Here is a 55,858-nt window from a genome sequence, read left to right as displayed (position 1 = left end):
GCTGATGCGGCTGCTTGATGTCGCCGAAATCCGCGGAGCCGTCACCATCCTGCCGATGGCGAACCTGCCGGCGGCGATGGCGGCCAAGCGCTGCTCGCCCTTCGACGGCGGCAACCTCAATCGCGCGTTTCCCGGCGATCCCAACGGGTCGCCGACGGCGCGCCTCGCGCACTTCCTCGAACACGAGCTCTTTCCTCGCCATGACGTCGTGCTCGACCTGCATTCGGGCGGCACCTCCATGGCCCACCTGCCCTGCACGCTGATTGAGCGGCAGGCCGATACCGCCCGCTTCGAACGGTCCGTTTCGCTGATGCGCGCCATGGGGGCGGCGCATGCCTTCATCGCCGACAACGGGCCAACGGCGCCGACATCGATGGGGGCTGCGGCAAGGGCCGGGACCGTCGGTCTTTCCGGCGAGTTCGGCGGCGGCGGCACCGTGACGCCTGAGACAATGGCCTTCACGGCGGCGGCGATCGACCGGCTGCTCGTCGCACTCGGCATCGTTGAGCGTCCGGTCCTGTCGCGTGTGCCGCTCACCGAGCCCGGGCCGTTGCAGCTGCTGTCACTATCCCGGCACAGCCAGGGCATCTATGCGAACCGCAGAGGCTGGTTCGAGCCGGCCGTGGCCCTCGGCGCCACCGTTTCCGCCGGCGAGCTTGCCGGATGGTATCATGATCTGGAACGCCTGGAGCAGCCGGAGGAAGAGCTGCGCTTTGCCGAGAGCGGTATTGTCATTTCCCACAGGCTGCACTGCGACAGCCAGGCCGGCGACTGCCTGATCCAGGTCGCCGAACCCATCGCATCCTGAGGGACGCTGATCTGTTCAAGTGATTGCGTCGACTGCTGCCTTGACCCAGTCGAGGCGCTTTGCCGGTATGAGGCCATAATTGTAGAAGTTCACACCGTCAGCGCCGGCATCGACGGCGGCCTTGGCGCGTGCGGCCAGGATCGCCGGCCCGCTGACCTCGGGATAGAAGACGCGCAGGCCCACCCCGAGGAACTTGCCCGGTCCGATTGCCGCCCGGCCCGTCCGGATGACATCGCCGACGGCATCCGGCTCCATGTCGTAGCAGCAGAGGATCGCCCCGTCGCAGAGCTTGCCGGCGGCGGCAAGATCGACGCCGCCGAGCCAGCCGTCCTTCAGGTCGATGAGCACGATGCGGGTTGCCGGATCGGCTGCCGCCTTGATCTCACCGATCAGGCTGGTCACCGGTTCGCTGCGCCAGGTGAGATAGGCATGCAGATCAGGCTGGTCGCGAAAGGCATCGATACCGGCTGCCGGGAAATCCGGGAATTGCCGTTCCGGGACAGCTCGTTCACAAAGTTCGGCGATGAAGCGCGCGACCGACCGGCGCGCACCTTCGACCGGCACACCGGCCTTCTCGGCGCGCGCCGTGCAATGGTCGCAGAAGCAGAGCGACAGCAGGAAATCGTCTTCGGCGTTCAGGCCGACGCCGTCTTTTTCGTGATGATATTCATGCGCGAATCCCATGAAGTTCGGGCTCTCGAGTTCCACCATGTCGGGCCGGTAGTTCGTCGTGATGTCGCGCACAAGGGTGACGGCATAATCCCGCGCCGCCGGGCTGGAAGGGCAAAGATTGTAATAATTGGCATTGCCGAAGGCATTCCGCGTCACGTGATCGGGATGCAGCATGCCGAGACGGCTATTGTGAAGGCAGACCGTCCAGCAGGAGACCTTGAGACCCGTCGCCTCGCGCTCCTTGACGAGCGCTTCCAGCATGTCACCGCGCTCAGTGACATTCCCAGCCATCAGCGGCCGGATCAGCTTGTCCTGCCACAGGCTCTCGTCCGGCTGGAAGTAGACCGTCCCGTCTTCAGGGAAATAGGCCTTCTGCTGCGGGCTCCGCGGTTGCAGGAACCGGCCGGCATGATAGGAGGTCGCCAGGCTGACCGTCGTCAGGCCCGCCCGGCCGGTAAGCTCGGCGGCAAACGCGCCGAGCCCTTGATCCTGGATATCCCAAGGGTAAGTCCACATGGAAAGATGCATGGCGTGCTCCCGTCAATTCTGTCCATTTTATAGAACACGTGTCCATAATAGTGTCCAGACTGATCTTTGAGCGCGGGCGTCCGCAGACGCCCGCGGGGAGCACCTGTCCTTCAGTCAAACGCACGTTGATTGTGAGCATTCTCGTTGTAACGCGCGCGAGCCTGCCCGAGCCGCTCCGGCCCGCCGACCTGCGGAACGGCAACGTCCCACCAATGGCCGCCTGCGTCGGTTCCGGGAACCGCATCGGTGTCGATCACCAGAATGCTCGGAATGTTCCGTTCCCGCGCGGCGACAATGCGTGCCTCAAGCTCGGCGATGGACCCTATCTTCTCGGCATGGGCGCCCATCGAGGCGGCATGCGCGACAAAGTCGATCTCGGGCTGCACGGCGACATTGCAGTCCTTGTACATGTTGTTGAACTCGGCGCCGCCGCACTCGATCTGGAGGCGGTTGATGCAGCCGTAACCGCGGTTGTCGGTCAACACGACGGTGAACGGCACCCGCCGCATGACGGCGGTTGCGAGTTCCGAATTGGCCATCATGTAGGAGCCGTCGCCGACGAAGCAGATGACCTCCTTGTCGGGGCGGGCGAGCTTGATGCCCATGGCGCCCGCCACTTCGTACCCCATGCAGGAGAAACCATATTCCATGTGGTATCCGCCCTTGGCCGATTGCCACAGCACCTGCAATGCGCCCGGCATGGTGCCGGCCGCGCACATGACCACGGATTTTTCCGTCGCCACCCGCTGCACGGCGCCGATGACCTGCGCATCGGTGGGCAGGTTTCCAGGCCCGTCCGCTTCCGGCGCCGCCGTCACGCGCTCGACCGTTTGGTGCCAGTCGGTCCTGCTCCCGGCGTCGATGCCAGGCCCACGATACGCCTCGAGCGCGGCGGACAGGCGCGCCAGCGTGACCCTGGCATCGCCGACGCAGGGCAATGCCGAATGCTTGGTTGCATCATATCCGGCAAGGTTGATCGAAGCGAGCCGGCGCGAGGGATTGCGGAAGAGAGCCCAGCTGCCTGTGGTGAAATCCTGGAAGCGCGTGCCGATGCCGAGCACGAGGTCCGCCTCCGCGCAAAGCGCATTGGCCGACGCCGATCCGGTCACACCCGGCGACCCGAAATTCAGCGGGTGCTCCCAGCTGTTGGCGCCCTTCCCGGCTTGCGTTTCGACAAACGGGATATGGTGCTTCTCCGCGAATGCGGCGAGTTCGGCCTCGGCCTGCGAATAGATGACGCCGCCACCGGAAATGATGACTGGCTTGCGCGCAGCCCGGAGCGCATCGGCAAGATCTGCGACCTCGCGCGGATCCGGTTCGGGACGGCGGATGCGCCACGCCTTCGGTTCGAAAAAGGCTTCCGGGTAGTCGTAGTGCTCTGCTTGCACATCCTGGCAGAAGGCGAGCGTAACGGGGCCGCAGCTGCCGGGATCGGTCATGACGGCCAGGGCGCGGGGCAGGCAAGTCAGGAGATGCTCGGGACGGGCGATCCGGTCGAAATAGGCCGAGACCGGCCGGAAGCAGTCATTGGCGCTGACCGTTCCGTCATTCATATCCTCGATCTGCTGCAACACCGGCTCGGGGCGGCGATTGGCGAACACGTCGCCGGGTATGAAAAGAACCGGCAATCTGTTGACATGGGCAAGTGCGCAGGCCGTGATCATATTGGTGGCGCCCGGGCCGATCGACGATGTCACGGCCTGGGCGCGCCGGCGCTTCAGTGTCTTCGCATAGGCGATCGCCGCATGCGCCATGGTCTGTTCGTTCTGGCCCCGCCATGTGGGAAGGACGTCGCCGATCCCATGCAGCGCCTCTCCGATGCCGGCGACGTTGCCGTGACCGAAGATCGCCCAGACGCCTTCGATGAAGCGCTCGCCATCCTCGGTCATCTGGACCGAGAGCCATTTCATCATGGCCTGCGCGGCTGTCTGTCGTATCGTTGTCATTCTGCTGCCTCCTGCACGCGCGCCCGCGCGCCGTCCCAGACCGTGCAAAGCCGGGAATATCGTTTCGCCATTTCCTCGACGGCCTCTTCGTCATTGATCGAGCCCTCGAACCAGCCGCGGGCGACCGAGCCGAAGATTGTACGGCCGACGGCAAATCCCCTGACGAGCGGGAAGCGCGCGGCAACTTCGAAGCTCGCCTTCAGCACGTCCTCCGGCGCATCCAGGCCGAGGACGACGATCCCTCTTGTATGACGATCGTTTTCCTCGATGGCGGCACAGACCTGCGCCCAAGCTTCGGGCTCGTCCATCGGTTCCAGCTTCCACCAGTCGGGATAAATGCCTTCGGCATAGAAGCGGCGGATCAGTGTCGCGGTTGTGTCCATGGTGATGCTTGCGACCTTGGAAGGGATGACCTCGAGCAGGAATTCCAGTCTGTTGCGCCGCGACGCCACGTAAAGTCGCCGCACTTCCGCCAGTTGCCGGCCCCAGGTCGCGTCGTCGTCGTCCGGGTGGCAGAAGCAGAGCACCTTGACGACGTTCTCGCGCGCCCATTCCGAAAGCCCCCCGCAATCGGGACCAAGCGACGGCTCCAGGGTCAGAGGCCGAGACCCCGGCCATTCGCAAGGTCTGCCGATCCAAAGGCCGGTCCCGGAGGCAGCGTGGAGCGCGCGCCGGCCGATCCGGTCGTCGCAGAGGATTCCGTAGCCGGAACGCCCGTTCTGCACCTTGAGTGCCGCTTCAAGGCAAAGCTCCTTGAAGGCGCCGCCCTTCGACGGCGTGTAGCCCGCCATGCTTTCGAGCTGCATCCGGTGATCGAAGGCGAAGACTCGCATCTCAGACCAGTCGCCATGCCGGTTGGTCGACCAATGTATCTGCTCCAGCTCGGGATCATTGCGCAGATCGGGGCGCGTCATGCCGCGCTCGAGGAAGAAATTCAGTTCCTGCAGCGACGGATATGCCGGCGTGCAGCCGTGACGGGAGACTGCAAAAGCGCCACAGGCATTGGCGTATCTGAGCGCGGTCGGCCAATCCTCGCCGTCAAGCCAGCCCTTCAGCAGCCCGGCGAAAAAGCCGTCTCCGGCGCCGAGAACGTTGAAGACTTCGACCGGGAAACCTTCGCCCGAAATGCCCTCGTCCAGATTATCCGGTATCGCATCTTCGAATGCGACCGCCCCCTTGGCGCCGCGCTTGCAGACGAGCGTCGCCGCAGTCACGGCGCGCACGGCCCGCAGGGCCGCCACGGTATCTGTCGTCCCGCCGGCGATGTGAAATTCTTCCTCGGTCCCGACGATCAGATCGAACAGATGAAACGTCGTCTGGAGCTTTTCGGTCACCTGCCCGCTTGCCACATAGCGGCTTTCCCCCTCGCCATGGCCGGCCACCCCCCAAAGGTTTGGACGATAGTCGATGTCGAGAGCCGTCTTGGCCCCATGCTTGCGGGCAAAGCCGAGTGCCTTCAGCACGGCGGCTTCCGTGCGCGGATGCGACAGATGCGTTCCCGTCACCAGCACCGAGCGGGCGCTGGCAACGAAGGCCTCGTCGATATCCGCCTCGCAAAGCGCCATGTCGGCGCAGTTTTCCCGGTAGAATATCAACGGGAAACGTTCCTCGTCCCGGATCCCGAGAATGACGAGTGCCGTCAGCCGCTCGGGATCCGTCACGACGCCCCTGCCATCGACGCCATGCCGGGCAAGCTCCTCGCGAATGAATCGGCCCATATGCTCATCGCCCACTCGGGAGATCAGTGCCGACTTGAGGCCCAGTCGCGCCGCGCCGCAGGCAATATTGGTCGGACTGCCGCCGATATATTTTTCGAAGGATCCCATATCCTCCAGCCGTCCTCCGACCTGTGCCCCATAGAGGTCGACGCCGGCTCGCCCGATCGTGATCACGTCCAATGTCTTGGTCATGTCGGTTTCCTCGCAATAGTATTGAATTCGGTCATGGTGATCGGGTTGGGCATCATCGGCTTCTTCACAAGAAAGCACGAATGCAAGGGAGCGCGGGCAAACCACCGCCCGCGCCCGTCCATCAGCGGCTGATTGTTGCCTGCAGCGCATCGATGGAGGATTGGATGCCCGCCTCGGTCGACATGGTGAAGTCTTCCATCTCGAGGCTGACCCAATCGTTGTAGCCGACCATGCGCACCACGGAGAAGAACTCCTTCCACCATTGCAGGTCATGGCCGGCGCCGACGGCGACATAGTTCCAGCTGCGGTTGGCGACGTCGGTTACGTCCTTGAGCTCGAGCAGGCCGTTGACGTCGGCGAGGCCCCGCTCGATGCGGGTATCCTTGCCATGGCAATGGTGGATGGCATCGCCCAGAGCACGAGCGGAGGCAATCGGGTCGGCGCCCATCCACATCAGATGCGACGGATCGAGGTTCATGCCGACCTTCGCACCGACTTCGTTGCGCAGGCGGAAGAGGGTCTCGGGGTTCCATACGAGCATGGCCGAGAAGTTTTCCAGCGCATATTTTTCGACGCCGACTTCATCGGCGAGCTTGACCAGGCCGTGCCAGAGCGGGAAGGCCCGATCTTCCCACTGATATCGGTCGCGCTCAGGCATCTCATTCGGCCAGCTCTTGGTGTAGACCAGCCAGTTCGGCACTGTGTCACCGGGGGCGGCTTCCGGCAGGCCGGACATGGTGACGATCGTCTTCACGCCGATTTCGCCGGCGAGCCGGATGGTGTCTTCCATTTCCTTGCGGTGGCGCTTGCCCATGTCACCCGGATCGAGCGGGTTTGCCGAGCAATTCAGCGCGGCGATTTCCAGGCCGCGGGCTTCGATTTCCTTCAGCTTGGTCTTGAGCAGGCCCCTGTCGGCCAGCAGCTCGTCGGCACGGAAGTGCGGCCCGCGCGACCAGCCACCGCCGGTCATCTCGATACCCTCGACACCAAGTTTGACGCATTTGTCGAGCATGTCCGTGAAGGAGAGGTCGCCCATCACGTCGGTGCAGATCGATAGTTTCATGTCATTGTCTTTCTAAAAAAGGGTGTCGGGGACGCGCCTGGGAGGAGGATGGAGGAGATCCGACGCGCCCCTAGAACAGGATGATTTTAGGCATCGTCTAAAATATGAATCCTGTTCTAAATTAAAGGGTTAGAGCATGATGTCGCCCGAAAACCGCTCACACTTTTCGGCATCATGCTCTAGTCGATCACTTGAACTCGACCCAAGCCGAACCTGCGTCTGCCGAGCGGACGCAGTTTTCCAGCCAGCGCACGCCTTCGGTGCCGGCTTCGATGCCGGGATAATGGTGGCCCTTGAGGAAGGCCTCGTCGCCGCGGCGTTTTGCGTCGATCGCCTGGGCGATCCAGAGGTAGATGTTCGCCCAGCTGTCGCCGAGGCCTTCGGTGTGCAGCGCGCCCATGCGGTCGGCCGCGAGGCTTTCCTCTTCGAGGTAGGGCATGCCGTGGTGCAGGGTGCGGTTCGGCTCGCCCTGCACTTCGTAAATCAGCTGGTCGGGATGGGCATCGGACCATTCGATCGAGGCCTTGGAACCGACGAAACGGTAGCGCTGCGAACCCATATTGCCGGCATTGACCGACGACACCCAGAGACGGCCGCGGGCGCCGTTGTCGTAATGCATGAGAACGGTCGCATGGTCTTCGAGCGGCGCGCGGGTCGGAATGAAGGCCTTGCGGTCGCAGAGCAGCTTTTCGATCTTGAGATGCGGCAGCACGACTTCGGAGAGATAGTAGAGGTGCGTGCCGATATCGCCGAGAACGAAGGTCGGGCCGGCGGTCTTGGGATTGGTGCGCCATTTCACCGCTTCGCCGGCGCCGACATCGTCGCCCGCGTTGAAGCCGTGGCTATATTGCATGTCGACGATTCTTATATCGCCGAGCATGCCCTTCTTGACCATCGCCGCCATCTGATGAACCAGCGGATGGCCGGTGAAGCCGTAGGTGACGCCGACGATCAGGCCCTTCTCTTCGGCGAGCCTCGCGACCTCGTCGCATTCGGCGACGGTGAAGAACAGCGGCTTTTCGCAGATCACGTGAAGACCGGCTTCCAGGCATGCCTTGGTGATATCGTAGTGGGTGAAGTTCGGCGTGGCGATCGAGACGACCTCGACTCCGTCCTCACGCCCGGCCTCCTTGGCGATCAGCTCTTTATAATCGCCATAGCATCTGTCCGCAGCGACGCCGATCTTCGCGCCGAAGTCGCGTCCGCGCTCGGCGTCGAGATCGAAGGCTCCGCAGATGAGCCGGTAGGTGCCGTCCCGCTGGGCGCCGGTTCTATGCTTGTAGCCCACCTGCCCGGTACGGCCGCCGCCGACCATGCCCCAGCGCAGGGGGCGCTCGATGGATCTTTCTCCGTTGATCATCTTCTGTCCTTCCAAGAATGATGTCTGTGATGTTTAAGCGTTCCGGGCAGAACCCCCGGTCGCGGTCGCTCGCGTCAATCTCCTGGCTGCATCGCGAACCGCTGGAGGGGCATCGCGCGTTATTTCGCGGTCCAGTATTTGTCGACAAAGCGCTGCATTTCGGCGCGCATGAACTTGCCGGAGTGGTCGGCCTTGTCCTCCCAGGCGAAGACGCATGCGGTCATGATGCCGTCGAACCCGATCTCCGCCAGCGTGCTGAAGAAATCTTCCCAAGGCACCTCGCCCTGGCCGATGTTCAGGTGCTGATGCACCCTCGCCTGCGTGCCCGGAGGGTTGAGGATGTAGCGGAGCCCCGAGGAGGCCTTGTGATTGAAGGTGTCGCCGACATGGACATGGGCGAGCACGTCCTTTGCTTCCCGGAGCATCGCCTTGGTGTCATCACCGAAGTAGAAGGTATGCGGCGCGCAATAGAGGAACTTGACGTTCTTCGAGTTGACCGTCCTGATGATATCGAGCGCCGGCTGCAGGGTTTCGCACCAATCCTCGGGATGCGGTTCGACGTGCAGATTTATGCCTTCCTTTTCAAAGATCGGCACCAACTCTTCCATCGAGCGCCACCAGGCGTCTTCGCAGGCCTCGATCATGGAACCGGTATGGCAGCAGTAGCACGAACCCTTGTCCGGGTGGGGGCCGCGGCCGAATTCCGAGTTCATCGTGTCGACGCCGAGTTCGACACTGATCTCGATGGCGCGCTTCCAGTGTTTGACGGCAGCTTGCCGCTCATTTTCATCGTTCGAGGCCCACCGATACATCGGCAGGATCGAGGCAATGCCGACATTGGCATCGGAAAGCGCCTTCTTGAATGCCTTGGCACGGGCCGGAAACACGCGCGGCGCCTTGAACCACTCGAGAAAATCGGCCCGCGGGCTGAGCTCTATCCACTCGTATCCGAGTTCGGCCACTTTCGAGGGCAGCTCTTCGAGTGAGAGGTGGCGATGCATAAAGGGGTCGATTGCAATCTTCATGGCTGTTACCCGTCCGATGATTGTGCTGGGCCATCCCGCCGGGGTAGGCGAGCTCTTTAGAGTTTCTGGAGTTCATCCGCGGCGGCGGCCGGTCAGACCGGTGGGGGATGTCCGCTATGCGCCGTCGAGTACGCTTCGATTTCGGCTTCGAGTTCGGCCATGGCCTCGCCTCCTGCCATCAGGTCGGTAATCTCTTCGCGCGTCTTTTCGCCTTTGCGGAAGTCGGCCGCCTTCGCACCCTTGATGAGCACCGCGAAGTGGTCTCCCACCGTCATGGCGTGAATGACGTTGTGAGTGATGAAAATGACGGCTAGGCCGCGACGGCGCGCTTCCAGGACGATACGCAACACATGCGCCGCCTCCTTGACGCCGAGAGCGGCGGTCGGCTCGTCGAGGATCAGCACCCGGGCGCCGAAGTGGACGGCTCGGGCGATTGCCAGGGATTGCCGCTCACCGCCCGACAGACCGCCGATCAGGCGATCGCCATCGTCGATGCGGGTAATGCCGAACTCGCGCACGGCCTTTACTGCGATTTCATTGGCCGCCTTGCGGTCGTAGATTTTGAACGGGCCGAAGCCCTTGGTCAGTTCCCGCCCGACGAAGAACGAACGGCCGATGCTCATCAGCGGAAAGGTGCCGCCGAACTGATGGACCGTTGCGATGCCGAGGTCTGCGGCTTCGCGCGGATTCTGGAAGATGATGGGTTGACCTTCGAACTTTACCGCGCCGCTCGTCGGCTTGTAGACACCGGCAAAGGTCTTGATCAGGGTGGACTTTCCCGCGCCGTTGTCTCCCAGCAGGCAAAGTACTTCACCGGGATGAACGCTCAATGTGATGTCGTAGAGCACATCGATCGGGCCGAAGGACTTGTTGACGTTTTCAAGTTCAAGAATTGGGCCAGCCATGTCTCAGCTCTCACTTCTTCTTCTTGGGTGAATAGGTCAGCGCCATCTGGCGGAACGTATTGTTCATCAGGACGGCCACGAGCAGCATCACGCCGATGATCAGGCTCGACCAATTGCGGTCGAAGGTCGTGAAATAGATGCCTTGGTTGACGACGGCGAAGGTGATCGTGCCGAAGAAGATCCCGATCACCGACCCGAACCCTCCGGTCAGCAGCACACCTCCGACGACGACCGAGATGATCGAGTTGAAGATGAATGTCATTCCGCCCGAAACCTGCGCGGAATTGAACAGGATGGCCTGGCACATGCCGACGAAGGACGCGCTCATTGCCGAGAGGACGAAGAGGACCATCGTCAGACGGGTCGTCGGAATGCCGGCGTTGCGGGCACTGACCTTGTCTCCGCCCATCGCGAAAATCCAGTTCCCGTAAGGCGAGAAGTGAATGAAGAAGATGAAGATCGCGGTGATGGCCACCCACCACAGAATGATCACCTGAAACGATCCGGCCAGGAACTGCCCGAAAAGGAACTTTGCCCAGGGGTCGGCCGTCAGCGCCACGCTCGTGGTGCCGGTTACGAGAACCGAGGTTCCAAGCATCAGGCCCTGTACAGCAAAGAGGGTGCCGAGCGTTACGATCAGCGAAGGCACGGCCGTGTGCACGACGAGGTAGCCGTTGACCAGCCCGACGATGAGGCCGAAGGCAAGCGCACCGAACATTCCGACCCATATGGGAAGATCGTAGTAGCCCGAGAGGACCGCAACCGTCATCGAGCCGGCGGGGATCATCGCTCCAATCGAAATGTCGAGATCGCCTGCGATCATCAAAAGTCCGATGGGAAGAGCGATAATGCCGAGATTGGCGGCGACGTTGAGCCAGCTTGCGGCGCCGGCGGGCTCCAGGAACTTGGTGCTGCCGAATACGACGAAGAACAGGAGGACGCCGACAAGTCCGAGGAATGCACCCGCCTCGGGACGGCGCAACAGGTTGCCGAATGAAAGATTGTTCATATGCCTATCCCAGTTTGGGCGTGAATCTCCAGGCGCGCGGACGCGGTGGTCCGCACGCTCGATAAACTTCGACCCGCGGATATCCCGCGGGCCGGAGCCCGTTTCGAACGATCAGCGAGCGCCTTCCTTGACGCCGGCCAGGGTGGCGTCGATGTTCGACGCATCGACGATGCCCGGGCCTGTCAGCACCGGTGCGGTCGGCAGGTTGGTGCCGTAGTCGATATGCGCGGCGAGAAGCGAGACCCCCAGCAGCGACTGCAGGTAAGGTTGCTGGTCGATTGCAAAGGTCTGCGAACCATCCTTGATGCGGGCAAGCCCCGAGGCATTCAGGTCGAAGGTGCCATGCGCGACCTTGCCGCCCTTGTTCGCCTGAACGATCCCGCTTGCAGCCGCATCGGCGTCGGAAGCGCCGACATTGAGGACGCCGTCGATGGTGTCGTCCTGGAGCAGTGTCGCCTTGACGGCCTCGGCGATTGCCGTCTGATCGCCGAAGCTGGTCGCCGGCAATGGCAGCTGCTTGCCAGTGCCGCCCTTTCCGGTGATGCCGTCGATGACGCCCTTGCAACGGGCCTCCTGGTTTGCCGCACCCGGGAGCGTATTGACGCAAATGACATTTTTCGCACCCTTGGACGCGAAATATTCGCCGCCTGCCTTGCCGGCCGTGTATTCATCCGAGCCGACATAGTTGATCGCGCCAAGCTCACGAGCTTTGTCGATGCTGCCGGCATTCATGAGAATGACTTTGATGCCCGCGGCGACGGCAGCCTTGATGGCCTCGTCCTCGGCCTCGGGCACCCAGTCGGGCACCACGATGCCGGTCACGCCCTGGCTGATGGCCGTGCGGACGAGCTGGGCGGCGTCAGGCCCGAGATTGTCATAGGTCTGCAGCTGCAGATAGCTGACGGAGCCGCCGTTCTTCTCGACGACGAGCCGGGCGTCATCGACGCCTTTCTTGATACGGCTCCAGAATTCGTCATCGGTCTTGCCGCCGACGACAGCAATATTCGCTGCCATGACAGAAGAAGCGCCAAGAACGAAAACAGCGCCAGCCAGCAGCCCGCGTACGGCGCGCATTGAAAAACTCATGTGATTTCCTCCCAAAAAGGCGGTCGAGAGTAACAATTCCTCAAAGCAAGGCTCCCAACTCGCTGGAATATTTGTATCAACCGACCGCTGAAAATGGAATGCTTATTGCGTTTTGATGAAATTAATGTATCATTTCATTTCATCCAAAAATGGAATGAAATATATCATGAAGAGACCGACCATTGCCGATCTTGCCCAGGCGTCCGGCGTCAGCATCGCCACGGTCAACCGCATCCTCGGAGGTACCGGCGCAGTGCGTGCGGAAACGATCGAGAGGGTGCAAAATGCCGCGGAAGAGATTGGATTTTATGGCCGCGGCGTGATCGAGGACCGCCGGCAGCGGCTCCAGCCGAATTATCGTTTCGGCTTTCTTCTCCAGCAGTCGAGCCGTGAGCTCTACCGGCTGTTCGGCTCCAAGATCACGGAGGCGGCCGCGAGACGCCAGCACGAGAAAGTCGTGGCTGTGGTCGATTTCGTCGATGTCCTCGAGCCACAAAATATTGCCGATCGTCTCGAAGCGCTTGGCAAACGCTGTGATGCAGTTGCTGTCATTGCTGGCGACCACCCGTTGATCGGGCAGACCATCCAATCCCTCAAGGAGAGGGGAAAGCCTGTCGTTGCATACATAACCGATCAGTCCGCCCGGGATCGCGCCGGCTTCGTCGGCACCGACAACTGGAAACTCGGGCGGACCGCCGCATGGTTTCTGGCTCAGACCACGCCGATGCCGGGCCGGATCGCCGTCTTCATCGGCAATCATCGTTATCAGTGCCAAGATGTCTCCGATGCGAGCTTTCGATCCTATATGCGCGAGCATGCACCCCATCTTCAGGTGGATGACAGCAGACCGACACATGAGGAGCCGCAGGAAGCCTATCGGATCGTCAGCCAGCTGCTCTCCGAACTCGATGACCTCAGAGGCATTTTCATTGTCGGAGGGGGGATTTCCGGTGTGCTGCGCGCTCTTCGCGAAGCCCCTGTCGAAAAGCGAGATAAGGTCAGGGTCGTCTGCCGCGACATCGGCCCGGAAACGCGCAAGGGCTTGACGGAAGGCCTGATCATGGCGGCATTGTGCCATCCGCTCGATCAGATATCGGACGAATTGATCGCCACGATGATCGCCGCGCTGGAACACCGCGACAGCACAACCATCCTTCAGCGCGTGGTTCCCTTCGAAACGATTACGCCCGAAAGCGTTTGAACCGCCCGGTTTGCATAAGGCGGCTGGCCGAAAAGGCCAGCCGCCTTATAAAGTGGCAGGGCTGATAGCCATTGCGCTGTCGCGTCAGATGTCGACGACGAGGCCCTTGGCTTTCAGCACCGGTTCGAGATTGCTGACCTCGATGACCGATTTGCCCTGCTTATATGCCGCGATATAGCCGGCCTCGGCATCTTCGCGGGCCTGTGACAGCCTGGCGACTTCCTGCGCTTCCTGGCGGCGCACGATCACCAGGCCGTCGGCATCGCCGGCGATGATGTCGCCGGGATGAATGATTTCGCCGCCGACGATGATCGTGTCGTTCACCGCCGCGATGGTTTCCTTCACTGTCCCCTTGATGCAGACGCTGAGCGAGAAGACCGGAAAGCCAAGCTCCCTCAGTTGCAGCGTATCGCGCACACCGGTGTCGGTCACGAGACCGCCGATGCCCTTTGCCAGGCAGGCATTGGCGAGGACGTCCCCGAAGGATCCGGCCTCTTCGTATTCGCCCGCCGATACGACGATGATATCGCCCGGCTTTGCGTAATTGATGGCGAGTTGCAGCATGATGTTGTCACGCGGCGCGCACTTCACTGTGAAGGCCGGACCGCAGAGTGTCATGCGGTAGTCGACGGGCTTCAGACGGGAGGAAAGCGCTCCGCGGCGCCCTTGGGCTTCATGGATCGTCGCTGGCGAAAATTTGGAAACGGCGTCGATATCGGCTTTGCTTGGCCGTTCGGCAATATCTTTAATATGGATCATGGATGCCTCCCATTTTTGGCTGACGGCGGGCATGTCCCGCCGTCTGATTTCGTTTGGATATCGTCATCGGAAGACACCGAGGTCTTAAGGGATCGGGTCGAACTTCAGCTCCGAGAGCGATACGACCTTGTCGGTGCGCGTCATCTTGTATTCGGTATCCGGGCCGAGCCACTTGTCCCAGATCTTGTTAATCTCGCCCGATGTGTCGAGCTTGCGAAGGATCTCGTTGATCTTGGCGGTCAGCGCCGGCTGATCCTTGGCCATGCCGATGCCGATCGGCTGATACAGCATCGGCTCCTCGATCATCCGCATTGGCTTGCCCTTGCTCTTCGATTCATTGACGAACTTGGTCGTCGTCATGGTGTTGGCCACCATGCCGCGGGCCTTGCCCTGCTGAACGGCGAGATAGGCCGAGGCGGTATCCTGGAAGGTCAGCGGGTCGGATTTGTTGAGCTTGATCGACATCTCGGAGGTCGAACCCTTGGTCGAAGCGATGCGCTGGCCTGCGTAGTCGGCCTTCTTCTTGCCGGCATCGTCCGCCGGCACGATCAGCATTTCCTTGGCGAGATAATAGGGATCGCTGAACTGGATCTGCTCAGCACGGCTCAGAGTATAGGCAAGGTTGGCAACGGTGATGTCGACCCGGCCGAGCTTGACCTCGGGCACGCGCGCCTCGACCGAAACCGGCTTGATCTCAGCCTTGACGCCCAATTCCTTGGCGATCGCGCCGCAGAGGTCGACGTCGAAACCGGCCATTTCGCGGGTCTTCGGATCGGGTGATGCGAAGGGAGGAACGTCGGCGAACGTCGCGCAGCGCAGGGTTTTCGCCGAGATGATGTTGTCGAGCTGATCGGCTTTTGCGGGCACAGCGGCCGCCATGCCGGCAAATGCGACGGTGAGGGTTAGGCATTTCCAGTTCATTGCTGTTCTCCTTTGTTTTTGGTGGTTGGTATCAATGCCTGAGATCAGCGAGGAAACGCTGCGCCCGGGGATGGCGTGGATTGTTGAAGAATTCCTCGGGGGGCGCCATTTCGAGGATCTGGCCGGCATCGATGAACCAGACCCGATCCGCGACGTCGCGCGCGAAACCCATTTCGTGGGTGACGCAGAGCATGGTCATGCCTTCGGATGCCAGGCTCTTCATGACGGCCAGCACTTCGCCGACCATTTCAGGATCGAGCGCGCTGGTCGGCTCGTCGAACAGCATCACCGGCGGTTCCATGGCAAGGGCGCGGGCGATTGCCACCCGTTGCTGCTGGCCGCCCGAGAGTTGCCCGGGATAGGCCCGCGCCTTGTCGGCAAGGCCGACCCGATCGAGAAGCTTGAGGGCCTTGTCCTCTGCAACGTCAGGCGCCACGCCTTTCACCCGGATCGGCGACATCGAGACGTTTTCGACCACCGAAAGGTGCGGAAACAGGTTGAAGTTCTGAAATACGAAGCCGATCCGGCTGCGCAACGCGTTGAGTTCCTTCGCCCGCATGGCGGCGTGAATGTTTTGCCCGTCGAGCGTGATTGATCCGCTGTTGATCTCCTCGAGGCGATTGATTGTGCGGATCAGCGTCGATTTTCCCGAACCGGACGGCCCGCAGATGACCACGACTTCGCCGCGTGTCACCTGCGCATCGATGTCCTTCAGGACCGGATAGTCGCCGTAGCTCTTGCAGACTTGCGAAAGCCGGATCGTCTGCAATTCCTGTGCTGAAACTGACATGGTCATGGCTGCTCCGATATGATTTTCGATGGCGCGACCAAGGCGGCGGAAGGAAGGTTGGAAAGTCCCGCACGCCGCCGCGTGATGCTCCGCTCGAGGCGATTTGCGAAGTAGGTGAGCGTCCAGCAGATGGCGAAGTAGACGATCGCCAGAATGAGGAAGACCTGGAAAGGCTGCGTCAGGAGCTGGTTGTTGACCTGGCTTGCGGCAAAGGTCAGGTCCGGCACATTGATCACGTAGCCGAGCGTCGTGTCCTTGATCGTCGAGACGAAGGTGGAGATGATGCTGGGGATCATGTTGTAGAGTGCCTGCGGCAGGATGATGAAGCGCATCGCACCTAAATAGCCGTGACCAAGCGCACGTCCGGCGTCCATCTGGCCCGGTCCGAGCGCGACGATGCCGGCACGCACGACTTCGCTCAGAAATGCGCTCTGATAGACCACGAGCGTCGTCAGCATGGTGACGAAGCTCGGCACGTCGGCGCCGGTCAAGAGCGGAACCAGGAAATAGCTCCACAGGATGAGCATCAAGAGCGGCACGCCCCGGGTGAAATAGACGAGTGCGGTGACCGGCCAGCGCAGCAGCGGCGACTTGGAGAGCCGCGCCAATGCGAACAGGATGCTGACCGGAAAGGCGAGAGCGATGCTGAGCGCCGACAGGATCAGCGTGTTGGCGAGCCCGCCGAGCGGTCCGTTCGGATATTGGCCGATCAAGAGCAGAAGCCAGTAGTCTTGGACGATGGCGATCATGTCATGGATCATGCGCGCGCACTCCTGGCAGGATCGGTGCGCATCGACAGATAGGCGCCGATGCTCATGATCACGAGCGAGAAGAAAAGGTAGAGAACCGTGCCGATCAGGTAGATCTCGAAGGTCCGGAAACTGAGGTTCTCGATTTCCTTGACGGCATGGGTCAGTTCCGAGGCGCCGATGACGACGGCGAGACTGCTGTTCTTGAACAGGGAGACGCTATGATTGATGAGCGGCGGCAGGGCGTTGCGCACGCCCTGCGGCATGATGACGAAACGCATCGCCGAGATATAACCGTGGCCAAGCGCGCGGGCTGCCTGCATCTGGCCGGGGCTGACCGAGCGCACGCCGGAACGAAGATCTTCGCTGAAATAGGCCGCCTGGCAAAGCCCGAGCCCGATCACCGCGAAGATGGCCTCGGCATTATGGACGGCCAGCCATTCGGCTACTTCGCTTGGCATCAGGGTGAAAATCCCGAAGTACCACAGCATCAGCTGAACCAGGGTCGGGACGTTCCGGTGGTAAGAGACGTAAGCGGCAACTAACGGATCGCCGAAGCGAAAGGGCGACAAACGCAAGGCCAGCAGCAGAAGCGCCAGCGCCATCGCCATAGACCAGGAGCCGGCATAGATGATGAAGGTCATCTCGATGCCATGCAGCAGCATGGCGGTATATTCCGGATTTCCGAGAATTGCCGAAAGGTCGAAACCGCTCACGGGTTTGGCTCCCCGGATTGATCGGCCTTCGCCGCAGGTTGGGGCTTTGCCGTTTGCAGCCCGCCCATGACCTGCAGCGTCGGCGTGATCTCCATGTGCCCGATGTTGACGGCGATAGGGGCCGCTATGGCGAAGGCAATCGCATCGGCGATGTCGGTCGCCTGCGGCAGTTCGAAGCCGTCGATGAACCGTTCGCGGATGCTGGGGTCATCGCCGTGGACGTGATTGAAAATGTCAGTGGCGACCCGGCCGGGGCAGATTTCCGTGACCCGTACCCGCTTGCCGAAAGCGTCGATGCGCAGCTGGTTGGACAGCATGCTCACCCCGGCCTTGGTGGCGTGGTAGGACGAGTTGCCGCCGAAATTGTAGGCGCCGGCGATCGACGAGATGTTGATGACATGTCCGCGGTCGCGCGCCACCATGCCGGGCACCACCATGCGGCAGATGTGCAGGACCGCCCGGAGATTGACGTCGACGAGGAGATCGATATCGCCCTCGTCGGCTTCCAGGAACTTCTTCGGCCGGTCGACACCGGCATTGTTGACGAGAATATCGAACTCCACCCGACGCGTGAGCTCGGCCATGGCCTGACGGTCGGTCACGTCGATGACGTGGGCGATGCAGCCCGTCCGCGCGGCCAGCTGCTGCAGCGCTTCGGCACTGCGGGCAACGGCATGGACCTCGATGTTCTCCCGGCGGAGCCGCTCAACCACGGCAGCGCCGATACCGGAGGATGCGCCGGTCACCAGTGCGGTCTTGTAGTCGGAGAATGGCATTGTCGTTCCCTTGTTGTTGATTGAGACAGTAGCGAAGCTTAAACCCCTTGCCTAAGACCGATTATCTCTGGAGCAATAAGCAACGGTTATGGAGCCGGCGCAGGCTGCAGAAGAAGAGAAAGAGCTGATGCCGGGCATCAGCTTGCTGCGTCCGGGCCTGAGGAAAGCAGCGACGGCGTCGCGTTGCAAAAGCAATGCGTGTCTGCAAATGTAAGCCGCGCAGATCAGAACGGTACCCCGATCCTCATGGACATCAGACGCCTTAAATCTTTCATCGTGATCGTCGACAGCGGCAGCATCACGCGAGCGGCGGACCTTTTGCACATCGCCCAGCCGGCGCTCAGTCAGCAGCTTGCCGCACTGGAGGAGCATTTCGGCCATAAGCTGCTGATCCGCAGCCAGCAGGGCGTCAGCATGACCGATGCGGGACACGCGGTGTATCGCCATGCGCAGATTATCCTTCGGCAGATGGAGCAGGCGCAAGCGGATGCATCGGCAGCCGGCAATTCGCTTGCCGGGCGTGTGTCCGTTGGTCTGGTGCCGTTCAGCAGTGCCGCTACGCTGTCGGTCGACCTCCTGGCGGAGACCCGCAAACGACATCCCGGTATCCTGCTGCACCTCACCGAAAGCGTCGGCCAGACCTATAGCCAGATGATCATGAACGGCCGGCTGGAGATGGCGCTTCTCCATGGAACCGGACCGATCAAGGGTGTCCGGTTCGAGCCGATCCTCAGCGAAGAGTTTTTCCTTGTCGCGCATCGGGACTTTGCGATTGAAGCGGATGCGAAACCCGTTCCGGTCAATACTCTCGACGGAATACCGCTGCTGTTGCCGCCGGCCTATAATTTCGTCCGCCGCGCGGTCGATACCGCCTTCACCCGCACCCGCACCAATTTGAAAGTCGTGGCGGAAGTCGAAATCGTCCGGACGCTGGCCCGGGCGGTGGGCAGCGGCCTCGGCGCGACGATCATGCCGAAAGCCATCGCCGACCGCATCGTATCGGAATCGAGTGAGCCGCTGATCTGCCGGCTCGTCTCGCCGCGAATAGAAGAAACCCTGTCGCTGTGCGTTTCCGACCAGAATCCTCTATCAGAGCCGGCCCTCGCCGTCCGGGACATCCTTCTCGAGCTGACGGCGCGCTTGAAAAACTAATCGGGCGCTTTACGGACCCCCGCGAAGTTGCGGACGTTGTTGCATTTCCGGCAAGCCCCGACGCCAATATGATCACCGGCACCACCATTACGGTAGACGGCGGCGCAAATGCAGCGATGTGGCGACGGATCTTCGTCACCCTCCCGACCACGTATTATAACCGTATCGATTGATCGATTCCGACGTAGCGATGTTCGATCCCTATGAGCGTATTCGTCAGGTCCAGCCGAGCGCAGCCTGGTTCAAGACGCACCCGGCTACAACGCTAAGGACTTATCATGGACATCGGAGTACACAGTTTCGCCGCCATCTTCCCCGATTCCGCAACCGGTGCGCTTCCCTCCGCGGCCGACCGCATGGCCGGTCTCCTCGAAGAGATCGAAGTCGCCGATCGTGTCGGCCTCGATTTCTTCGGCATCGGCGAGCATCACCGGGTAGAGTTCCTTGATTCCGCGCCTGCGGTCATTCTGGCGGCCGCTGCGGTGCGCACCAGTCGGATCAGGCACCGGTCGCGAAGCATATGAGATTGGGGAGGTGAAGGAATGGCTGAAGCGAGCTTGGGACGGACGATCGGACCTGGCCGTTGTCGCAGTGCCTCTGTTTCGGCGGCTCGGCCTCGGCTCTGTCCTGGGCTACTTTGCTGCCGGTGTGCTTGTCGGTCCATCGGTGCTCGGACTGTTCACCGACGCCCTGTTCCTTTAGTGTGAGTTCAACGGTTAAAAGTCCGCACTTGCGAGATGAGCCGAAGGCCCGACTGCAATCGCGATTTTTCCTCGAACACCGTTGTTCGGGGTTTCAAGCCGCGCATGGGCGAGCGAGATGTCGGCAAGCGAATAGACGGCGCCAACGTGCGGCCGCAGCTGGCCACGCTCAACCAGTGTGCTCAGTTCATCAAGCTTGCCGCGGTTTTGTCTTGTGAAAACGAAGTGAATACTTGCGTTCTTGCCCCATGATTCAATGAGGTTCTGTGGCTGCGCGATGTCCACGATCGTGACAACGCGGCCAAGTTGTGCGAGCACGTCCGGGCTGCGGGACAACGTATCGCCACCGATGGTGTCAAACACGACGTCGACTCCGCGGCCACTCGTTTCCCGCATGATAGCAGCGACATAATCTTCCTTCCTGTAGTCGATGACGACGTCCGCGCCAACACTTCGTGCGAACTCGAAGTTATCTTCGCGTACGGTCGTGAACACCTTCGCCCCTATGGCTTTCGCGACTTGGATCCCCACATGACCGACCCCTCCCGCGCCGCCGTGGATCAGAATGCTTTCCCCCACTCTTAACGCCGCACGCGAGACCAGGGCCTCCCACGCCGTCCCACCAACCAAGGTCAGACTTGCCGCCTCAAGATGACTCAGCGAGGGAGGCTTCTTCCCGATAATGCTTTCGGCAGCAACGTGGTATTCGGCATAACTTCCTGGCCCGTCAAATATTTGCGGGGTGTACCAGACTTCATCTCCTGGAGAGAACATCGTCACGCCTGGTCCGACTGCTTCGACAACCCCGGATACGTCATGACCAGTAATGGCCGGCAATGGTACCAAGTCGCGATAGTCGCCGCGCCGAACTTGGAAATCCAGTGGGTTGATCGACGTGGCATGCACGCGCACCAGGACTTGTCCCGCATGCGGAACAGGCTTTGGCACGTCGCAAAGCTCGAACGATTCCGGGCCACCAAAAGATTTAAGTGTCATCGCTTTCATTGTGGATCCTCGTTTCGGCAAAAAGAAATATCGAGAAATCTCGATATATCAGGATAAAAGATCACAGTTCTTTCCCTATGATCTCGGCAAAAGCACTGATAGTCACTTCGTTCCGCTTGTAGTAAGTCCATTGACCGATGCGTCTGACTTCTATCAGGCCAGCCCGCTGCAGCGTTGCAAGGTAATCTGACACCGTTGACTGCGACAGTCCGACGCCTTCTTGAATGCTACTGACGCAAACCCCCACTGTATGAACGTCACCTTCATCCTGCGGAGGGAAGTTCTCCACAGGATCCTTCAAACCCTGCACGATTTCAAGACGGGTGCGATTTGAGAGAGCTTTGAATATTTCGAGCAAATCCATACCGCATATATATCGGGATTTAGCGATATGTCAATACAGTGAATTGCAGCCGGGTCTGCAGCTTGAGTGACGGCATCTAAGGACTTTTCAGCGAGCCGGTCGACGTTGAAATGTTGACGCTAACCTTACTCCGATCGTTCGTCTTCCTTGTCGATGTTCGCTGCCCTCGTTAACAGGCGGTTTAAAAACCGTTCGATGAGGATCTCAGTGAGGATTTTCACTTTCGAGAGGGATACTGGCCGGGCGGCCGCACGACGAAGATGCGGGCTGGAGGAATCGGATGACGCGTCATGATTGGAATCAGTGCGCCCGAATAAATATGATCCGCGACGAGCGGTTCTGGCAGATAGGCGACCCCGATCCCATCCAGAGCGGCCGCTACGAGCGATATTCCGTTATCAGCCTCGAAGCGTCCCTGGGGACGCACCGTGACAATCTTGTCGCCATCCATGAGTTGCCACGTCTCGGCGTCCCGCATAACGACTTGGTGATTTACAATCTCGTCCGGTGTTCCGGGAGCGCCTTGAGCCTTGATGTAGGCAGGACTCGCGACGAGCTTGCCGTAGATTGGTCCGACACGTCTTGCGATAAGGGCCGAGTCCTGCAGATGCCCTCATAGGTTCTCTGCGCGAAGCACGGCAGCATTCAGCGTTGCAAGTCGCCCAAGGGCGTACTGCCAAACATTCCCTTATACTCCCGGCTGAATTGCGATGGACTTGTATAGCCTACCTCATAGGCGACGCGAGAAACATTGGTGCTTCCCGAGGCAAGAAGCTTTCGGGCCTCAAGCAGCCGAATATGGCGTTGAAAGGCGAGCGGGCTAAACCCCGTGACGGCTTTGAAGTGCCTATGGAATGAGGTGACGCTCATGCCGGAAGACGCTGCCAGGTCGGCGATGTTAACCGGTTCGCTGTGGTTGGCGGCGAGCCAATCGGCTGCGGCCTTGAGTTGCTGAAAGCGGTTATTTCGCTGACTGACCTGGCGGAGCGTACCGCCCATCGCGCTCTGGAGCAGACGATAATAGAGCTCGAACTCGTAGTGGGGAGCGAGAGCGCCGATATCGTCAGGCGTGCCCAGCAGCCCGACCAGACGAGCGAAGGCGTCGCCAACCGGGCCGTCAAGATGGTCTGCCGCCACTGCGCATGTCCATCGATCATCGCGTTTGGGCATATTGAGCATGACGCGCGTCAGCAGGTCGGTATCAAGATGAAGGCTGATACCGACATAGGGCAGGTCGGGCTTCGCACCGGTCAATTGATGGATATAGGGCAGCCCGAAAGAAGATGTCGCGCAGGAACCTGCCAGCAGTTCGAAGCGATTGGCACCCATGATCAGGACCTTGGTACCTCGCAGGACGGCATAGAACATGGGTTCGAACACTGCCGGGGTAGGGAGTGTGGCCTTCGTACTCGTCCAGAGCGTCAAGCGGGGAATGGGAGTGGGAAGGCCAACAGTTCCCCTGTGCCCGGCAACGAATGGAGCTGCGTCGTCGAGAAGGCGGGTGGTCAGTGTTACAGGATCGTTCATCACTTCAGCATGTAGTGATTTGGAAGGATCAGGCAAGTCTCTGGGAAGATCGGGAATGGTACCGGCGTTGTTTCTTCCTATTTTCAGGCTCAACGGATGAAGCTTTGATCGCCGCTGCAAAGAGGAATTCGCCTCGAACCCGCGCGTCAAGGCGACAGGACACAGGAAGGTTTTGACTATGCAGGAACTGGCTGGGAAGAATGCCCTCGTTACGGGTGGCTCGCGCGGTATCGGCGCGGCAATTGCTCGCGCACTTTCCGACAAGGGTGCGAATATCGCCGTGACCTATGAGCGGTCTGCGGACGCTGCGGCGCAACTTGTCCGGGCCATCGAAGCGCAGGGGCGCAAGGCTGTCGCGATCCAGGCCGACAGTGCCGATCCAGGGGCGATACAGCGATCCGTGGACCAAGCCGCCCGCGCTCTGGGCGGTCTCGACATCCTCGTCAACAATGCTGCCATCGGGCGATACAACAATATCGCCGATTTCACGGTCGAGGATATCGACGCGCTGTATGCCGTCAACATACGTGGGCCGGTGCTTGCTTCGAAGGCGGCCATTCCCCATCTCAAGACAGGCAGCCGTATCATAACCATCGGATCGGCGGGAGCGGATCGTATCGCTGGCGTCCCCGGCACGGTCTATTATATGACCAAAGGCGCGCTCCAGGCATTCAATCGCGGCCTGGCGCGCGAACTCGGCCCTCGAGACATAACGGTCAATCTCGTTCAACCGGGATCGACAAATACCGACTCAAATCCGGAGACAGGCGAATCTGCCGATTATCAGCGCAGCCTCAGCGCTCTTGGCCGCTTTAACCAGCCGGAGGATGTCGCGGCTGCGGTCGCCTTCCTGGCGACACCTGCCGCCCGGCAGATCACCGGTACGATCCTCAACGTGGACGGCGGCGCGCTCGCATAGAGGTGTGGCGAGCGTTGGCGTTCCGCCTTTTGCGCCAGTGTTTGGCCGATGCGGAGACTATCAAAGCCAAATCCGCAACGATACCAAGCACGGTGAAAAGAATTGTTTGGCGGGGTGAGGCCTATGATCGGCGCTCGACGCCGCCGCAGCAATCCCCCTGGGCCGTCGGCTATGCGGCAGCCGGGACCGAGGTATCGGTCGGCAAGAACGTGCGCACCCGCACGGTCGGGCAAAAAGTGGCGGCCTTCGATATGCAGGGGTCGCATGCGGAACTTACTGCTGGCCCGCAAAGCCATTACGGTGCGTGCTATCCGTTTGCCACGGGACCTTGCTCGAAGCACTCGATCAGCATTTCCGTCAGGACACGGACCTTGCGGGCAGGATGCTGTCCTGGCGGACGGATGACGTAAATGCCGGCGGGCGGAGGTGGATGGCGCGGCATCACGGGAACCAGCGCGCCGGAAGCGACATACTGATCGGTGATGCCGTCGGGGAGCCAGGCGATGCCAAGCCCTGCGACAGCCGCAGCGGTAAGGGCTATCGCGTTATCAGCCTTGAAGCGCCCTCGCGGATAAACCGTGACGATCCCGTCTCCATCCATCAATTGCCAGGCTTCCGTTCCCTGCATGAGCGCCTGATGGACGGCAATGTCCTCCGGCTTTCCGGGAGAACCATGCTCTTTGATATAGCCTGGACTCGCGACCAGCTTTCCGTAAATCGGTCCGACGCGTCTCGCGATCAGGTTCGAGTCCTGAAGATAGCCGACCCGGATCGCGCAGTCATATCCCTCCGTGACGAGATCGACGAAGCGGTCCGTATAGCAGGTCTGGATCTGAATCAGGGGGTGACGCCGCGCCATGTCCGCCAGCACCGGCGCGAAATGCGTTGGGCCGAAGGAGAGCGGTGCAGCAACGCGCAGACGGCCGCGAAGGTCCCCTGCGGGCAGGATGGTTTCCCTGGCCACGTCGATCTCCGCACAGACCCTGGCGGCAGAGTCCCGGAATGTCGTGCCGGCTTCCGTAAGAGATGCCCCGCGGGTCGTTCGCGCCAGAAGCTGGACACCCAGTTCGGCTTCAAGTCGGACGAGACGCCGGCTGACCATCGATTTGGAAATGCCGAGGCGGAGTGCCGCGGAGGTCACTCCGCCTGCATCGGCAACTTCCACAAAGGTCCGTAGATCTTCGATGTCCAATTCCGCGTTCCCCATTCTGCGACACAGCTTGCCATAGTTGAGCACTACCGCACCGGGGACGGGAGTGACAAGGTCCGTCCTGCAGGTAGCTGGCGCCCATCAGGCGCATGTGTCCTCGCAATTGAAATGCGATCACCACTTAAAGATAGGATGTATTCATGACCTTTCGTAACGGCCTTGCGTCGCTCCTTCGCCCCGAAGACTCCGTCGTCGTCCTGATCGACCACCAGCCTTACCAGCTCACCAATGTGAACAGCCATGATCCGCAGATGGTCGTCAACAACGCGACGGCTCTGGCAAAGGCTGCCAAAGTGTTCAATGTTCCCACCATCCTGACAAGCGTGATCGCCGAGCGCGGCGGTCTTATATTTCCGCATATCACGGACGTTTTCCCTGGCCAGGAGGTGATCGACCGTACGTTCATCAACACCTGGGAGGACAAGAAAGTGGTCGATGCCGTCAAGGCGACGGGTCGCAAGCAGTTGATCATCGCTGGCCTGTGGACTGAAGTCTGCGTCGCGATGCCGGTTATCCAGGCCCTTGGCGAAGGTTGGGATGTCACGGTCATCACCGATGCCTCCGGCGCCGTTTCCGTCGAGGCCCATCAGGTGGCCATCCAGCGCATGATCGCGGCCGGTGCAAACATGATGACGTGGCTGGCGCTGGCGGCCGAATGGCAACGCGACTGGGCACGGACCGAGACCGCGTTCGCGCTGAACGACGTGATCAAGTATCATGCCGCCGGCAGCGGCATCGCCTATGCGTGGGAACAGCAACTGCTCAACACGCCGGTGCCGAAGACGACAAGCGGTCACTGAGACTTGGGCGGGATGGCGGAGATTGCGACGTCGCGCGAATGCGGACAGTGTGCCGATCTTTGTCGTCCCTTTTCCAGACAAGCCGAAATATCTAAGCGCCTGCCATGGTTGTGCGTGTGATGAACGTCCGGCGCGTCGCCGACGTGGACCCAAAAATGTGCAAGGACCTTCTATGGAAATCGGCATCGACAGTTTTGCAGCCATCCTCCCCGACCCGACGACAGGCAGGCTCCCTTTGGCCACCACGCGTATGGCTGAACTCATCGAAGAGGTCGTCGTCGCGGATCGTGTCGGGCTCGATGTTTTCGGCATAGGCGAGCATCATCGCGGCGAGTTCCTCGACTCCGCTCCGACGGTCATTTTGGCCGCGGCGGCAGCCCGGACCGACCGGATCAGATTGACGAGTGCGGTAACGGTCCTGAGTGCCGCCGACCCCGTGCGGGTCTTTCAGGAATTCGCGACGCTCGACCTGATTTCCAAGGGCCGGGCGGAAATCGTCGTCGGCCGAGGTTCGTTCGTCGAGGCCTATCCGCTGTTCGGTCTGGACACAGGCGACTACGACGATCTATTCGCGGAAAAGCTCGATCTATTGCTCGCGCTTGGGGAAACGACGAATGTCACGTGGGAGGGGCGCTTCCGTCCGGCGCTCAAAGGGCAAGGTGTTTTCCCGCGTCCTCATCAGCCACAGATCCCGATATGGGTCGGTGTCGGCGGCACGCCGCAATCCTTCGCGCGTGCTGGCGCGCTCGGCCTTCCGCTGATGGTCGCCATCATCGGCGGGAGCTTCGAGCGTTTTCGTCCGCTTGTCGATCTCTATCGGGAAGCGGGCAAGCGCGCCGGACATAACCCAGACGTGCTCAAGGTCGGTGTCCATGCCATGGCCTTCGTCGGCGAGACCGACACAGCAGCCAGGGATGCGTTTTTCCCCGGTTGGGCGCATCTGACATCGAAGATCGGTCGCGAACGCGGCTGGTCGCCGCCGTCGCGCCAGCAGTTCGACGCCATGGCGGGTCCTGAGGGCGCCTTCCTGGTTGGCGCCCCGGAGACCGTCGCAGCCAAGATGCTGCAGGCCAGTGAAACACTGGGCGGCGTTTCGCGCATCACCTTCCAGATGAGTACCGCCTCTCTCGACACGGCAGCGATGAAGAGGTCGATCGAACTTCTCGGCACCGAAGTCGCGCCGATCGTCAGGGCCGCGCGATAGGCAGGGCGTCAGGCCGTATTGCAAAATGAGGAGCGCCGAATGAACATCGAGGATCTGCAGACATTTGTCGAAGTGGCCGATGCCGGGGGCGTATCTCCTGCGGCACGCAGACTGGGAATCTCGAAGTCGATGGTCAGTCGGCGCCTCATCCGCCTTGAGGCAGAACTCGGTATCCAGCTTCTTGCGCGGACCACACGTGGCGCTGGCCTCACGGAAGCAGGGGTCACGTTTCGTGAATATGCAGCAAGAACTTGTGCCGAAATCGACATCGCGCGCGAGACGATATTGCCGTCCGGAGACCTTCGCGGGCGCTTGCGGGTTGCCGTACCGCTGACGTCAGGCCCGGTGCACGCCGCGCCCGTGCTTGCGGAGATGGCACGACTGCACCCACAGCTTCAGATCCATGCCGACTACAGCGACCGTTTCGTAGATCTCATTGCGGACGGGTTCGATTGCGCGATCCGCGTCGGTGTCCTGCGCGACTCCAACCTGATTGCACGACGCGTTGGTCAGATCTACGGCAAGCTGGTGGCGAGCCCGGACTATATCAGAACGCATGGTTCACCTGATACGCCGGATGAAATCGCCGCTCATCAGGCATTGATAGGTGCCGAAACGTGGCGGTTCATGGATGGCGAGAAGACCATCACGGTTCAGCCGCAGGGTCGCTTCAGATCCGACAACGGGGCAGCGCTCGCGAGCGCTGCCGCGGCCAGCCTTGGCATTGCATGGCTCCCCGATTGCGTTACCCATGAATATATCGCAACCGGCGCGCTCGTTCCGATCATGCCCCGCTATCCGCTACCGGTGGGCGGCGTCCACGTGCTGCGGCCGCCCAGCCCGCATCCAGCCCGAAAAGTACGCATCCTCTCCGAGTTGTTGATCGAATCCTTCGAGAAAAATCGGGATCTGTGGGGTGTCGGGCGCTGATGGGTTCGACGGCGTGTTCCTCTGATTGCGACACAGCTCCCCGCGAAGCGTAGCTAGTCGTGAAAGCGGCCACGCCTTAGTGATCCCGCGTGAGATCCGCGGTGCCATAAGTGTCGGCTAGTCGTTCTAAAGAGACACATAATAGTCAATCGGAGAGGAGAAGCGCATGAGCTGGAATCCTGCAATCGAACCAGGTTGCCCTGACGAGGTCGGTATCGACGCGATCGAAACCCTTATCGTGCCGCGCGCCCATGACCTTGGCGGTTTCGAGGTTCGGCGCGCCTTGCCGGCGCCGAACCGGCAAATGGTAGGGCCCTTCATCTTCTTCGACCAGGCCGGGCCGGCCGAACTCCTGACCGGCCAGGGCATCGATGTCCGGCCCCATCCGCATATCGGTCTCGGGACGGTCACCTACCTCTATCGCGGTGACTTTCACCACCGCGATAGTACCGGGGCAGACCAGATCATACGCCCCGGCGAGTTGAACTGGATGGTTGCCGGCCGCGGGGTGTCCCATTCGGAGCGCACGACGGCAACCGCCCGAACCGGGCCGAACAGCTTGTTCGGAATCCAGACGTGGCTTGCTCTGCCGGAAAGCCACGAAGATGTGGAACCCACATTCGAGCACCACAGCAAAGAGGCGTTGCCGTTAATCGAGGATCACGGCGCTACTGTACGACTGATTCTCGGGAGCGCCTACGGCAAGACCGCGCCGGCAGCCATGCTCTCTGAGACATTCTACGCCGATGTTATGCTCGAAGCAGCAGCTCGCCTGCCGATGCCCGACAATCACGAGGACAGGGGCATCTATATCGTCGAAGGTTCGATATCGATCGCCGGCCAGGAGTTCGAGGCACCACAGATGATGGTGTTCCGCCCCGGCGACAAGATCACCGTCGCGGCGGGTGACAGAGGTGCAAGGCTGATGATCCTCGGCGGCGCGACGCTCTCCGGACCACGTTACATCTGGTGGAACTTTGTCGCTTCGTCAAAGGAGCGCATCGAAGAAGCCAAGGACGAATGGCGCGCAGAGAACTGGGGCAAGGGACGCTTCGATCTGCCCATCGATGACCGGGATGAGCATATCCCCCTTCCGGACTGACGGTGTGGTTCGGCGATTGCTGGCATACCTGATCGATCAACAACGGTATGCACGAACCGACCTTCGTTCGACAACATGGAGAAAGCGAAATGAGCGACAAATGGCCCCGCCTGGATTACCTCAGCTGGCGTGAGACATGTTCCGCCCTGCATCTTTACCTGCAGATCGTCGGCAAGTATCGGCTGGCTCATACGCCGTGGCTCAACCATTCCTGGAACGCGACCTTCTACGTAACGCCTTCCGGTCTGACATCCTCCCCGATCCCTGATGGTCCTGGGATCGAGATCCTGTTCGACTTTCATGATCATGCGGTCGTGGGTACCAGCGGCGACGGGCGCCGGGCGTCGTTTGAGCTAAGGGCGTCCACCGTCGCGGAATTCCATGCCAATTTCGTCCGTCTGATCTCCGGACTCGGCGGCAAGCCGGACTTCCACGGCCAACCAAATGAAGTACAGGAGCCTGTGCCGTTCGACGAGGACCACCGCGAACGGCCTTACGACCGTGATGCCGTTCGGAGCTTTCATCGAGCGTTGATGGCAATAGACGGGGTATTCAAGACGTTTCGGACTTCGTTTCTCGGAAAATCCAGCCCAGTTCACCTGTTCTGGGGAAGCTTCGATTTGGCCGTCACGCGGTTTTCCGGACGACGCGCGCCAACCCATCCCGGCGGCATTCCGGCACTGCCGGACCAAGTGGCGCAGGAAGCCTATGACCGCGAGGTTTCCTCGGCAGGCTTTTGGCCGGGCGGAGGTGGCATCGATTATCCCGCCTTCTACGCCTACGCTTACCCGGCGCCAAACGGATTTAGGAGCGCGCCAGTCCGGCCTGATACGGCGTTCTGGCATGAGGGCTTGTCCGAGTTCATCCTGCCCTATGATGCTGTGCAGTCAGCGGCCGATCCTGACGAAGCCCTGATGCAGTTTCTGGTCTCGACCTACGAAGCCGCCGCCGATCTGGGAGGGTGGGACCGCGAGCTGCTTGACTGCACGCATGGGCAGCGCGGTGCGGTTCGATTGCCTGACGCCAAGCTTGCGGAAAAGGCGGGCTCGTCGGTCATCGAGCAGGTTGAACGGGAGGATGGGGCGTCGAAGGGCCTTTACCGTATCGTCATCGATGGCGTCGAAGCAGAGATGACCTACAGTCGAGCTGGCAAGGAACTTATCATTATCGACCATACCGATGTTCCTGCCGCTTTGCGGGGGCGAAAGGTCGGTGAGCGCCTCGTACGCCAGGCAGTCGAGGATGCCCGACGCGATGGGGTCTCGATCATTCCCCTCTGCCCGTTCGCCAAAGCCCAAATCGAACGTCACCCGGAATGGCAGGATGTTCTTCGGAAGTGAATAACCTGCCAGCGCCGCGGCTGCACCAGCATTTGAGGATAGCATGGAGAAAGAAACCTACCGATTTCAGGAGGCAGATGACGCCCTGTTGGCCGCTGTCGATGAAGCAATTGAGCGCGCCGTTGAGACTGCAGGGCATGAACTTCAGTCGCTCGGTTTCGGCAGATCACCATATGATTACTTTGCGGACGCCGCACTCCGTCACCTGTTCCTGCGTCTGTGCGGCGCCAATCCGGAAACCAATACGGGAGGAGATCCCGAAACAGCATGGAAAATTCTCTATGCGGGGCGCAATGCCGCGCGTCATTGGGAGAGGGAGCGCGGCGGTCAACCAGCGCTTCGGAAGAAGAAGGAACGCCGGGAGGATACCGAGAAAGATGCGAGTGAACGCCAGCAACTGGCACTCTCCGCACAGAATTTCGCGTTGAGAACTGTTATTCGCGCATTAGTCGACCACGCGCGCGCCTCGGATCCACGGATCAACGACCGCCTACACGCGGCGATCGACGCTCGCCATGCGGGGCTTGGAAACGTATCCGACACCGACCGCGAGTTCACGCAGAAAGCAAAAAGCTATCTGTCGCTTCTCACCACCCCGCCAGAGTAGACGCAGTGGCTGCACAACCGGACACGTTCAAAGATTGCGGAGTTAGTAGTGACAGAAAATTGCCCTGTTCTTACACCGGCTGAAAGTCAGATCGCCGACGTCATTAAGCGTGCAGACAGGACGTTGGCTTCTGCGGTCTCTCTGGCTTTGGAAGAGGCGGCCAAACAGGTTGCCGAGGACATGCGAGCAATCGGTCAGGACGACGCCACGCCGGTTCTACAATATTTTGCAAGCGTCGTTCATCAGCGAATGTACTGCCTGATGTGCGTTGCAGACCCGGACACTTTTGAAGGAGGCAATCCGGATATCGCCTACCATGTCATCCGCAACAGTCAGAACATCGCCAAGCACTACTGGTCTGCGGATATCGAGCCCTACCCACCCAGGTAGTGGTGGGCTGTCTCATGGCAGCCCGGCGCAGGCTGTTCAAGGGGCGCTAGTTCGGGATGAGCAAGGCGGGCAATGATGAGCGAGGGACAAATTGAGCACCGAACTGCCGACGGAATAGCGCTGACGCTTTGAGCTCAAGTTTCATAAATAGGCGTTATGCCTCGAGGTCCGATTTATCAAGCACTTGACTCACCTGAGTAAGGCGTCGCCGGTTCAGATCCTTTCTAAAAGCTCGCTGCCGATCAGCGTATCTCCTTGCAGAACTGGGCTATGCGCGCGCATCCTTCGCCGAGTTTTTCCATGCTCGTCGCGTAGGAAATACGGAAGAATGGGCTCATTCCGTAAGCCGCTCCTTGCACGGTTGCGACATGATGCTCGTCGACGAGCGCCATGACGAAATCGACGTCGGTCTCGATCTTTCGCCCGCCCTTGCTGGTCTTGCCGATCAGCCCTGAGATATTCGGATAGATGTAGAAGGCGCCTTCGGGCCTATGGCAGCGCAGCCCTTCCACCTCAGACAATCTGTCGAGGACGAAGTCGCGTCTTTCCTTGTAGATCGCGGCACGCTCCTTCAAGAGATCTTGAGGACCGTCCAGGGCAGCGGTCGCCGCAGCCTGCGTCAGCGTCGCGATGCCGCCGCCATTCTGGCCGTTGACGTTGCTGACGGCAGAGATCAGCTCTTTCGGCCCGGCACAAAAGCCGAGCCGCCAGCCTGTCATAGCGTAAGCCTTGGAGACGCCGTTCATCGTCAGGACGCGATCATAGAGCCTGGGCTCGACTTCGGCGATCGTGCAGAACTGGAAGTCGTCATAGACCAGGTGTTCATAGATATCGTCGGTCATGATCCAGACATTGGGATGACGCAGCATGACCTCGGCGATGGCAGCCATCTCCGCCCGGGAGCAGGCTGCACCGGTCGGATTGTTCGGGAAATTCAGGAAGAGCCACTTGGTGCGCGGCGTGATCGCCGCCTCCAGATCCTCGGGACGCAGCTTGAAGCCGGTCTGCTCGTGGCAGGGGACGGCGACCGGGACGCCACCGGCGAATTTGACGATATCGGCATAGCTGACCCAGGAGGGCGTGGGAATGATGACCTCGTCGCCCGGATTGCAGGTTGCCAGCATGGCATTGAAGATCACCTGCTTGCCGCCCCCCGAGACGACGATCTGGCTGGCCTCATAGTCGAGATTGTTGTCCCGTTTGAACTTCCGGATGATGGCGGATTTAAGCGCCGGCGTTCCGTCCATCGGAGGATATTTCGTATCGCCTGCAAGAGCCGCCGCGTGAGCCGCCTCGATCGCATGCGCCGGAGTGGGGAAATCCGGCTCTCCAGACGAGAGGCTGACGACTTTAATCCCGTTGGCGGCCAGTTCCCTGGCGCGCTGGGTCATGGCGGCGGATGCGGATATGGAGACGTTTTTCAGGCGGTCAGCGATGACGGACATCGACATGGTCCTTCGATGGGAGATGGGAACGGGAGACCGCCCGCAGGCGATCGGGATTGTGTCAGTCGGCGAGTTCGGCGGCAGGAGCGAGCGTCGCGCCCGTGGCTTCGATCTCGCCGCGCACGATGCCGGCAAGCTCGAGGGCGCCGGGTGTGTCGCTGTGGACGAGAATGGAGCGGGCCGGCATCGCGATCACGGCTCCGTCGATTGTCTCGACGGTTCCTTCGAGGAGGAATTGTCTCACACGCGCACGCACCGCTGCTTCGTCCTTGATGACGGCGCCAGGCAGCCCGCGCGCGACGAGTTTTCCGCCAGCGTCATAGGCCCGGTCGGCAAGGAAAAGCGCTAGCGTCTTCAAACGCGCGCGTTTGGCCGCCTGTTGAATCTCGCTGCCATGGGTGACGAAGACCACGAGACCGGCATCGACGGTAGCGATCGCATCCATCATCAGGTCGGCCAGCACAGGATCACGATTGACCATATTGCCCATGGCCGCATGGAAGCTGATATGGGAGACAGGGACACCCTCGGCTTTGGCGATCGCCATCAATGCGCCGAGCTGATAGAGCATCTGCTGGCGAAGCTCGTCTGCCGGAAACGCTATTTCGCGCCGGCCGAAGCCGAGCCGATCAGGCAAACCGGGATGCGCGCCGATGCCGACGCCGTTCAGTTTCGCAAGCCGGACCATGCGCCCCATCGTATCCGGGTCACCGCCATGGAAACCGCAGGCGATGTTGGCCGACGAGACGAGTTTCATCATCGCTTCGTCGTCGCACAGCCGGTAGGGACCGAATCCTTCGCCCATGTCGGAATTCAGATCGATCTTCATCAGTTCCTCCTTTTGTCGGCCTTTGGGCGACACGCATCAGGCCATCGCCTTCAAGGCGCGCTTGACCATTCGGGATGTCTGCCTGACGTCCTCGACATAGCCGGCGACAGCCTGCTCCACCTTGCGCGCCTCGGCATGCGTCGAACGAACGAACTTCAGGCGGGCGCCGATGCGGGCTTGCCCGAGCCGCCAGAGATCGCATTCGATCACGCCGGCGATCTTCGGATAGCCGCCGGCGGTGTTGGCATCGCTCATCTGCACGATCGGTTCGCCGCCGGGCGGAACCTGGATCACGCCGGGCACGACGCCGTGGGAGCGCATTTCGATGGACGCAGTCGGCGTGATGGGCTCGCCTGATAAGCGGTAGCCCGTCCGGTCGCTTCGGGAGGAAATCCTCCAGGTCTGGCTCCAGAAGGCTTCGCCATCGCCGGCGAAAAGATCATGCTCGCCGGCAGGCAGGGCGCGGATCGGCAGCGTGCCGTCGACAGCAGCCGGGAAGACATCGCGCAGCGCCACGGATGGTTCGACGACGGCGAGACCAGGGGCCGGAAGCATGACCAACTCTGCGTCCTCGCCGACCGCGATCCGATCGCCCTTCGCCAAAGGCCGGCCGGCATTGCCGCCGAAACCGCCGCGAAGCGACGTGCTTTGCGAGCCCATGACAACGGGAATATCCAGCCCGCCTCCGAGCGAAATATAGGAGCGCGCAAGCCGCGGGGGCTGTTTCAGTTCGAGAACCTGTCCGGGCTCCGCGACATTGGCGCACCAGGGAAGCAGTTCCGATCCGTCGAGATGAGGATTGCCGTCGGCGCCGGTCACGGCAAAGACCATGCGCCGCTCGAAACGCAGGCTGAACGGGAAGGTCTGCACCTCTATCGTGGCGGCATTTTCGCCATTGCCGACGAGAATGTTGCCGATCCGGACCGCAAGCGGATCCATCGCGCCGCTGGCCGATACGCCGATATCGCGATAGCCGGGACGGCCAAGATCCTGCACCGTGTTGAACGGGCCGCTTTCGATGATCTCGATCATAGCTCGATCCTTGCCGGCAGGAACCGCACCGTATCTCCCGGCGCCATCATGGCGGGGGTCGGCGACGTGGGGTCGAACATCTCAAGCGTTGCGAAGCCGATGGAATTCCAACCATTCGGACCTGTGAGCATGGCGACGCCAGTCTGCATGCCGCCGATGGTCACGCAGCCCTTCGGCATCTTCAGCGAGGGCACGGTTTTACGCGGCATGTAGATACGCGGATCGAGGCCATGCAGATAACCGAAGCCGGGAGCGCTGCCCAAGGCGAAGACACGGTAGGTTGCTTCATGATGGATGCGGACAACCTCGCGGTCGCTCAAGCCCGAGAGATCGCAAAGGGCGGGAAGATCCGTCGCATATTCGCCGCCATAATGGACGGGGATCTCGATGATCTTGCCCTTGAGATCGATGCTACGGGCATTCTCCCATGCCTCCAGCAGCCGGGCGATCACCGCATCAGGATCCTCGGGCGTCTCCTTGAGGATCACCAGCAGATTGGTCATGCCCGGAATGTTTTCCGCAAGGTCCGGCCAGCCCTTCACGGTCTGGGACAGAGCCCAGATCCGCCGCTGCGCGATGAGATCGAAGTCGCCTGGCGCCTCGAGCAGGAACGATCTGGCGCCGATCGAAGAAACCCGCGCCAGGCTTTTGGTGGCCGGAACGATCTCGCGTTGCGATGCATGTCTGTTCGTCGTGACGATCATGATGGGAGCCCGATTTCGAACAGAGGATCGCCGAAGCCGACCAGTGCGCCGGGCTCGGCGAGCAGCCTGGTCAAAACACCGGAACGGCCGGCGCGAAGGGGAAGCAGCATATGCCCTACCCCGACGAAGCCGACGATATCCGCATCGGATATGGAGCGCGGCAGATCTTGCGGCGTGGCGGAGGTCGGATGCTCGAGACAGAAGCGGCCTGCCATCGGCGCCTTCACGATTGCGGATGCGAAGCCGGGAGCGCGTGGCGTCGCTCCGGTCGAGCTGATCCGAGTGCCGTCTTTTCCAGCGACGACGATGCGAAGCTGTCCGTCCGTCCGGGAGATTTCGAGACCGTTCACGCCCGCGGCCGTCAACGCCTCGGTGAGCAATGCGATGGTCGCCGGATCGCTGAAATCGATCGCGCTCATGCCGCCCTCCGCAGCTTCAGCCATTGTTCGAGATAATGGATATCTGTCTCGCCGCGCGCGAATTTGCCATCCTCGAACAGGGCGCGCAGGAAGGGGATATTGGTGGATATCCCCTCGACCTCAGTGCCAGCAAGCGCTTCGCGCATTCTTGCCATCGCTTCGGCCCGCGTCGGCGCATGGACGATCAGCTTGGCGATCAGAGAATCGTAATAGGGCGAGACCTTGTAGCCGGCATGAATATGCGTGTCGACACGGATGCCCGGGCCAGCGGGTAAAGCCAGATGGGTGACGACACCCGCCGACGGCAGGAAGGTTTCCGGATCCTCGGCGTTGATGCGGCATTCGAAGGAATGGCCATCGCATGTCACATCGCCTTGGTTGAGATTGAGAACGTGACCCTGAGCCGCCCTTATCTGCGCCTGGACGATATCGACACCGCTGGTCATCTCGGTGACGGGATGCTCGACCTGAAGTCGCGTATTCATCTCGATGAAATAGAAAGCGCCATCCTCATAGAGGAATTCGAAGGTTCCGACGCCCCGGTAGCCGATCTGAAGGCAGGCCTCTACGCAAGCCAGACCGACCGGCTGGATGATGTCGGGCGCGATTCCCGCTGCCGGCGCCTCCTCCACCACCTTCTGATGACGGCGCTGCATCGAGCAATCCCGGTGGCCCAGCCACACGGCATTGCCGTGATCGTCGCAAATGACCTGTATCTCGATGTGGCGCGGATGCTCTAAGAATTTCTCCATGTAGAGCGAGGGTGAACCGAAGGCCTTGCGGGCCTCCTCCCGTGTCAGCGCAATTGCTTCATGGAGCAAATCGGCCTTTGGCACGACACGCATGCCGCGTCCGCCGCCGCCCCCGGCCGCCTTGATGATGACGGGGTATTCGATTTCCAGCGCTATGCGCTCGATCGTGGCGGGGTCATCGGGCAGCGCGGTATCCGGACCGGGAACGCAGGGGACGCCGGCTGCCATCATCGCCCGCTTTGCCGAGATCTTGTCGCCCATGATCGCAATCGAGGAAGATGTCGGACCAATGAAGATCAGCCCCGCCTTTTCGGCGGCGTCGGCGAAGGCGGCGTTTTCCGATAGAAAACCGTATCCCGGATGGATGGCGCCCGCACCGGCGAGACGCGCCGCCAGAAGGATGGCATCCTGATTGAGATAGCTCTTGGCAGCACTCGACGGACCAATGCAGAGAAAGCTGTCGGCGGTGCTGCCGTAAGGCGCTTCCCTGTCCGCCTCGGAGCAGATGGCGACCGTCTTGAGACCAAGTTCGCGGCAGGCGCGCTGGATCCGGACTGCGATCTCGCCGCGATTGGCGATCAGGACGGTATCGAAGCGGCCGGCCGCGGATTGTTCAGACGTTTCCGGCATCAGCCAATCTCCGCCAGCAGATCGCCGGTCTCGACCTCGCCGTCGTCGATTTCGGTGAGGTGTGTAATGCGCCCTGCCCGCGGCGCGGCGATCGCGTTGAAGACCTTCATTGCCTCGATGATGAAAAGCGTCTGCCCCTCCACCACCTCGTCACCGATCGCGACGAATGGCGGTTCCCCAGGCGCCGGGGTCCGATGCAGAACGCCGAAGACCGGCGCCTTCACCGCATAGGTTTTCTCACGCCTCGAAGGCGTATCGGCGCCGGCATCCTGGGCGAGGCTTATCGTCGATCCTGCCTCTTGCTGGGTCTCGGCAGCAGCCTCCTGACCCGGCGACATGCGGAAGATCCGAACCGTCACGTCCTTCTCCGTCACGGTCAGCTCGGTAATGTTCGATCGTCCGACAAAGTCGATCAGCGTCTTGATCTTCGAGAGGTCCATATGCGTGCTCGGAATTTCAAATTCCACCTCGCGAACCTGACATTTCAAGTCGCTCGGTGTTGTGATTTTTCGTAGCACGATGCGTCGGTTGATGGGGTCAGACGAAGTTTTGATGGAGTGCAATCCGCACTTTGCGGGGACAATTCGCTGAACACTTGCGAAGTCCCTCGACGGCGACCGGCGGCCGCTGGAATCCCCTGCGAGAACAGATCGTTTTGGCGAGATCCGCTCTTGATGGGATTCGAACCCGCAACCGCACTCGTTTCTCGGTCGGACGCTTCCGCAAATCACTTATAATTCTACCGGCGAGATGAAATAGAATCCATGGAAGAGCAAAGCGCTTTTGGAAGCGGGGCTGCCGTACGGCATGATCCACGCGTTACCTCGTGTGCCCTCCGTCGCAGGTCGGTGGGCCGGAAGCGCTGGACGACGGCGGTCAAGGCCGGCGAACCTTATCCCGCAATCGACAAAGCGATGTCGAAGTCAGACAAGTTTGAAAGTTTTTCGCGCACCTTCAAACTTACCATTCATATCATCCAGTTTTACAGCAACCCAAAACTCTGTTTTTTCATCGAACGGGCCAGCGTCAAGCTCTGGTTTAACAATTAACGACAAAACTCTATCTGTGCTCGTGGCAGAATCGTCAGTATCTATTTTGATTTTATAAGTTTCTTTCTTGTCGCTGGCACTTGGGTTTGAAACATCATCACTACCGTCTTCTTTGGTAGATATATATACATATATCTTATTGCTGAAGCCGGAGCCTATGATTTTAAATGGCGTTCGAACAAGTAATGGAGCAACTACAGTCGCTGGCTCGAGGCGCTCGATTTTAACTTTAGGGTTCACGGTGGGCATATTATCCTCCCTAGTCCGCTTTATATTAGATTAGTCGTTATCGCCCGATCTGCGAGGGATGAACCCGCCTGATCTGGACATTACACCACCAGAGCGGGACAGGGCACCGCCCGATCTGGACATTGCGCCGCTCGTCATCCCTCGAGGATCAGCAGAAACCTCGGCCGACAGCAGGATTTGCTCAAGGGTTCCTGTTTCGGCATCGAGTCTCATTGAGACATCACCTTTGTCATAAATCCAGACCCTCATGTCCTTAGCCAGAGCTCCGAATTGAGAACCAAGGCCGGTTCGTGCACTCGAACCAGGCGACCGATACAATCTGTCATACTCGATATCACCGTCCACGTTCCTCGGGGGCGGATCGTCTGGATCGGCCCCAGGACCGTGGACAACGAAGATGGCTGGTCGACCAAGTTCAATGAATGCTCCCTCAAAGGAGAAAGCAAAGATCCGCGCCAGAACCGCATCGGTCGCACCAAGCTGGTCCCTCAGAAAATTATTTCTCCCTGCTATTGGTACGCTTAGATTCTGGTAAATGGGTCCGCCTCTGAGAATCAGATCACTCAGTGGGCGCCCGAAGAGATGTATCGCTGATATGCCGAGTAAGGTTTCATTGTCTGCCACGTCTCCCTCCATCTAACTGATTATTGACCGTTCATTGATCTCGACAGCAAAACTTTCTCGCGATAGTTCATCTTCGGAAACTCCAGATAATCTATCGGCAACAACGTGCGCGCAGAGAGGACATGACTGTGATCCTCGCCACCTTTAATATGCGCGCCGGCGTGCAGCTCGCCGATCGCCCGTCGCCTGAAGTTTCTGCTGATGATCCGTGCGAATTGGCCGGCACTTTCATTACGATCAATCGCAAGCATCGTCCTCGCGACATCGCCGTAGTCCAGAAAGTCGGGAGCAAGAGCCCACAAGGTTTCCGCCAGATACGTCCCAACGATATCGCGCGAGTCGAGCAGTGCTTCTACAAAACCATCTGAGTTCCGCGCGAAGGCGCGGTCGAAAGCATGCTGCACGGGCGCCTCGGCAGCCGGATCGAACTCGGCAATATCTGCGAGGTCTTCGACGGCACGCGAGATCAAGCCGCGCACCACCAGGCTCTCATGGAAGATATCGACGAGGATGTCGAATATCGCGCCGGTGAGCGGTTGCGAGAGCTCATGCTCGTCCTTCCACCCATGTGCGAAGTCGGCCATCGTCCTTTTGTTGTTTGCCGACCGTATCTGGCGATGTGGCGAAAATTCCGAGAAGCGCGCTAGGCGATTTGCCCGGTAAAGGTTGCCGCGTGTCTCCGTGAGAACATTGTCGATCACGGACGGAAAATGCATGGCCGCGATCAGCGACACGCAGTCGGAGAAGGCCTCCTGGAAGCCAAGATATTCGGGGTACTCGGTTCCCGGGCGCGGCACGCCCAGTACGCTGAAGATGATTGCGTGCCCCACCTCATGAGCGATGACGTCAAAATCCAGGCTAAACGGAAGGACGCGCCCGTCGTTTTCGAACTGGCTCCCAACTTCGAGGAAACCATAGCCGTATTGAGCGTTGTCCCATCGCTGCAGGATCGAGATTTCCAGACGGTCATAATGATCGCGAAAATGCCAGGTGAGCGGCTGACCGAGATAGCGCTCCCACACATCCAGTGTGAATCGCACGCAACCAAAAACATGTGCGGCTTCAAAGCCAGCCATCGAAGGTCGCAGATAGTCGAAATTGCCGCACCCATCGGGGTTGGCCGGCTCGAGGATTTTCCCGGTCCAGGGCGGCAGATACATGTACGGCGTTCCGAGCGGTCCGCGGTTCGCACCGTAAGGACCGGTCTTGCCAACCGGCTCCACAACGAACATCCGATCGTCGGCCGGCCCAGCTGTCAGGCTGCCCAGCGGAGACGACACTTCGACAATCTCGGGACTGGACCAATCATCTTCAAATGGAGGCTGTACAAAAAGTCTGAACCGGGCGCCCATCCGCTCCCCCTCAAAAGACTTTTATGGTTGCCAGTTTAAGTTGACCTTCGGCGCTCGCGAGAATTTTAGCAAGTAATGAAATAGTATTAGGGTCGGCTTGCCAAATGTACCGGGCGTTATTCAGACGGCTCAACCAACCTCGAATAGCGCGGGTGACTGCGAATGGAATCGAGGTCGGAATCGTTCTTGAACCACAGCCGCATCTCGATGCCGACTTGAGGCATCCAGACCTCAAGCAAATCTATCGCTCTGTCGATTTCGCCAAGCAGTGCATAGGTGCAGGCGGCATTGTACTGGATGTTTATGTCGTTGGGATCCGTCGCCAGCGCGCGCGCCAACCATTCCAGCGCCATGTCGCGGACCCCGAGAAAGGCCAGCGCCGTCGCTCCCAGGCAGGCAACATTGGCATTTTCCGGATGGAGCCGCAGTTCCTCCTCCGCCCTTTTCAACGCGATCCGCGCATAGCTGCGGGCCTTGTCTATTTGCCCGAGCGAACGAAAGACGTTCACGAGCATGATCGGCGCACCATAATCGGCAGGCTTGATTTCCATTGCGCGCTGAAAGTGCGTAGCCGCCAGTTCGAACTGACCGTCGGTGACGCAAAATTCGGCATAGTACCGGTTCGCCTCGTGGCAGTTGGCGTCCAGCGACAAAGCCTGCTCGAATGCTGAAACCGCCTCAGCGCGATTGCCGGCCACCGCCAACGCAAACCCCCTGGCTGCATGTGCCTCCGCCAGATTGGGATCGATAACGAGCGCCGTCGCCGTGTTCGCGAGAATGGCCTCCACGGGGATTTCCGCGCCGAACTGAGACCGTAGACGCGCATCGCAAACCGCGATGCCGGCATAGGCGCGGGCATAGCCCGGATCCAATTCGATGGCTCTGGCGAAACTCTGCCTGGCCATCAAATGGTTCGAGCGCGAGGCAATATGGTAGTATTCGCGCCCCCTGAGGAAATGTGTATAGGCTTCAACGCTTCCTGTCGGCGCCTGCTCGATAGCTTTCTTCTCCTCCGGAAGCAGCTTGACCTTAAGCTGCTCGACGATCGCCTTCACGATCTCGTCCTGCATTTCGAAGATGTCGGTGAGGTCGCGGTCGTAACGCGCCGCCCAGACATGGCCGTCGCTGGCTGCTTCGATCAATTCCGCATTGATCCTTACATGATTGCCTGCCTTGCGGACGCTGCCCTCCACGATATAGGCAACGCCGAGTTCTCCGGCGATGCGCTGCAGGTTTTCGTTCCGGCCTTTCCACGTGAAAACTGTGTTGCGGCTCAATACGAATAGGCCTGAAACATTCGATAGGTCCGTGATGAGATCTTCGGTGATGCCGTCGCTGAAAAAATCCTGCTCGGGATCGTTGCTGATGTTGGCGAATGGCAGGATTGCAACGGATGGCTTGTTGACGGGTGCCCGTGTGTGGACACCTGCGGCGGGCGGAACCTCCTCGCTGGAGGCGACATTGCCCCAATCGGCAAAATAGACATGGACCGGACGGGAAATGTTCTTGACGTTCATGGCGCCCTGATCTGCGAAATCGAGACCGAGCTTGTTTGCGACTTCGTGGCGCACTGCCGCCGAACAGGCAATGCCGCCGGGGGCTGCAAGGGCTTGCAGCCGGACCGCCACATTAATGCCGTCCCCATGAAAGTCATCCGCATCGAAGACGATATCGCCCAGATTCAAGCCTATTCGGAACGCAAAGTGCCTGTCCGCTGGAAGCCCCATGTTGCGCTCCAGCATGCCGCGCTGGATTTCGACGGCGCATCGTGCAGCACTGAGCACGCTCCCGAACTCGACCAGGAAACCGTCGCCCATCAGCTTGATTATATGTCCGCCATGGGTCGCGACAGCGGGATCGAAGAGCTCGCGGCGATGCTGACGAAGAGCGTTGAGCGTCTCCTCTTCGTTGGCTTCCAGGAGACGGCTGTAGCCTACTACATCGGCAGCCAGAATAGCCGCCAGTCGACGCTCGACAAGTTCTGCGCACATGCCCGTCTCCCCAACGTGCTGGTGGCAATACTATTCAATTCTAGAAGCCGGCCAGTAATGTTGCCGGACGATTATATTAATGACAACTAAAATATCTCTCTTGCACGCCAAACCGGCAATTAACATCCTCCAGATTCGGCCATCTGGTGACTATCGCCTTCGAAGGGCTACTGGATCGTTCTCCCGACCCTGGTGGACGTGCTGCGGCGATTGAGCTCGGACGGTCGTGGCGCAGTAGAACGATCACGGCTTGCCGGCTCCGTCAGGTCTTTGGAGGAGCGACGCTCTCCCGCAGAATAAGCTTGCTGCGGATGACGGTACGGACCTCCCCCGCTTTTTGCCGCTGGTCAATGGCGTCGAGCAGGAGATCGACCGCCGCGCGTCCCATCTCTTCCACAGGCTGCTCGATTGTCGAGAGCGGCGGGGAGGAGAATTCGCAGACGGGCGAGCCGTCGAAGGAGACGACGGACAGATCACCCGGAATGCTCAAGCCCGCACGCTGGATACGGCTGACAAATGAGATAGCCATGTCATCGCTGGTAGCGATGACTGCCGTCGGCCTTTCCGTCAATGTCGCAAAATCGTCCGCTGCCTGCACTCCGATATCGAAGCCGTGTTGATAATCGAGATGACCGCCCGAGCGACGCACCAGTTCCTCGGACAATCCCGCCGCCTCGAGCGCCTCGAGCACGCCGCCGTAACGCTCGACATCGTGATAATTGCCTTCGGGCCCGGCCAGATAGAAGAACCGCCGGTGACCCAGCCGGATGAGTTCGGCCGTGACGTCGCGCACCGCCTCGCGGTCGTTGGTCACGACGCTCTGCAGGCCGGCATCGCTCATGTCGAGCAGCATCGAAACGATCGGCAGGCCGGAACCGCCAAGTGAGCGTCCATCCACTTCAGGAAGCTTCGACGACAGGATGATGGCGCCGCGCACGCTGCCGCCAAAGGCGAGGTCGAGAATATGCCGTTCGGAAATCTCGTCGCGATCGAGGTTGGCGATCATCAGGTTGTAGCCGCCCTGGATCAGCGACTTGTTGATGCTCTGCAGGACCTGCGGAATGATCTGGGAGACCCCGTAATAGAGCGATCCCGGCAGGATGATCATGACGATGTTGGATTTGCCGACCCGGAGACCGCGCGCCATGGCATTCGGCGTGTAGCCGAGCTGCCTCGCTGCAGCATTGATCTTGGTGCGCGTCTTTTCGTTGACCCGCCCGGGATTGGCAAGCGCCCGGCTGACCGTTGAGATCGCCACACCGGCGAGCCGCGCAACATCGGCCATCAAGGCACCCGATTGCTCTTCTCCTGCCACATCCTTGTTTTTATTCACTTTTATTTCTCTCTCCCGGATGCTTCGATTTGCAACTTTAGGGCAGGCGACGATTTATAGCAAACGTTTGCCAAAAATCGCTTGCTTAAAAAACCAGCTTGATTATCATTTGGTCATGGCAAACGATTGCCAATCCTTAATGCTTTGAAAATCCATGGCTTATTGGATGCGGAACACCCCTTCCGCACGCGGGTAGGCCATGCCTTGGGAAATGGATAGGTTATGGCTACTGGCGAAAGGCTGCGCTTCGGCATCGATCTCGTGACATTCTTCCATCCCGGCTTCTGGGGCGTCGACAGCCATGAAGCGATTGTCGATCATGCACGCGCCGAGCCGCGCGCCTTCTGGGACAAGATCCTCGACAGCGTCCAGGCCTCCGGCGTTACCGGCGTCGAGCTGACCTTTTCTCCCTTCAACTGGCAGGACGCGATCAAGACCTATGGTTCCATCGACGCCTTCGCCGCCGAACTGGCAAGACGCGGCTTGACGCTGTGCAGCGGCTTCTTCGCAGAGCTCGAGGCGGCCGGCGACTTTGCCGATCCCGAAGCCCAGAGCGCGCTGATCGACAAGGCCGAACGCTATGCCGACTTCCTGAAAGCCTGCGGCAGCGACATCATGGTGATCGGCGCGCCGTTGCGCCAGACGCTCGGCGCCCAGCCGGTGCAGTTTCATGATTTCGACCGCGCCAAGGTGATCGCCGATTTCCTCAACCGGCTCGGCGCGACCCTCTATGCCAAGGGCGTGCGGCTGGCGCTGCACACCGAGGCGCACTCGATCTTTGCCGCCGCGCGCGATGTCGACCTGATGATGCTTTTGACCGACCCGGCCTATGTGCATATGTGCCCCGACACGGCGCACATCATCGTTGCCGGCTCCGATCCCGTCCAGCTTGTCGATCGCCATCACGAGCGCATGATCATCGCCCACTGGAAGGATGCGATCGGTCCGATGCCCGCCGATACCCCGATCGACAAGCACATCCATGAACGCCACCAGCCCTATTTCTGCGACTTCGGCCTCGGACGGGTCGACTGGCCGGCCTGGATCCGGCTGCTGCGCGACCGGGCCTATGAAGGCTGGGCGATCCTCGAACTCGATGCCGCGCCGGATCCCGTCCGCGACATTGCCAACGGGCTCACGCTCGTCCGGCAGGCGCTCCTGCCGATCTATCGCTGACAGTCACTCCCGAGACAACAAACGCCCCGCAAAGAGGGCATTTTCAAGAGGTGGAACTATGAAGACCATGATGAAGCTTTTTCTTGCCGGCGTGGCATTTGCCGGTCTTTTCGCCTCGGCGCATGCCGAGGACAAACCGACGATCGAGATCATGTCGTCCTGGACATCGGGCGGCGAAGCGGCAGCCCTCAATGTCATTAAAACCGAGTTCGAAAAGCGCGGCGGCGTCTGGAAGGATTCCTCGATTGCCGGCTTCGGCGCGGCCGATGCTGCCTTCCAGAACCGTATCGTCGCCGGTGACGCGCCCGGCGCCAAGCAGGGCGTCATCGGTCTCGCCGCCGCCGATTTCATCAACCAAGGCCTGTTCAATCCGATCGACGACGTGGCCGCTGCGGGCAAATGGGCCGACGCCCTGCCGAAATCGATCCACGATCTCATCTCCTATGACGGCAAGGTCTATCTTGCGCCGACCGGCGCCCATGGTGAAAGCTGGCTCTTCTATTCCAAGGAAGCCTTCGAGAAGGCCGGCATCGCGCAGGAGCCTAAGACCTGGGACGAGCTCTTTGCCGATCTCGACAAGCTGAAGGCTGCCGGCATGGTTCCGGTCGCCTGGGGTGGCCAGCCTTGGCAGCAAACCAAGGTCTTCAACATGATCCTGCTCTCGCAGGTCGGGATCGACGGCTTCCTGAAGATCTATGTCGACAAGGACAAGAGCCCGGCATCCGTCGAAGGCGTGAAGAAGACCCTGGAGATCCTCGGCAAGCTGCGTGGCTATGTCGATGCGGGTGCAGCCGGCCGCAACTGGAACGACGCAACCGCCATGCTGATCACCGCCAAGGCTGGCGTGCAGTTTATGGGCGACTGGGCCAAGGGCGAATTCACCGTCGCCGGCAAAGAACCGGGCAAGGATTATGGCTGCATGATTGTGCCGGAGTCGAAGGGCATGGTCTACATCGCCGACTCCCTCTGGTTCCCCAAGACCGCCAATGCCGAGACCGACAAGGCGCAGAAACTTCTCGCCGAAGTCGTCATGGATCCGGCCATTCAGGTCGAATTCGCCCTCAAGAAGGGTTCGGTTCCGATGCGCTCCGACGTCGACAAGTCGAAGCTGGACGCCTGCGCACAGAAGGGTGTAGAGCTGATGGCTGCGGGTGCGATCGTGCCGGACCAGGCGATCGTGCTGACGCCCCAGCAGGTTGGCGCACTCGACGACTTCGTAGACGAATACTGGAGCGGCGGCTCGAACGATGCAGGCGCTGCGGCCGAGAATTTCTTCGCCATCTTCGAGTAGGATAGTGCCTGTGGCGTCGGTCTGACCCGACGCCACAGCTGCCGGCCGCCGCCTCGCGCGGGGGCGCGAGCCCTGCTTTCCATTCCGTCAACGAGCTGGCCGATGTCCGTCAAACGCAAGCCCAATCTTTCCGCCACCATCGCGCTGCTGCCGACATGGTTCGTTGCGGTCGTGGTCTTCATCGGCACCATGGCCTGGTCGATCCTGCTGTCCTTTACCAATTCGACGCTTTTTCCGTCCTCGACCTATGTCGGCTTGGCGCAATATTCGAAGCTCTTCTCTTCCGCCAAATGGCTGGCATCGCTGCAAAACGTGTTGATCTTCGGTGTCCTTTACGTCGCAGGCTGTTTGCTGCTCGGCTTCCTGCTGGCGGCGGCGCTGGACCGCAAGATCCGCTTCGAAAGCGCCTTCAGGACCATATTCCTCTATCCCTACGCCATGTCCTTCGTGGTGACCGGGCTGATCTGGCAGTGGATGCTCAATCCGACGCTCGGTATCCAGGCGAGCGTGCGCTCGCTCGGCTGGGAAAGCTTCGTCCTCGACTGGGTGGTCAATCGCGACATGGCGATCTATGCACTGGTGCTTGCCGGCGTATGGCAGGGCGCGGGGCTTGTCATGGTCATTGCGCTTGCCGGCATGCGTGGCATCGAAGCCGAGCAATGGAAGGCGGCGCGGATCGACGGCATTCCCGTCTGGCGGATCTATGTGTCGATCATCCTGCCGCAGCTCGGGCCGGCGCTGGCCGCCGCCGGAATGCTGCTCGCCATGGGCGTGATCAAGACCTATGACATTGTCGTCGCCATGACCAATGGCGGCCCCGGCAATGCGACGGAGGTGCCGGCGAAATTCATCATGGACAATCTGTTCGGGCGCCAGAACCTCGGCCTCGCCACAGCAGGCGCGACGGTGCTTGTCCTCGGGGTGATCGTCGCCGTCGCCCCGTTCCGCTATGCGATGCACATGCGTGACAAAGCAAAGGGGGCTGCGTGATGGCCCGTTCTCATCCGAATGGCCCGAAGCCGGCACAGATCACCGCCGGGCGCATCGGCCTCTATGCCTTCCTTGTCGTCGCAGCACTTTTCTTCCTTCTGCCGCTCTACACCATGGTCGTCACCTCGCTGAAGTCCATGGACGAAATCCGGCTCGGGCAGATCTTTGCCCTGCCGGCCACGCTCGATTTCTCCGCCTGGGTGACCGCCTGGTCGGGCGCCTGCATGGGAACCGTCTGCGTCGGCATTCGCAGCGGCTTCTGGAATTCGGTGGCGATCACCCTCCCCTCGGTCGCGCTCTCGGTCTTCATCGGCGCCGTCAATGGCTATGCGCTGTCGCTTTGGCGGCCGCGCGGGGCAAACCTGCTTTTCGGCCTGCTGATGGCCGGCGGCCTCATCCCCTACCAGATCTTCCTCTATCCGATGGTCCGGGCGATGGCGAATATCGATCTCTACAATTCGCTGGCCGGTATCATTCTCGTGCATGTCATCTTCGGCCTGCCGCTGGTGACGCTGCTCTTCCGCAATTATTTCGTCAGCGTGCCGGAGGAGCTCTGCAAGGCGGCGCGCGTCGACGGCGCGGGCTTCTGGCGCATCTTTTTCGAGATCATGCTGCCCATTGCCGTGCCGATGGTCGTGGTGGTCTCCATGCTGCAATTCACCGGCATCTGGAACGACTTCCTCCTCGGTCTCGTCTTTGCCGGCCGCGACAACCTGCCGATGACCGTGCAGCTCAACAATATCGTCAACACCACGATGGGCGAGCGGACCTACAACGTGAACATGGCGGCGACGATCCTCACCGCCATCGTTCCGCTTGCCATCTATTTCCTGTCCGGTCGCTGGTTCGTGCGCGGCATCGCGGCCGGCGCAGTCAAGGGGTAACGCTTCCATGCAATCTGCCGTCTCCGTCAAGGACCTGAAGATCGCCTATGGCGATCATACGGTGATCGAGAAGATGTCGATCGACATCGCGCCGCGGGAGTTCCTGGTGCTGCTCGGCCCTTCCGGCTGCGGCAAGTCCACGCTTCTGAATGCCATTGCCGGTCTCCAGGACATTACATCAGGCGAGGTCTGGATCTCGGGCAAGAACGTCAGCTGGGAGGAGCCGAAGGACCGTGGCATCGGCATGGTTTTCCAGTCCTACGCGCTCTATCCGCGTATGTCGGTCCGCAAGAACCTCTCCTTCGGACTTCGCGTCGCACGCCTGCCGAAGGCCGAGATCGAGGCCCGTGTCGCCCGCACCGCCGCCCTCCTTCAGCTCGACAAGCTACTCGACCGGCGTCCTGCCGAGCTTTCCGGCGGTCAGCGCCAGCGCGTCGCCATCGGCCGGGCGCTGGTACGCGAAGTGGATGTCTTCCTGTTCGACGAACCGCTGTCGAACCTCGATGCCAAGCTGCGCAATGAATTGCGCGTCGAAATCAAGAAACTGCACCAGCGCCTCGGCAATACCATGATCTACGTCACCCACGACCAGGTCGAGGCACTGACGCTGGCCGACCGCATCGCCATCATGCGGGACGGCGTGATCCAGCAGCTCGCCTCGCCGTCCGAGATCTACCGCCGTCCGGCCAATCTCTTCGTCGCCGGCTTCATCGGCGCTCCGGCGATGAATTTCGTCGAGGGCAGGATCGGGCGCGGCAACGGCGCGCCGGTCTTCCGGAGCAAGGAGCTCACTGTCGATCTCTCCGGTTATTCCTTTAGAGCAGACGCAGCGGAAGGACCTGCTACACTCGGCTTTCGCCCGGAACATCTTGTGCTCGATGGGTCCACGAGCGGCCTGCCCACCATTCCCGGCCGCGTCGCCGTCGTCGAGCCGATGGGTTCGGACGCCGTTGTCTGGTTCGACTGGGCGGACCAAAGTCTCTCGCTCCGGCTGATGGGCGACGTAACCCTTGAGCCCGGCGATGCTCTGGCTCCCGGGCTCGATATCGCCAAGGCGTCCCTCTTCGGCGCTGACGGATCGCGGCTGTGACGCACCATCCCTTTGTTTTCCCGCAACTCCGGGTGCGTTTCGCGCCGTTTTGAGGATTGCTCCAGGACAGGATTTGAAAAGACATGTCTGAGATCGTCTATGATGCGCTGGTGATCGGCTCCGGCGCAGCGGGTTCCTTTGCGGTAAAAGAACTGACGGCCCAAGGGCTGTCGGTGCTGCTGCTCGAGGCTGGGCCCGCCGTTGGACCCAGGGATTTCGACCCGGCGCGCAAGAAGGCGCCGGCAAGCAGCATCAATATCTGGGAGCGTGCGCGGGCCACACTCAAGGGCCAGCCGATCCAGGCGCGCGCGGCGTTTTTTACCGAGCGCTTCAGCCACTTCTTCGTCAACGACCGCAAGAACCCCTATACGACGCCGAAGGGCGAGCCCTTCCTCTGGATCCGCGGCCGCCAGGGCGGCGGGCGCCTTCACAGTTTCGGCCGGGTGCTGCTGCGCTGGACCGATGACGATTTCAAGATCCGCTCACGCGCCGGAAAGGGCGTGGACTGGCCGGTCTCCTATGACGAGCTGGCGCCTTTCTACGACGAGGTCGAAGCCTATCTCGGCCTCTACGGCAATAGGGACAACGTCGCCACGCTGCCGGACGGCGTCTATGCAAAACCGGCAAGCCTGACGCCCGCCGAACAGATCTTCAAGCAGGCGGTCGAAAGCCGCTGGCTGGAAAGGCACGTCGTCTCCTGGCGCTACATCGCGCCGGACGCCGACCGCATGCCGCGACCGCTGCGAGACGCTCAGGCCACCGGCCAGCTGACAGTCCGTTACGACGCCGTCGTTCGTCGTATCACCACGGATGAGAAAACCGGCCGCGCCACCGGCGCTGAGTTCATCGATCGCAACACCGGCGAGGTATCGACCGCCCGCGCCGCGACATTGGTGCTTTCGGCCTCGCCGATCGAAAGCGTGCGGCTGCTCCTGAATTCGGCTTCGGCGAAACATCCGGGTGGACTCGGCAACAGCTCTGGCGCGCTCGGACGCTATTTCATGGACCAGCTTCCGTGCCTTGCTTTCGGCTCCTTTTCGAAGGCGAAGGGCTGGGCGGCGGACGAGTCCGCCCCGACCGACCCGTTCTACAATCCGTCGGGCGGGATCTTCATTCCCCGCTTCGGCGCGGGCGACGTTGCCCGCGGTGATTTCGACTACCAGGGAAGCGTCGGCCGCGCGCCAGTCTCCGAGGACAGAGATGCGCGTCTCGCCTTTTTCGGCTTCGGCCGTATGCTGCCCTATGCCGACAACCGCATCACGCTCGACGTCAGGCGTAGGGATGCCTGGAACATTCCCGTGCCGCATATCCGCTGCGTCATGCAACAGGAGGAGCAGGCGCTGCTCAAAAGGCAGGAGGAGACTCTGATCGCCATGATCAAGGAGATTGGCGGCGACCTCGAATTCATCGGCTCGCCCACCGGCCTCAAGGAGATGGGCAAGGGCGCCTTTCCCGACGCCGGTGCCTTCAGCCGCTTCATGTTCCGCAAATGGTTCCGCAAGACCATGTGCATGGGCGCGGCAATCCATGAGACGGGCGGCGCGCGTATGGGAGAAACCCGGCAAGCTTCTGTGCTCAACCCCTACAACCAGGTCTGGGATGCCCCGAACCTCATCGTCACCGACGCCAGCGCCTTCCCCGGCAGCGGCATCGCCGGCACCACGCTCACCGTCATGGCCCTGACGATCCGCGCCTGCCGGAATCTTGTCGACCGGTACCGGACGGGACAGCTATAGCCGCGCCTCGGCGGCTGAAGCGCATTCGACGTCAATCATCGGCTTAAGGGATCGGGAAGTCGCTGTTCCAGCTTCGGCTAACCGAACCGTCACACAAACTTCGCAGTGACATGCTCCTGTCAAAAAAAGGCAGGAAGGAAAAGCCTATGACTCAAACACCTCAGGACCAACTCAGCCGTATAAAGGCCGAAATCGCCGACAGCTTCGATGAAGAGCTGGAAATGCAGATGGAGGAAGACCGGCTCGACGATCTGGTCGCCGAAGGAATGTCGGAACCGGCGGAGCAGACGCTCGAGCGAAAGATCTACTTCCGGGAGCTTTTCCGGTTGCAGCACGAGTTGGTGCGGCTGCAGGATTGGGTTCAGCATAAGAAGCTGAAGGTGGTGGTGCTGTTTGAAGGCCGGGATTCGGCCGGCAAGGGAGGCGCGATCAAGCGCGTGACCCAGCGGCTCAATCCGCGCGTTTGCCGGACGGTCGCGCTGCCCGCCCCGACCGAGCGCGAACGCCATCAATGGTATTTTCAGCGTTATGTCCCACATCTTCCGACCGGTGGCGAGATCGTGCTCTTCGACCGAAGCTGGTACAATCGCGCCGGTGTCGAGCGCGTGATGGGGTTCTGCACTCCTGATGAACTCGAGGAGTTCTTCCGCTCGGTGCCCGAATTCGAACGCATGCTGGTCCGCTCCGGAATCGTGCTGATCAAATACTGGTTTTCGATCACCGATGAGGAGCAGGAATTCCGCTTCAACATGCGTATCCACGATCCACTGAAGCAATGGAAGCTGTCACCGATGGATATGGAAAGCCGTGTCCATTGGGAGGAATACACCAAAGCCAAGGAAGAAATGCTGGCGCGTACGCACAGCCCCGATGCGCCTTGGTGGGTGGTTCAGGCCGTGGACAAGAAACGGGCGCGGTTGAACTGCATTGCCCATCTTCTCGAGCAGATCCCTTACGAGGATGTTCCGAAACCGGAGATCCAGTTGCCGGACCGTATCCGTAACGCCGATTATAACAGGGCGCCGGTTCCGCCTGAAATGTATGTGCCGGAGCGCTATTGAAAGCATAGCCGCAACGGGTCGGCGGCGTTGAGGAAATAGCGGGAGCCGTATGGCTTCGCTCCGCCATGCGAGAGCGTGGCGGAGCGATCGGATCGTTTGCAGCCATCGGATGCCGTTAAGCGGCGACATCAGCCATGCGGTTCAATTCCGAGACAGCGTCATTCGGCAGCACGAGCGCGGCGGCGGCGAGGTTCTCCCTGAGATGGCCAACGGAAGAGGTGCCGGGGATCAGCAGGATGTTTTCCGCGCGACGCAGCAGCCAGGCGAGCGCCACCTGCATAGGCGTGGCGTTGAGGCGTGCGGCGACATCGGACAGGGTGGAAGACTGCAGCGGGCTGAACCCGCCGAGCGGGAAGAACGGCACATAGGCAATGCCGTCGCGCGCGAGATCGTCGATCAGGGCATCGTCCGCCCGGTGCGCCAGATTGTACTGGTTCTGCACGCAGACGATCTCGGTGATCCCACGCCCCTCAGTGATCTGCCTCGATGTGACGTTGCTCAGCCCGATGTGACGGACCAGGCCTTGCCGCTGGAGATCGGCAAGGACCGTCAGTGGCGCTTCGATCGACCCTTCGGCCGGGCCGTGCACGTCGAACATGATCCTGAGATTGACGACATCAAGCACATCGAGGCCGAGATTGCGGAGATTGTCGTGCACTGCCGCGGTCAGTTCTTCACGCGAGAAGGCCGGCATCCACGATCCGTCCGTGCCGCGCCGGGCGCCAATCTTGGTGACGATAGTGAGATCGTTGCGATAGGGATGCAGCGCTTCACGAATGATCCGGTTGGTGACGTGCGGGCCATAGAAGTCGCTGGTGTCGATGTGGTTTACGCCGCTCGAGACCGCCTCTCGCAGCACGGCCAGTGCCGCGCCATGATCCTTGGGCGGACCAAACACGCCAGGCCCGGCAAGCTGCATGGCGCCATAGCCAAGCCGCTTCACGCTACGGCCGCCGAGGTTGAACGTGCCGGACTGATCGATAGTTGACATGATCTAATTCCTTTCAAGAGATGACGCCAAGATAGGCCCAAGATAAGCATTGTCGGCGCGCGTGAAAATTGGCTATAATCCGCACGGGCTGTGCGGAGTGGCGAACAATGAAAGCAGATCTGGGCGATCTCAATGCCTTTGTTGCCGTGGCCCGTGCCGGGGGTTTCCGCGAGGGCGCGCGCGTCAGTGGCAGCAGCGCCTCCTTCCTCAGCGAAGCGGTGCGCCGCCTGGAGGCCCAGCTCGGCGTCAGGCTGCTCAACCGGACGACACGCAGCGTCGTCCCAACCGAAGCAGGCAAGGGCCTGCTGGAGCGGCTCGGCCCTGCTTTGAGCGAGGTGGAGTCTGCCCTCGACGTTGTCAACGGATTTCGCGACAGGCCGGCCGGTGCCTTGCGCCTCAATGTGCCGGTCAGCGCGGCGCGGCTGGTGCTGCCCGCCATCGTTCCGCCGTTCCTCGCCGCCTATCCCGATATTCGGCTGGAGGTGGTCACCGACGAGAGCTTTGTGGACGTGATCGCGGCCGGCTGCGACGCCGGCATCCGCTATGACGAGCGGTTGGAGCAGGATATGATCGCGATACCGATCGGGCCACGCGTCCAGCGCTTTGCCATCGCAGCCTCCCCCGACTACCTCGATCGCCGTGGCCGGCCGCAACATCCGAGCGAGCTGCTCGGCCATGCCTGTCTGTTGGGTCGCTTCTCGAGCGGTGCGATGACGGCGCCGTGGGAGTTCGAGCGCGATGGCGAGATCGTGCGGGTCGATCCGACGGGGCCGCTGATCGTGCGGGTCGGCGGAGCGACCGATCTGGCCGTCGATGCAGCGATATCAGGAACAGGGATCGTCTGCCTCTTCGAGGACTGGCTGCGCCCGCATATCGACAGTGGCGTGCTCGAGCCCCTCCTCGAACCGTGGTGGCAACGCTTCTCCGGGCCGTTCCTCTATTATCCCGGACGACGGCTGGTGCCTGCGCCGCTCCGGGCGTTCATCGATTTCGTCAAGGCATCGGCTACCGCATAATTCATTAAGCCGGAATGGATCGAAGGATAAAATGATGCAGCAATTCAGGGTGTTACAGCATCCTTTGCGCGTCTAAAAGATGCGGCGCTGTAAGGGGGTTAGTGGCCGACGATGCGCTAAAGCTTGACCTCGGCATTGTCGCCCATATCAGGTTTGGTGTTCGAGACCGCTGCCGCCGCCATCTTGATATAGCTGATGATCGTGCCCGGGCTGTCCCAATATTCGGCTGAAGCCGGCGTCATCTTGAGGATGCGGATGGAAGGATCGTCGGGATTGTCCCACCACGCCTTTGCCGGCGTCGCCCATAATTCCCTGATTCTCTCCCGGTCGTTTTGCACCTCGGCCGTCCCCGATACGGAAACGTATTTCTGTCCCTTGGTGTCGGCAAAGGCGAGGCAGACGTTTGGCCAGCGAGTGATTTCATCGTCCTTGTGACTGCTGACATCGGTCAGAAAATAGATCGCATTCTCGAGCTGCGCGGTATAGGCGGACATCGGGCGGGCTCGCAGTTCGTCGCCGCTGCGGGTCGTCAGCATGCAAAACCCGATCTTGTCGATCAATTCCCATACCCGTGTCACATCGTCTTGATTGGTCATCGTCATCTCCATCTATACAAGAGACGAAGTAACCATCTGCCGCGGCCGATGTTCCCAGTCGGCGGGCCTAGTGAGCCCATTCCCAAGATGATCGAGGCACGCAGTCGATCAATGGACGCTTGGGGTTCTCATGACCGTTGCAAAGTCTTCGGCGACCAGTTCGCTGACGGCGATGAGAACTTCCTCCCGGGAAAAGCCCGATGTCAGAGCACGTTGAATCAGATCCTGCAGATCCGGCTCCACGACATCGCGGCAATCCTCGAGGCGTTCTTCCGAAACGGTGAGGCTATTGAGTTCGTCCATTGTCTGTCCTTTCAGGAATGTAACCACCAAAGCCCGAAAAGGCTGGTGAGGATAAAGCCGCTAGCGGGCGGCCACCGCCCGCTTCGGACCGGGCAGCAGGCCTTCACGCTGCATCTGCTTGCGTGCAGCCTTGCGATGTCGGCTGATCGCCTGCGCCTTTTCCCTGACGCGCCGTTCGGACGGTTTCTCATAGGCGCGCCGTTCTTTCATTTCGCGGAACAGCCCTTCGCGCTGCATTTTCTTTTTCAAGACTCTGAGCGCTTGATCGACATTGTTGTCTCTGACGAGTACCTGCATTTCGAGTTCTCCTTGTCTGGGATGGTGGCCCGATCGCCGCTCAGCCGAGCTGCTCGGCGATCAGAGCCTGCAATTCGCGGCGGGTGAGAAGGCAGGGAAACGGCTTCCAGCTCCTGGGAACATTGCGGACAGCCTCGTCATCCTCACGCGGATTCGCCGCCGCAACCGCGGTGGCTGTATGTGTGTTGTTCAAAAAGAAATCCTTTGCCGGCCTTGGCCGACGTTATCGATTGTTTGTGGGATTGCCCATCACGCAGCCTTAAGGCGCGCGCCGATGCATAAGCGTCTCAAGCAGCAGCCGGCAACGGCTTGGATTTCCGCTTGGATCGGGTACATCCAGCAACATAGGGCTCGGCGAGCAGAATTGCAACGGATAGCCCGGATGGCATGGCGCGGGCACCGCTAATCGCCTTCAGATATACTCGGTGCCATTTTATTCAAGTTAGCCGGGTATAGTTTTTGTCGAATTTTCTTCAATTTGGCGCGAGAGCGACATTATTCCGCCAGAATGGAAGCAACGCGAAGATCGCCATCGAAATTAAC

General features: G+C 60.7%; 55 protein-coding genes and 3 pseudogenes (1 of these 58 cut by a window edge). 21 read left to right on the top strand and 37 right to left on the bottom strand.

Annotated elements, in window-relative coordinates:
• A protein-coding gene (locus G9X67_RS26255) for a succinylglutamate desuccinylase/aspartoacylase family protein (protein WP_171600036.1) crosses the window boundary here: on the top strand, nt 1-808 show its 3' portion. It extends 206 nt beyond the left edge of the window; 808 of the gene's 1,014 nt are visible here — the last part of the coding sequence; the start codon falls outside the window, past its left edge; the stop codon is at nt 806-808.
• A 15-nt stretch (nt 809-823) separates the two neighbouring features.
• Here the strand turns inward: G9X67_RS26255 and G9X67_RS26250 are convergent, their stop codons facing one another.
• The 9 genes from G9X67_RS26250 to G9X67_RS26210 all read right to left on the bottom strand — a co-directional run bounded on the left by G9X67_RS26250 (nt 824) and on the right by G9X67_RS26210 (nt 12,312).
• Complete coding sequence (locus G9X67_RS26250) at nt 824-2,008, bottom strand: hypothetical protein (RefSeq protein ID WP_171600035.1); 1,185 nt, start codon at nt 2,006-2,008, stop codon at nt 824-826.
• Between the two features lie 110 nt (nt 2,009-2,118).
• Nucleotides 2,119-3,954: a 3D-(3,5/4)-trihydroxycyclohexane-1,2-dione acylhydrolase (decyclizing) gene (iolD, locus tag G9X67_RS26245; RefSeq protein WP_171600034.1), complete on the bottom strand. Its 1,836-nt coding sequence runs from the start codon at nt 3,952-3,954 to the stop codon at nt 2,119-2,121.
• Nucleotides 3,951-5,864, bottom strand: a complete 1,914-nt coding sequence (iolC, locus tag G9X67_RS26240) for a 5-dehydro-2-deoxygluconokinase (RefSeq protein ID WP_171600033.1) — start codon at nt 5,862-5,864, stop codon at nt 3,951-3,953. Before iolC ends, iolD begins: the two co-directional genes overlap by 4 nt.
• 121 nt (nt 5,865-5,985) lie before the next feature.
• On the bottom strand, nt 5,986-6,927 hold the full coding sequence (locus G9X67_RS26235) for a sugar phosphate isomerase/epimerase (RefSeq protein ID WP_171600032.1): 942 nt from the start codon (nt 6,925-6,927) through the stop codon (nt 5,986-5,988).
• Between the two features lie 187 nt (nt 6,928-7,114).
• Nucleotides 7,115-8,287, bottom strand: coding sequence for a Gfo/Idh/MocA family oxidoreductase (locus G9X67_RS26230; RefSeq protein WP_171600031.1), 1,173 nt, complete (start codon nt 8,285-8,287; stop codon nt 7,115-7,117).
• Nucleotides 8,288-8,406: 119 nt separating this feature from the next.
• A complete protein-coding gene (locus tag G9X67_RS26225; protein ID WP_047612241.1) occupies nt 8,407-9,312 on the bottom strand; it encodes a sugar phosphate isomerase/epimerase in 906 nt (301 codons plus the stop codon).
• Between the two features lie 92 nt (nt 9,313-9,404).
• A complete protein-coding gene (locus G9X67_RS26220; protein WP_171600030.1) occupies nt 9,405-10,217 on the bottom strand; it encodes an ATP-binding cassette domain-containing protein in 813 nt (270 codons plus the stop codon).
• A gap of 10 nt (nt 10,218-10,227) precedes the next feature.
• Nucleotides 10,228-11,226 (bottom strand): ABC transporter permease, encoded by a 999-nt coding sequence (locus tag G9X67_RS26215; protein WP_138390151.1) that lies wholly within the window; start codon nt 11,224-11,226, stop codon nt 10,228-10,230.
• Nucleotides 11,227-11,337: 111 nt separating this feature from the next.
• Nucleotides 11,338-12,312, bottom strand: a complete 975-nt coding sequence (locus G9X67_RS26210) for a substrate-binding domain-containing protein (protein ID WP_138334724.1) — start codon at nt 12,310-12,312, stop codon at nt 11,338-11,340.
• Nucleotides 12,313-12,475: 163 nt separating this feature from the next.
• Between G9X67_RS26210 and G9X67_RS26205 the strand changes: the two genes are divergently transcribed.
• Nucleotides 12,476-13,513, top strand: a complete 1,038-nt coding sequence (locus tag G9X67_RS26205; protein WP_171600096.1) for a LacI family DNA-binding transcriptional regulator — start codon at nt 12,476-12,478, stop codon at nt 13,511-13,513.
• A gap of 84 nt (nt 13,514-13,597) precedes the next feature.
• Here the strand turns inward: G9X67_RS26205 and G9X67_RS26200 are convergent, their stop codons facing one another.
• The 6 genes from G9X67_RS26200 to G9X67_RS26175 form a co-directional block, all read right to left on the bottom strand.
• The gene (locus G9X67_RS26200) at nt 13,598-14,272 is read right to left on the bottom strand and encodes a 4-carboxy-4-hydroxy-2-oxoadipate aldolase/oxaloacetate decarboxylase (RefSeq protein ID WP_171600029.1); all 675 of its coding nucleotides are present in this window, start codon (nt 14,270-14,272) and stop codon (nt 13,598-13,600) included.
• Nucleotides 14,273-14,356: 84 nt separating this feature from the next.
• Nucleotides 14,357-15,193, bottom strand: a complete 837-nt coding sequence (locus G9X67_RS26195) for an ABC transporter substrate-binding protein (RefSeq protein WP_047620532.1) — start codon at nt 15,191-15,193, stop codon at nt 14,357-14,359.
• 31 nt (nt 15,194-15,224) lie between these two features.
• Entirely contained in the window at nt 15,225-15,989 is a 765-nt protein-coding gene (locus G9X67_RS26190; RefSeq protein ID WP_138334725.1) for an amino acid ABC transporter ATP-binding protein, read from the bottom strand.
• Entirely contained in the window at nt 15,986-16,744 is a 759-nt protein-coding gene (locus G9X67_RS26185) for an amino acid ABC transporter permease (protein ID WP_138334726.1), read from the bottom strand. Before G9X67_RS26185 ends, G9X67_RS26190 begins: the two co-directional genes overlap by 4 nt.
• Nucleotides 16,741-17,448, bottom strand: a complete 708-nt coding sequence (locus G9X67_RS26180) for an ABC transporter permease subunit (protein ID WP_171600028.1) — start codon at nt 17,446-17,448, stop codon at nt 16,741-16,743. Before G9X67_RS26180 ends, G9X67_RS26185 begins: the two co-directional genes overlap by 4 nt.
• A complete protein-coding gene (locus tag G9X67_RS26175; protein WP_171600027.1) occupies nt 17,445-18,224 on the bottom strand; it encodes an SDR family oxidoreductase in 780 nt (259 codons plus the stop codon). Before G9X67_RS26175 ends, G9X67_RS26180 begins: the two co-directional genes overlap by 4 nt.
• A gap of 246 nt (nt 18,225-18,470) precedes the next feature.
• Between G9X67_RS26175 and nac the strand changes: the two genes are divergently transcribed.
• The 3 genes and pseudogenes from nac to G9X67_RS26160 form a co-directional block, all read left to right on the top strand.
• The gene (gene nac / locus G9X67_RS26170) at nt 18,471-19,376 is read left to right on the top strand and encodes a nitrogen assimilation transcriptional regulator NAC (protein ID WP_171600026.1); all 906 of its coding nucleotides are present in this window, start codon (nt 18,471-18,473) and stop codon (nt 19,374-19,376) included.
• Nucleotides 19,376-19,489: pseudogene (locus G9X67_RS26165) on the top strand (SDR family oxidoreductase); the annotation flags it as partial. The gene nac and the pseudogene G9X67_RS26165, both read left to right, overlap by 1 nt.
• Nucleotides 19,490-19,654: 165 nt before the next feature.
• Nucleotides 19,655-19,879: pseudogene (locus G9X67_RS26160) on the top strand (LLM class flavin-dependent oxidoreductase); the annotation flags it as partial.
• A gap of 213 nt (nt 19,880-20,092) precedes the next feature.
• On the opposite strand, the gene G9X67_RS26155 reads toward G9X67_RS26160, so the two are convergent.
• From G9X67_RS26155 to G9X67_RS26140, 4 genes and pseudogenes are all read right to left on the bottom strand, one after another.
• Nucleotides 20,093-21,082, bottom strand: a complete 990-nt coding sequence (locus G9X67_RS26155) for a zinc-dependent alcohol dehydrogenase family protein (RefSeq protein ID WP_171600023.1) — start codon at nt 21,080-21,082, stop codon at nt 20,093-20,095.
• Between the two features lie 61 nt (nt 21,083-21,143).
• Nucleotides 21,144-21,446, bottom strand: coding sequence for a metalloregulator ArsR/SmtB family transcription factor (locus G9X67_RS26150; protein WP_171600022.1), 303 nt, complete (start codon nt 21,444-21,446; stop codon nt 21,144-21,146).
• A gap of 125 nt (nt 21,447-21,571) precedes the next feature.
• Nucleotides 21,572-22,059: pseudogene (locus G9X67_RS26145) on the bottom strand (substrate binding domain-containing protein); the annotation flags it as partial.
• Between the two features lie 32 nt (nt 22,060-22,091).
• Entirely contained in the window at nt 22,092-22,973 is an 882-nt protein-coding gene (locus G9X67_RS26140) for an AraC family transcriptional regulator (RefSeq protein ID WP_171600095.1), read from the bottom strand.
• A gap of 178 nt (nt 22,974-23,151) precedes the next feature.
• Between G9X67_RS26140 and G9X67_RS26135 the strand changes: the two genes are divergently transcribed.
• Nucleotides 23,152-23,892 (top strand): SDR family oxidoreductase, encoded by a 741-nt coding sequence (locus G9X67_RS26135; protein WP_171600021.1) that lies wholly within the window; start codon nt 23,152-23,154, stop codon nt 23,890-23,892.
• Nucleotides 23,893-24,199: 307 nt separating this feature from the next.
• On the opposite strand, the gene G9X67_RS26130 is transcribed toward G9X67_RS26135, so the two are convergent.
• Nucleotides 24,200-25,084 carry a LysR family transcriptional regulator gene (locus tag G9X67_RS26130; RefSeq protein WP_171600020.1) on the bottom strand — a complete coding sequence of 295 codons (885 nt, stop codon included), beginning with the start codon at nt 25,082-25,084 and terminating at the stop codon, nt 24,200-24,202.
• Nucleotides 25,085-25,242: 158 nt separating this feature from the next.
• On the opposite strand from G9X67_RS26130, the gene G9X67_RS26125 reads away from it, so the two are divergent.
• The 7 genes from G9X67_RS26125 to G9X67_RS35125 all read left to right on the top strand — a co-directional run bounded on the left by G9X67_RS26125 (nt 25,243) and on the right by G9X67_RS35125 (nt 31,475).
• Nucleotides 25,243-25,902, top strand: a complete 660-nt coding sequence (locus G9X67_RS26125; RefSeq protein ID WP_171600019.1) for a hydrolase — start codon at nt 25,243-25,245, stop codon at nt 25,900-25,902.
• A 172-nt stretch (nt 25,903-26,074) separates the two neighbouring features.
• On the top strand, nt 26,075-27,106 hold the full coding sequence (locus G9X67_RS26120) for an LLM class flavin-dependent oxidoreductase (protein WP_171600018.1): 1,032 nt from the start codon (nt 26,075-26,077) through the stop codon (nt 27,104-27,106).
• Between the two features lie 39 nt (nt 27,107-27,145).
• A complete protein-coding gene (locus G9X67_RS26115) occupies nt 27,146-28,036 on the top strand; it encodes a LysR family transcriptional regulator (protein ID WP_171600017.1) in 891 nt (296 codons plus the stop codon).
• A 166-nt stretch (nt 28,037-28,202) separates the two neighbouring features.
• The gene (locus tag G9X67_RS26110) at nt 28,203-29,138 is read left to right on the top strand and encodes a pirin family protein (protein ID WP_171600016.1); all 936 of its coding nucleotides are present in this window, start codon (nt 28,203-28,205) and stop codon (nt 29,136-29,138) included.
• A gap of 89 nt (nt 29,139-29,227) precedes the next feature.
• Nucleotides 29,228-30,478 (top strand): DUF5996 family protein, encoded by a 1,251-nt coding sequence (locus G9X67_RS26105; protein ID WP_171600094.1) that lies wholly within the window; start codon nt 29,228-29,230, stop codon nt 30,476-30,478.
• 43 nt (nt 30,479-30,521) lie between these two features.
• Nucleotides 30,522-31,085: a hypothetical protein gene (locus G9X67_RS26100; RefSeq protein ID WP_171600015.1), complete on the top strand. Its 564-nt coding sequence runs from the start codon at nt 30,522-30,524 to the stop codon at nt 31,083-31,085.
• Nucleotides 31,086-31,133: 48 nt separating this feature from the next.
• Nucleotides 31,134-31,475, top strand: a complete 342-nt coding sequence (locus tag G9X67_RS35125) for a hypothetical protein (RefSeq protein WP_171600014.1) — start codon at nt 31,134-31,136, stop codon at nt 31,473-31,475.
• A gap of 242 nt (nt 31,476-31,717) precedes the next feature.
• On the opposite strand, the gene G9X67_RS26090 is transcribed toward G9X67_RS35125, so the two are convergent.
• From G9X67_RS26090 to G9X67_RS26035, 12 genes are all read right to left on the bottom strand, one after another.
• Nucleotides 31,718-32,920, bottom strand: coding sequence for a pyridoxal phosphate-dependent aminotransferase (locus G9X67_RS26090; protein ID WP_171600013.1), 1,203 nt, complete (start codon nt 32,918-32,920; stop codon nt 31,718-31,720).
• A 61-nt stretch (nt 32,921-32,981) separates the two neighbouring features.
• Nucleotides 32,982-33,749 carry a 5-oxoprolinase subunit PxpA gene (locus G9X67_RS26085; RefSeq protein ID WP_171600012.1) on the bottom strand — a complete coding sequence of 256 codons (768 nt, stop codon included), beginning with the start codon at nt 33,747-33,749 and terminating at the stop codon, nt 32,982-32,984.
• A 36-nt stretch (nt 33,750-33,785) separates the two neighbouring features.
• A complete protein-coding gene (locus G9X67_RS26080) occupies nt 33,786-34,781 on the bottom strand; it encodes a biotin-dependent carboxyltransferase family protein (RefSeq protein ID WP_171600011.1) in 996 nt (331 codons plus the stop codon).
• Nucleotides 34,778-35,485 carry a 5-oxoprolinase subunit PxpB gene (gene pxpB / locus G9X67_RS26075; RefSeq protein WP_171600010.1) on the bottom strand — a complete coding sequence of 236 codons (708 nt, stop codon included), beginning with the start codon at nt 35,483-35,485 and terminating at the stop codon, nt 34,778-34,780. Before pxpB ends, G9X67_RS26080 begins: the two co-directional genes overlap by 4 nt.
• Nucleotides 35,482-35,904, bottom strand: coding sequence for an acetyl-CoA carboxylase (locus G9X67_RS26070; RefSeq protein ID WP_171600009.1), 423 nt, complete (start codon nt 35,902-35,904; stop codon nt 35,482-35,484). The genes pxpB and G9X67_RS26070 overlap by 4 nt, the downstream gene beginning before the upstream one ends.
• Nucleotides 35,901-37,286, bottom strand: coding sequence for an acetyl-CoA carboxylase biotin carboxylase subunit (locus G9X67_RS26065; RefSeq protein ID WP_171600008.1), 1,386 nt, complete (start codon nt 37,284-37,286; stop codon nt 35,901-35,903). The genes G9X67_RS26070 and G9X67_RS26065 overlap by 4 nt, the downstream gene beginning before the upstream one ends.
• The gene (locus G9X67_RS26060) at nt 37,286-37,726 is read right to left on the bottom strand and encodes a biotin/lipoyl-containing protein (RefSeq protein ID WP_171600093.1); all 441 of its coding nucleotides are present in this window, start codon (nt 37,724-37,726) and stop codon (nt 37,286-37,288) included. The genes G9X67_RS26065 and G9X67_RS26060 overlap by 1 nt, the downstream gene beginning before the upstream one ends.
• A gap of 483 nt (nt 37,727-38,209) precedes the next feature.
• Nucleotides 38,210-38,584, bottom strand: a complete 375-nt coding sequence (locus G9X67_RS26055; RefSeq protein WP_138334530.1) for a hypothetical protein — start codon at nt 38,582-38,584, stop codon at nt 38,210-38,212.
• A gap of 30 nt (nt 38,585-38,614) precedes the next feature.
• The gene (locus G9X67_RS26050; protein ID WP_138334531.1) at nt 38,615-39,220 is read right to left on the bottom strand and encodes a hypothetical protein; all 606 of its coding nucleotides are present in this window, start codon (nt 39,218-39,220) and stop codon (nt 38,615-38,617) included.
• An 8-nt stretch (nt 39,221-39,228) separates the two neighbouring features.
• Complete coding sequence (locus G9X67_RS26045) at nt 39,229-40,560, bottom strand: hypothetical protein (RefSeq protein WP_138334532.1); 1,332 nt, start codon at nt 40,558-40,560, stop codon at nt 39,229-39,231.
• Nucleotides 40,561-40,676: 116 nt separating this feature from the next.
• Nucleotides 40,677-42,551, bottom strand: a complete 1,875-nt coding sequence (locus G9X67_RS26040) for an adenylate/guanylate cyclase domain-containing protein (RefSeq protein WP_138334533.1) — start codon at nt 42,549-42,551, stop codon at nt 40,677-40,679.
• 262 nt (nt 42,552-42,813) lie between these two features.
• Complete coding sequence (locus tag G9X67_RS26035; RefSeq protein WP_138334534.1) at nt 42,814-43,884, bottom strand: LacI family DNA-binding transcriptional regulator; 1,071 nt, start codon at nt 43,882-43,884, stop codon at nt 42,814-42,816.
• A gap of 222 nt (nt 43,885-44,106) precedes the next feature.
• Here G9X67_RS26035 and G9X67_RS26030 point away from each other — a divergent pair, with 222 nt between their 5' ends.
• From G9X67_RS26030 to ppk2, 7 genes are all read left to right on the top strand, one after another.
• Complete coding sequence (locus G9X67_RS26030) at nt 44,107-45,060, top strand: sugar phosphate isomerase/epimerase (protein WP_138334535.1); 954 nt, start codon at nt 44,107-44,109, stop codon at nt 45,058-45,060.
• Between the two features lie 58 nt (nt 45,061-45,118).
• Nucleotides 45,119-46,351: an ABC transporter substrate-binding protein gene (locus G9X67_RS26025; protein WP_171600007.1), complete on the top strand. Its 1,233-nt coding sequence runs from the start codon at nt 45,119-45,121 to the stop codon at nt 46,349-46,351.
• Nucleotides 46,352-46,453: 102 nt separating this feature from the next.
• The gene (locus G9X67_RS26020) at nt 46,454-47,341 is read left to right on the top strand and encodes a sugar ABC transporter permease (protein WP_138334537.1); all 888 of its coding nucleotides are present in this window, start codon (nt 46,454-46,456) and stop codon (nt 47,339-47,341) included.
• Nucleotides 47,341-48,225, top strand: a complete 885-nt coding sequence (locus G9X67_RS26015) for a carbohydrate ABC transporter permease (RefSeq protein ID WP_168322807.1) — start codon at nt 47,341-47,343, stop codon at nt 48,223-48,225. Before G9X67_RS26020 ends, G9X67_RS26015 begins: the two co-directional genes overlap by 1 nt.
• A gap of 7 nt (nt 48,226-48,232) precedes the next feature.
• Entirely contained in the window at nt 48,233-49,315 is a 1,083-nt protein-coding gene (locus G9X67_RS26010) for an ATP-binding cassette domain-containing protein (protein ID WP_138334538.1), read from the top strand.
• Nucleotides 49,316-49,398: 83 nt separating this feature from the next.
• Nucleotides 49,399-51,051 (top strand): GMC family oxidoreductase, encoded by a 1,653-nt coding sequence (locus tag G9X67_RS26005; RefSeq protein ID WP_138334539.1) that lies wholly within the window; start codon nt 49,399-49,401, stop codon nt 51,049-51,051.
• 146 nt (nt 51,052-51,197) lie between these two features.
• Nucleotides 51,198-52,112: a polyphosphate kinase 2 gene (gene ppk2 / locus G9X67_RS26000; protein WP_138334540.1), complete on the top strand. Its 915-nt coding sequence runs from the start codon at nt 51,198-51,200 to the stop codon at nt 52,110-52,112.
• A 115-nt stretch (nt 52,113-52,227) separates the two neighbouring features.
• Here the strand turns inward: ppk2 and G9X67_RS25995 are convergent, their stop codons facing one another.
• Nucleotides 52,228-53,103, bottom strand: coding sequence for an aldo/keto reductase family oxidoreductase (locus G9X67_RS25995; RefSeq protein WP_138334541.1), 876 nt, complete (start codon nt 53,101-53,103; stop codon nt 52,228-52,230).
• A gap of 107 nt (nt 53,104-53,210) precedes the next feature.
• On the opposite strand from G9X67_RS25995, the gene G9X67_RS25990 reads away from it, so the two are divergent.
• Nucleotides 53,211-54,119 carry a LysR family transcriptional regulator gene (locus tag G9X67_RS25990; protein WP_138334542.1) on the top strand — a complete coding sequence of 303 codons (909 nt, stop codon included), beginning with the start codon at nt 53,211-53,213 and terminating at the stop codon, nt 54,117-54,119.
• Nucleotides 54,120-54,235: 116 nt separating this feature from the next.
• Here G9X67_RS25990 and G9X67_RS25985 read toward each other — a convergent pair whose 3' ends face one another.
• From G9X67_RS25985 to G9X67_RS25970, 4 genes are all read right to left on the bottom strand, one after another.
• The gene (locus tag G9X67_RS25985) at nt 54,236-54,715 is read right to left on the bottom strand and encodes a pyridoxamine 5'-phosphate oxidase family protein (protein ID WP_138334543.1); all 480 of its coding nucleotides are present in this window, start codon (nt 54,713-54,715) and stop codon (nt 54,236-54,238) included.
• Between the two features lie 108 nt (nt 54,716-54,823).
• Entirely contained in the window at nt 54,824-55,018 is a 195-nt protein-coding gene (locus tag G9X67_RS25980; protein ID WP_062940459.1) for a hypothetical protein, read from the bottom strand.
• Between the two features lie 60 nt (nt 55,019-55,078).
• The gene (gene rpsU / locus G9X67_RS25975; RefSeq protein ID WP_003538346.1) at nt 55,079-55,315 is read right to left on the bottom strand and encodes a 30S ribosomal protein S21; all 237 of its coding nucleotides are present in this window, start codon (nt 55,313-55,315) and stop codon (nt 55,079-55,081) included.
• Between the two features lie 40 nt (nt 55,316-55,355).
• Nucleotides 55,356-55,508, bottom strand: coding sequence for a hypothetical protein (locus tag G9X67_RS25970; protein WP_171600006.1), 153 nt, complete (start codon nt 55,506-55,508; stop codon nt 55,356-55,358).
• Nucleotides 55,509-55,858 lie beyond the last annotated feature (350 nt).

Source organism: Rhizobium sp. WYCCWR 11152, assembly GCF_013087615.1.
Classification (GTDB): domain Bacteria; phylum Pseudomonadota; class Alphaproteobacteria; order Rhizobiales; family Rhizobiaceae; genus Rhizobium; species Rhizobium indicum.
Note: the sequence above shows the minus strand (reverse complement) of the source record. Positions and strands in the feature narration are given on the sequence as shown.

What these genes read in the sequence shown, in the direction of transcription:
- G9X67_RS26250 (WP_171600035.1), bottom strand. Translation starts at nt 2,008, where the DNA reads ATGCATCTTTCCATGTGGACTTACCCTTGGGATATCCAGGATCAAGGG.
- iolD (WP_171600034.1), bottom strand. Translation starts at nt 3,954, where the DNA reads ATGACAACGATACGACAGACAGCCGCGCAGGCCATGATGAAATGGCTC.
- iolC (WP_171600033.1), bottom strand. Translation starts at nt 5,864, where the DNA reads ATGACCAAGACATTGGACGTGATCACGATCGGGCGAGCCGGCGTCGAC.
- G9X67_RS26235 (WP_171600032.1), bottom strand. Translation starts at nt 6,927, where the DNA reads ATGAAACTATCGATCTGCACCGACGTGATGGGCGACCTCTCCTTCACG.
- G9X67_RS26230 (WP_171600031.1), bottom strand. Translation starts at nt 8,287, where the DNA reads ATGATCAACGGAGAAAGATCCATCGAGCGCCCCCTGCGCTGGGGCATG.
- G9X67_RS26225 (WP_047612241.1), bottom strand. Translation starts at nt 9,312, where the DNA reads ATGAAGATTGCAATCGACCCCTTTATGCATCGCCACCTCTCACTCGAA.
- G9X67_RS26220 (WP_171600030.1), bottom strand. Translation starts at nt 10,217, where the DNA reads ATGGCTGGCCCAATTCTTGAACTTGAAAACGTCAACAAGTCCTTCGGC.
- G9X67_RS26215 (WP_138390151.1), bottom strand. Translation starts at nt 11,226, where the DNA reads ATGAACAATCTTTCATTCGGCAACCTGTTGCGCCGTCCCGAGGCGGGT.
- G9X67_RS26210 (WP_138334724.1), bottom strand. Translation starts at nt 12,312, where the DNA reads ATGAGTTTTTCAATGCGCGCCGTACGCGGGCTGCTGGCTGGCGCTGTT.
- G9X67_RS26200 (WP_171600029.1), bottom strand. Translation starts at nt 14,272, where the DNA reads ATGATCCATATTAAAGATATTGCCGAACGGCCAAGCAAAGCCGATATC.
- G9X67_RS26195 (WP_047620532.1), bottom strand. Translation starts at nt 15,193, where the DNA reads ATGAACTGGAAATGCCTAACCCTCACCGTCGCATTTGCCGGCATGGCG.
- G9X67_RS26190 (WP_138334725.1), bottom strand. Translation starts at nt 15,989, where the DNA reads ATGACCATGTCAGTTTCAGCACAGGAATTGCAGACGATCCGGCTTTCG.
- G9X67_RS26185 (WP_138334726.1), bottom strand. Translation starts at nt 16,744, where the DNA reads ATGATCCATGACATGATCGCCATCGTCCAAGACTACTGGCTTCTGCTC.
- G9X67_RS26175 (WP_171600027.1), bottom strand. Translation starts at nt 18,224, where the DNA reads ATGCCATTCTCCGACTACAAGACCGCACTGGTGACCGGCGCATCCTCC.
- nac (WP_171600026.1), top strand. Translation starts at nt 18,471, where the DNA reads ATGGACATCAGACGCCTTAAATCTTTCATCGTGATCGTCGACAGCGGC.
- G9X67_RS26155 (WP_171600023.1), bottom strand. Translation starts at nt 21,082, where the DNA reads ATGAAAGCGATGACACTTAAATCTTTTGGTGGCCCGGAATCGTTCGAG.
- G9X67_RS26150 (WP_171600022.1), bottom strand. Translation starts at nt 21,446, where the DNA reads ATGGATTTGCTCGAAATATTCAAAGCTCTCTCAAATCGCACCCGTCTT.
- G9X67_RS26140 (WP_171600095.1), bottom strand. Translation starts at nt 22,973, where the DNA reads ATGAACGATCCTGTAACACTGACCACCCGCCTTCTCGACGACGCAGCT.
- G9X67_RS26135 (WP_171600021.1), top strand. Translation starts at nt 23,152, where the DNA reads ATGCAGGAACTGGCTGGGAAGAATGCCCTCGTTACGGGTGGCTCGCGC.
- G9X67_RS26125 (WP_171600019.1), top strand. Translation starts at nt 25,243, where the DNA reads ATGACCTTTCGTAACGGCCTTGCGTCGCTCCTTCGCCCCGAAGACTCC.
- G9X67_RS26120 (WP_171600018.1), top strand. Translation starts at nt 26,075, where the DNA reads ATGGAAATCGGCATCGACAGTTTTGCAGCCATCCTCCCCGACCCGACG.
- G9X67_RS26115 (WP_171600017.1), top strand. Translation starts at nt 27,146, where the DNA reads ATGAACATCGAGGATCTGCAGACATTTGTCGAAGTGGCCGATGCCGGG.
- G9X67_RS26110 (WP_171600016.1), top strand. Translation starts at nt 28,203, where the DNA reads ATGAGCTGGAATCCTGCAATCGAACCAGGTTGCCCTGACGAGGTCGGT.
- G9X67_RS26105 (WP_171600094.1), top strand. Translation starts at nt 29,228, where the DNA reads ATGAGCGACAAATGGCCCCGCCTGGATTACCTCAGCTGGCGTGAGACA.
- G9X67_RS26100 (WP_171600015.1), top strand. Translation starts at nt 30,522, where the DNA reads ATGGAGAAAGAAACCTACCGATTTCAGGAGGCAGATGACGCCCTGTTG.
- G9X67_RS26090 (WP_171600013.1), bottom strand. Translation starts at nt 32,920, where the DNA reads ATGTCCGTCATCGCTGACCGCCTGAAAAACGTCTCCATATCCGCATCC.
- G9X67_RS26085 (WP_171600012.1), bottom strand. Translation starts at nt 33,749, where the DNA reads ATGAAGATCGATCTGAATTCCGACATGGGCGAAGGATTCGGTCCCTAC.
- G9X67_RS26080 (WP_171600011.1), bottom strand. Translation starts at nt 34,781, where the DNA reads ATGATCGAGATCATCGAAAGCGGCCCGTTCAACACGGTGCAGGATCTT.
- pxpB (WP_171600010.1), bottom strand. Translation starts at nt 35,485, where the DNA reads ATGATCGTCACGACGAACAGACATGCATCGCAACGCGAGATCGTTCCG.
- G9X67_RS26070 (WP_171600009.1), bottom strand. Translation starts at nt 35,904, where the DNA reads ATGAGCGCGATCGATTTCAGCGATCCGGCGACCATCGCATTGCTCACC.
- G9X67_RS26065 (WP_171600008.1), bottom strand. Translation starts at nt 37,286, where the DNA reads ATGCCGGAAACGTCTGAACAATCCGCGGCCGGCCGCTTCGATACCGTC.
- G9X67_RS26060 (WP_171600093.1), bottom strand. Translation starts at nt 37,726, where the DNA reads ATGGACCTCTCGAAGATCAAGACGCTGATCGACTTTGTCGGACGATCG.
- G9X67_RS26055 (WP_138334530.1), bottom strand. Translation starts at nt 38,584, where the DNA reads ATGCCCACCGTGAACCCTAAAGTTAAAATCGAGCGCCTCGAGCCAGCG.
- G9X67_RS26050 (WP_138334531.1), bottom strand. Translation starts at nt 39,220, where the DNA reads ATGGAGGGAGACGTGGCAGACAATGAAACCTTACTCGGCATATCAGCG.
- G9X67_RS26045 (WP_138334532.1), bottom strand. Translation starts at nt 40,560, where the DNA reads ATGGGCGCCCGGTTCAGACTTTTTGTACAGCCTCCATTTGAAGATGAT.
- G9X67_RS26040 (WP_138334533.1), bottom strand. Translation starts at nt 42,551, where the DNA reads ATGTGCGCAGAACTTGTCGAGCGTCGACTGGCGGCTATTCTGGCTGCC.
- G9X67_RS26030 (WP_138334535.1), top strand. Translation starts at nt 44,107, where the DNA reads ATGGCTACTGGCGAAAGGCTGCGCTTCGGCATCGATCTCGTGACATTC.
- G9X67_RS26025 (WP_171600007.1), top strand. Translation starts at nt 45,119, where the DNA reads ATGAAGACCATGATGAAGCTTTTTCTTGCCGGCGTGGCATTTGCCGGT.
- G9X67_RS26020 (WP_138334537.1), top strand. Translation starts at nt 46,454, where the DNA reads ATGTCCGTCAAACGCAAGCCCAATCTTTCCGCCACCATCGCGCTGCTG.
- G9X67_RS26015 (WP_168322807.1), top strand. Translation starts at nt 47,341, where the DNA reads ATGGCCCGTTCTCATCCGAATGGCCCGAAGCCGGCACAGATCACCGCC.
- G9X67_RS26010 (WP_138334538.1), top strand. Translation starts at nt 48,233, where the DNA reads ATGCAATCTGCCGTCTCCGTCAAGGACCTGAAGATCGCCTATGGCGAT.
- G9X67_RS26005 (WP_138334539.1), top strand. Translation starts at nt 49,399, where the DNA reads ATGTCTGAGATCGTCTATGATGCGCTGGTGATCGGCTCCGGCGCAGCG.
- ppk2 (WP_138334540.1), top strand. Translation starts at nt 51,198, where the DNA reads ATGACTCAAACACCTCAGGACCAACTCAGCCGTATAAAGGCCGAAATC.
- G9X67_RS25995 (WP_138334541.1), bottom strand. Translation starts at nt 53,103, where the DNA reads ATGTCAACTATCGATCAGTCCGGCACGTTCAACCTCGGCGGCCGTAGC.
- G9X67_RS25990 (WP_138334542.1), top strand. Translation starts at nt 53,211, where the DNA reads ATGAAAGCAGATCTGGGCGATCTCAATGCCTTTGTTGCCGTGGCCCGT.
- G9X67_RS25985 (WP_138334543.1), bottom strand. Translation starts at nt 54,715, where the DNA reads ATGACCAATCAAGACGATGTGACACGGGTATGGGAATTGATCGACAAG.
- G9X67_RS25980 (WP_062940459.1), bottom strand. Translation starts at nt 55,018, where the DNA reads ATGGACGAACTCAATAGCCTCACCGTTTCGGAAGAACGCCTCGAGGAT.
- rpsU (WP_003538346.1), bottom strand. Translation starts at nt 55,315, where the DNA reads ATGCAGGTACTCGTCAGAGACAACAATGTCGATCAAGCGCTCAGAGTC.